Consider the following 55588-nt stretch of genomic DNA (forward strand, 5'->3'; position numbering starts at 1 on the left):
CCATCAGAGATGTGTATAAGAGACAGGGTTGGCACGCATCCCGAGCGGCGAGAACCCCGCCCATCCGCTCGCCAACGCGCCCGACCAGTACGGCCACGTCAACGACGAGGCCAACCGGTGTGTGCGCCCGGCCCCACGCATCGACCGCCGCGAGGAGGTCCCGCCGCCCTCGCGCGCCGACCGCCCCGCCAGCGATTGAGGCACGGTCGTTTCGCGGTCGGGTCGCCGGCACCGGACCAACGTGGCGACGCCGTCGGTCGTTGGCCCGGCAAATGCAACCCCCGAACACAACCGGGTAGCCCGTGAACCTATAAGAGATGCGACCGAAGGGAGGGACACGAATGCGAACGGGAGTGGTTACATCGCATGGCGGCTGACGCCGGCGGTACGGACGGGACCCCGCCCGTCGCCGACGACCTGATCGTCGTCTCGAACCGCCAGCCGTACACACACAGCTACGAGCACGACGACGCGGGCGAGCGGACCATCAGTGTCAACCGCCCCGCCGGCGGGCTCACGGCCGGACTCGATCCGGTGATGCAGGAGACCGACGGGACGTGGGTCGCGTGGGGTGACGGCGAGGCCGACGCCGACGTCACCGATTCCAATGGCGAGGTCCGGATGCCACCCGAGTCCGAGGCCTACACCCTCAAACGCCTCTGGCTCTCCGAGGAGGAAGTCGAGGGGTACTACTACGGCTACAGCAATCGCGTGCTCTGGCCGCTGTGTCACGGCGGCACGATGAAGACCGAGTACGTCGAGCGCTACTGGCAGCGCTACCAGCAGGTCAACGACCGGTTCGCCGAGGCTGTCGCGGAATCGGCGAGCGACGACCCCCTCGTGTGGTTTCAGGACTACCACTTCACGCTCGCACCGCGTGCGGTGCGCGACGCGCTCGACGACCCGTTCATCATGCACTTCTGGCACATCACGTGGCCAGGCTGGGACACCTTCCGGGCGTGTCCGCAAGGCGAGCAGCTGCTCGAAGGGCTCCTCGGGAACGATCTCTTGGGATTTCACGTCGAGCGCTACTGCGAGAACTTCCTCGACTGCGTGGATCGCGCGCTCGACGACGCCTTCATCGACGAGGACGGTGGTCGGATCAACTACGAGGGCCACACTACTACTGTTCGAGCGTTCCCGCTCGGGATCGACGCCGAATCGATCCGCGAGGAGAGCGCGGCCGCCGATGCGTCGTTCGAGGCCGACATCCGCTCGACGTACGGCATCGGTGCCGACACCACCATGATCGTCGGTGTCGACAGGTTGGATTACACCAAGGGGATCGTCGAGCGCCTCGAAGCGCTCGAACGGCTCTGGGAGATCGAACCCGAGTACCAGGGGACGGTGACGTACGTCCAGAAGGCGAGCGAGAGCCGCTCGCTGATCCCCGATTACCAGGATCTCCAGCAGAACGTCCGGGAGACGATCGAGCGGATCAACGACCGCTTTGGCACCGACGACTGGCAGCCCGTGGTCTACATCGACGAGTTCATCCCCCAATCCGAGCTCTGCGGGCTGTACCGCTACTCCGACGTGATGCTCGTGAGCGCGGTTCGGGACGGGATGAACCTCGTCGCGAAGGAGTACGTCGCGGCGCAGGTCGACGACGACGGCGTGTTGGTGCTCTCGGATCAGGCCGGCGCACACGAGGAGCTCGGCGAACACGCGCTCACGATCAACCCCTACGACACCGAGTCGTTCGCCGACACCATCCAGCAGGCGCTCGCGATGGCTCCCGACGAGCGCCGCAATCGGATGGCCGCGCTCCGCGAACGGGTCGCCTCACACGACCTCTACGCGTGGATGGACGACGTGTTCGAGACCGCCCGCGACCTCCGCGAGCAACGCGATCACGATGGCGGGTGAGTCGACCGGCGGTGATGCGGGGACGGGCAGTGACGGCGAAACTGGCAGCGATGGGAGGCGAGCCGGTGCGGATGGCCCCGACCGCCCGCCGGCGCTGTTCGACGAAACCGGCGAGCCGCTCGCGGCGGTCGCCGATCGGCTCGCCACCGCCGACGGGCTCTTCTTCTGTACGGACTTCGACGGCACGCTTTCGGCCATCGACGAGGATCCCGACGCACCCGAAATCGCGCCCGACAACCGCGAGGCGCTCCGCGAGCTCCGCGATCACGACCGGGTCCGGGTAGCGGTCATCAGCGGCCGGGAGCTCGCCGATCTCCGGCCGCGCGTGGGTATCGAGGGGATCGCGTACGCCGGTAACCACGGGCTCGAAGTCTTCCGGGACGGCGCGACCACCGTCCATCCGGTGGCGAAGAAACGACAGCGCGATCTCGAACGTATCGTCGCCGATCTCGAGGATCGGCTCGCGGACACCGACTGTTTCGTCGAGGACAAATCGGTGAGCGCGACAATCCACTACCGTGCGGCCCCCGAGCGGGCCGAGGCGGTCCACACGGCTGTCGAGGAGACGGTCGAGCGGATCGCGCCGAGCGGGTTCGAGCGCTCGGTCGGCAAGGAGATCGTGGAACTCACGCCGGCGGTCGCGTGGGACAAGGGCGCAGCGCTCTCGCTGTTGACCGCCGAGCAAGACGACTGGCTCCCAGTGTACGTCGGCGACGACACCACCGACGAGGCGGCGTTCCGCGAACTCGGTGAGCGGGGAGTCGGCATCCACGTCGGTGCGGGCGAGGAGACCGCGGCGGACTACCGGATCGACAACCCGCCGGCGGTAGAGCGGCTGCTCGATTGGTTCCACACTGAGGGACTCGCTGCGCTCGATCGATCGTCGTCCGCCTAGGACGGTCCGTCGTCCTCCTCGTCCGCATCCGGTAGACACCCCGAACGGGGAGAATGGCTGCCGTCGGTCGAGCACCGAGTACCTCCACCGGCACACGCCGCCAGGGAACTTATGTCTCCAGCAGTCGTTATCGGTTGTATGGGACTCTCGGACCTACTCACGTCGAAACGATCGGGAATGATCAGCGCGGTCTCGATGGTAGTGGAAGCCGGACTGGCGCTGTACCGTGGCGACAAGAAGATCGCGGCGCTGCTGCTGGGTGCAGCCGCGCTCGCGTACCGCTGGAGTTTCGTCGGGGCGATCGCTGAGATCCTCATCCGGGCGTACCAGCGACTCCGGTAAACACACGCGTCGCTCGTTCTCTAGCTGGCCCATAGAACAGGGGTGGTTCGTGACGACTCAGCGCTCGCCGAGCGGTAGCTCTATGCGCCGGCTTTCTCGATCGCGGTTTCGAGTTCGTCGCGCTGGGTCACGCCGATGAACCGCTCGACGACGCCGTCGTCGTTCTCGATCACGAGCGTCGGGAGCGAGCGCACCTGATACTCGTTGGCGACCTCCTGTTCGGCTTCGACGTCGATCTTCTCGAATTCGACGTCGCCGTTCAGATCCTCTTCCATCTCTTCGAGGATCGGATCCTGTGTCTTGCAGGGGCCACACCAGTCCGCGTAAAAGTCTTTCAACCGGACAGTCATTGGTTCCACTGAAACTACCCGTGCCGCGCGCATAAGCGTTTCCCACCCGTGCGTTCCGGCTGCCCTCGCGTCCGCTCACACGCACCCGACGCCGCGGCGCACGACGAAAGGCTTAGGCCCGCGGCTCGCGGAAGTCGAGTATGAGCAGCGGTCAGAACTCCGGCGGGTTGATGTCGAGTGCGGGCCTGGTCAGGTACTTCGACGCCGAAGACCGCAACGCCATCCGGATCGATCCGAAAACCGTCGTCGCGTTCGGTGTGGCGTTCGGCATCCTGATCCTCGTGTTGAACGTGCTGTAACGCGCCACCGTCCTTTCTGTCTTCCAAACTGTTCCCATGACTCTCACAGCCGGCGTGATCGCGGTTCAGGGCGATTTCCGAGAGCACGCTGCTGCCATCGAACGCGCGGCGCACGCCCACGGCGAGCGTGTCGAGACGGTCGAGATCCACACCGTAGGCACAGTTCCGGAGTGTGACCTCCTCCTCCTTCCCGGGGGTGAATCCACGACCATTTCGGCACACCTCCACCGCGAGGGGATCGCCACAGAAATCGAGGCCCACGTCGCGGCCGGTAAACCTCTACTCGCGACGTGTGCGGGACTGATCGTCGCCGCCGCCGACGCGGGCGACGACCGCGTCGACACGCTCGGACTGATCGACGTCACCGTCGATCGCAACGCGTTCGGCCGCCAGCGTGACAGTTTCGAGACCCACCTCGACGTCACCGGATTGGACGAGCCGTTCCCGGCGGTGTTCATCCGTGCACCGCGGGTTGGGACGGTGGGCGACGCAGAAGTACTCGCGTCGTTCGACGGCCACCCCGTCGCGGTCCGTGACGGACCGGTGATCGGGACCGCGTTCCACCCCGAACTCACCGACGACGCTCGCATCCACGGGCTCGCCTTCTTCGAGACAGTCACGGTTTGAGCGTACTCGCGGCGAGCGGCTACTGTCGGGTACCGATCGAACGGCGAAATTCCACCGCCGGCAGTGACAGACTTTTCATCGCGCGCCACGTCGAAGAGCTATGCACGCCCACATCGACGCGGTCCGTGTCGCGGGCACGCCCTCCGGGCCGGTCCCCGTCGTGCTCCTCGCGAGCGACGGCGAGCCCGATCTCTTGCCGATCTTCATCGGATTCAACGAGGCGACCGCGATCGCCCGCGGTCTCGACGCGGTCGATATCGGCCGCCCGCTGACCCACGACCTCCTGCTCGACGTGGTCGAGGAGCTCGGCGGCCGGGTGGATCGCGTGGTGGTCGACGCCATCGAGGAGAGCGAGGACGGCGGCGGGACCTACACCGCGAACCTCCACCTCGACACGCCGCGCGCGGACGCCGTGATCGACGCTCGGCCGAGCGATTCGCTCGCGCTCGCCGCGCGGACCGGGGCCGACATCGAGATCGATCCCGGTGTGTTCGACGAGGGCGGCCGACCGCGCGAGACCTTCGATGAACTCCAAGACATCCGCGAGGTGGACGAGCTGTGAGCGACGACCAGTCGTCGGCCGCGGACCGGGTGTCGGACGAGCCGGTGCTCGACGAGCTGTTCGCAATCATCGAAGAACGCCGGGACACCCTCCCTGAAGGATCGTACACGGCGTCGCTGTTCACCCACGAGAAAGGCGAGAACGCGGTACTCGAAAAACTGGGGGAAGAGAGCACGGAGCTCGTGCTCGCGGCGAAGGACGACGATCGCGAGGAGCTCCTCCACGAGAGCGCCGACATCGTCTATCACCTGCTCGTGCTGCTCGCGATGAAGGATGCGGACGTGGGCGACCTGCGCGCGGAACTGCGCGAACGACGGTAGCTCCGCTCAGAGAAGTCCGGCGATCGCCCCGCCGAGCGCGCTTTCGAGTCCCGACACGATCGCGATGATCACGCCGACGACGAGCGCGCTGCCGCCGAGCAGTCCACCGAGCGGGCCGCCGGCGATGCCGGCCCCGATCGTGATCGCGATCCCGAGGACGATCGCGAGCACGACTCCACCGATCGATCCCGCGAGCAGGCCGTGCCACGCACCGCTCCCGATACCGCCGCCGGCGACGTAGCCCGCGACGAACCCGGAGACGATCCCGGCGGCGAGCGGGCCGATCCCGATCGGCGCACCGACGATCCCGAGCACGATGTGAACGAGGAATCCGATCCCGACCGCACGCCAGTTCGTCATGGCGGGGAGTAGTCGGCCTCGTGGTAAATCTGTGTCGACGACAGTGAGTGGGAGCAACGAAACCCTTTCCCGGCCGCTCGCCGCCGACTGACGCGTTTTTACGTCCGTACGTGCTATCGGCGGCCATGATTTTCGAGGATCTGCCGACGACGCCCACTGCGGAGGAGCTGATCGACCGGGCGTTCTCGCGGGCGACACGAGCCGGCCGGGCGAAATCCGGGACCGAAGCCCAGCAGTCGATGCTTCAGACCGCGGCGAACGTGCTTTCGGACAATCTCGAACACGTCGTGACGAGCTGGCCCGACTTCGACACCGTCGAGCCGTTTTACTACGAACTCGCCGATTCGCTCGTCGCAGTCGACGAAGTACGGAAGAGTCTCTCCGAGGTGGGATGGGCGAGCCGGAAGACCGACGAGATCAAAAACGAGTACCAGGGCCGACTCCACGGCGACATCGAGACCGCGCGCAAGCTCAGAAAACAGGCGTTCGCGCGGCTCGCGGACGTGGTGGAGGAGGTGGCCGACGACCTTGATCGCCTCGGTGAAGCGCGCGATGACCTCCGCGCACTTCCCGATATCCGCCCCGACGAGCCCACGATCGTGGTCGCGGGCTTTCCGAACGTCGGCAAGTCCTCGTTCGTCAACCACGTCACGAACGCCCGCCACGAGATCGCGTCGTATCCCTTTACCACTACTCGGGTTGGCGTCGGTCACCTCACTCGCGACCACATCCGCTACCAGCTCGTCGACACCCCGGGACTGCTCGATCGCGACTCCGGGAAACGCAATGACATCGAGCTCCAGGCCGAGAGCGCGCTCACCCACGCCGCCGACTGCGTGCTGGTGTTCGTCGACGCGAGCGAGTCGTGTGGCTACCCGCTCGCCGACCAACGTGCGCTCGAAACCGCTGTCCGTGAGCGCTTCGACGTCCCAGTGCTCACGGTGTGTTCGAAGGCCGACCGTTCGCGTGATCTCGACGCCGACCGTTATCTGAGCGTCGAGGCGGGCGAGGGGGTCGAGGAGCTGATCGACGCGGCGGTCGACGCGATCGGCTACGAACCCGAGTTACCCTGACGCCGGCCGCAACCACGAGGCTTTCACCGCCAGCCGCCGAACCGCCGCCATGCATTTCGATCAGCGAACCCAGCGCGCGCTTGCCGACGTGGGACTCTCCTCTGACGAGATTCGTGCGGCGAGCGAGGCAGTCGTCGCGGCCACAGACGACGCTGCCGACGAGCTCGAAGCCTTCTTCGGCGATCTCGATACGGTCTACTCCGACATGGACCAGGCCCACAGCGCGAGCGAGTTCCCCGAGCACGGCGTGGAGTATCTCGACCTGTTCACCCACGCCGACGACATCCGGGGATACCTCCGTTTCTCGACGTGGGGCGTCCCGGTCGAAGGTGGGCGTGTCCTCACCGACGACGTGGTCGAACTCTCGCTCGGGCCCACAGTTCGGGATCGGGTCCGTTTCGCGGCCGACCGCGACACGCTGCGGTAGACGATCACGGCACTTCGCTACCGCGTTTTCGACTCGTCATCCCGACGGAGGTATCGCCACGCCGCGAGGCCGACGCCACCGAGTGCCGCGGGCACGCCGAACCCTGGTCCTGCACCAGCGCTGCCCCCATCGGCAGTTTCATTGCTCGCTGCTTCGGCTCCGCCTGCCGAACCAGTTGCCGTCGGTACGGAGCCGTTCGCGGTCGTCGTGTTGCGGTTCGCTGTTGCGTTGCGGCCCGTTGCGGCTGTTGCGGTCGATTCTGGCACCGGGCCGGCACGATCGGGGAACGTGTAGAGGTACGCCTGCGGGAGTTCGCCATACTGGTTCCAGCTACAGCCCACGAAGAACTCCCCGGGGACCCCGAGCACGGTCGCCCAGAAACTCGTGTCCTGGCTTCGTCGCCAGCGGGCGATCTCCTCGGGGTTCGCGGGATCGCTCACGTCGTGGATCTTCACGCCGCCGCGGTACCACGACGAGTAGAGTCGGCCGTTGGCGAGGTCGAAGTTGTGCGCGGTGGTCCAGAGCCCGCCGTAGCTCGGGGCCGGTGTCGGTGGGGGATCGATCGTGGCGAGCTCTTCGGGATTTTGCGGCGACTCGATGTCCCAGAGTGTGATCCCGCCCGGGCCGCCCTCGCCCTCGACGGCCCACGACTCGACCCCGACGCCCATGACTGCTGCGTCGTCGTCGACGGTAACGTAGTGTGAGTTGCCCGGCGGAACCAGCTGTGCGCGCTGGAGTGCTTCACCCGAGAGCGACGCGAGCTTATCCGGCGGCAGGCCACCAACTCGCGTGATCGCGGTCGGATTCGATGGGTCGCGCACGTCGACCAGCCACGTCCCGGCGTCCCAGTGGGCGATGTAGGCCGTCCCGTCCTGCACCCAGATGTCGTGGACCGTCGCGGGAAACAGGGGAATCTCTCCCCAGTTCGGCTCATTGAGGATCGACCACCGCCCGACACGCTCCGGGTCGTCGTCTTCGATATCGACGATCGTCATCCCGACGGTATCGCCGTCGAACTGCGAGAGATACGCTCGACTATCCGTCAGGAAGGCGTTGTGGATGGCGTAGTCGGTCTCGTGGACCGCGACTCGTTCGGGGTTCGCCGGGTCACTCACGTCGTAGAGCACCATCGCGTTGATCCCCGCACCCGGGTTTGCGGGACCGACGACGATCAGTCGGTCACCAGCGAGTTTGGCGTCGCGGATGTCGCGGAGGGGACCGTTCTCGCGGTCGGCGAGCAGCTCTCGGCGGTCGGCGAGCACCCGCGGATTTTGTGGATCGCTCAGATCGACGACGCCGAATCCGGTCGTGGCGGCGAGAAAGGCCGTCCGGCCGTCGTCGCTCGTGACGACTTCGGTCGCGCCATCGAGCGGAACGCGCCCAAGTGGCTCGTACCTGGATTGGGCGGTCGAGCGCCGGGCGACGGCCGGCAGCGAGAGCGTCCCGGCCGCAGCGTACAGCAGTTCCCGGCGTCGCATACGCGGTGTTCGGTCCGGAACGGGTATGGGTTGTGGTTCCGGCGACTCATTGACTTCCCTCGAACCCGTGACGGAGGCTTTTGCTCGTCCCGCTGGTATTGCGGTCCGCATGGTGAAGATTGCTATCGACGAGGCGGCACAGAGCGAGATCGACGCCGAGATGTGAGCACTCCCACGTCGATCGCCGGCTCGGCGGTTCTACCGGCCCTCACTCGCGGCGATCGGCCGGATCGCCGGTGCCGTCGGTGAGCGCGCTCGCGAGCGCGCCCCGGACTACGACGTCGTCGCCGAACTCGGTGAGTCTGACCTCGGGGACGTTGGTCATCACGAGGTCGTCGAGCCGGTCGCGGATCGGATCGACCACGAGTGCCTCGTTGTTGAGCGCGACCGCCCCACCGACCGAGATCACGAGCGGCGCGTAGGCGTGGACCACGCCCGCCACGCCCATCGCGTTCCACTCCGCGAGGCGATCGACGACCTGTTCGGCGAACGCGTCCTCGCGAGCGTGGGCGAACACGTCGACGGCGTCGAACCCCTCCTCGTCGATCGGGAGGGCGGTCGCGGGTCGGTCGGCGTCGTTCCAGAGCAGCCGTGCGTACGCCGGGATGTTCGACCCCGAGCAGTACGCCTCCCAGTGACCGTCGTGGCCACAGCCACAGGTCAGCCGTCCCGCGGGGTCGACGGCGTAGTGGCCGACCTCGCCCGCGTTGCTGTCCCACCCTTTGAGGACGGAGCCATCGACGGTGACGCCCGCACCGATCCCGCTCGAAATCGTGAGGTAGACCATGTCGTCGGGGTTACGCTCGGCGTGATACCGTTCGCCGATCACGCCCGCGGCGACGTCCTTGTGGAGGTGGATTCGATCCGAGTCCACGAGGTTCGAGATCGGCCCGGTGAGCGGAACGGTGTCGACCGCGATGTTGGTCGGTTCGACGATCCCTTCGGTGGGATCGAGGCGGCCGGCGGCGGCCACACCGACTGCCTCGATCGCCTCCGGAGACGTGTCCGCCGCCAGGCACGCCTCGCGGAGACAGTCGAGTATCGCGTCGGTGACCGGGAGCCCCGTGGAGAGGTCGGGCGGGACCGGCCGCTTGTCGCTGCCATCGATTTTACCGTCGGCGTCGGCGACGACCGCGCGGACGTTCGTCCCCCCGAGATCGACGCCGGCGTACCTCGCCATACGTCGGCAACGACGGTCCTCGTCTTAACTCATCGGCATTGGGATCGCACCGGCGGATGGAAGCCCCCTGGGGACGAACGTGGCCCCATGATCGACCCCGATCTCGCCGGCCGAACGGCGCTCGTCACCGGCAGTGCGAAGGGTGTCGGCCGTGAGCTCCTGCTCGCGCTCGCCGACTGTGGTGCGTCGGTCGCCGTCCACTACAACACCAGCGCCGACGCCGCCGACGATGTGGCCGAACTGGCCCGCGAGCACGACGTCGACGTCACGACTGCACAGGCCGACGTCACCGACCCCGAGGCCGTCGACGACCTCTTTGCCACCGTCGAGGGCGAGTTGGGGAGCGTGGACGTGCTCGTGAACAACGTGGGTGCGTTCGCGCCGACTCACTGGGAGGTGATCGACTTCGAGACGTGGAATCGGGTGCTCGAAACCAACCTGAACGGGACCTACCTCTGTTCGAAGCGCGCGCTGGATGGGATGCGCGCGGCCGAGTGGGGCCGGATCGTCAACGTCGGCTACGCGAGCGCCGACCGACTGCTCGTCAGCCCACAGAACTTCCCCTATTTTGTGGCCAAAGCAGGCGTGTTGATGTTCACTCGGATGCTCGCCGCCGACACCCAAGAGGAGGGGATCACGGTAAACGCGATCTCACCGTACGTGGTCGAGAACTCCGACGTGTTCCCCGACAGCCTGCCTCGTGGACGAGCAGCGAAATTCGAGGACATGGTCCAGGCGATGTGCTTTTTCCTCGAAGCCGACAGCGACTATCTGAGCGGACAGAACGTCGCTGTCGACGGCGGGTGGCGGCCAGAGCGAGTGTAACCTTCGCCACCGAACCGCTCATCGAAAGTGGCGACAGTACGGGAAAGAGAGGCTGTTGGTCGACGTTCGATGAGCGCGAACGAGTCCCCGCAAGCTGCGATTCGGGCCGGGACCGACAGGGTTTCACCGTCCGCGCCCGCATCGAAACCCAATGAGCAAGGACGTTATCGAGGTCCGTGGCGCGGAAGAACACAACCTGAAGGATCTCGACGTCACCATCCCACGCGAGGCGTTCACGGTCGTCACCGGACTCTCCGGTTCGGGGAAATCATCGCTCGCCTTCGAGACCGTCTACGCCGAGGGCCAGCGCCGATATATCGAGAGCCTCTCGGCCTATGCCCGGAACTTCCTCGGCCAGATGGACAAACCCCAGGTCGAGAACGTCGAGGGGCTCTCGCCGGCGATCTCGATCGATCAGAAGAACGCCGCCAACAACCCCCGCTCGACGGTGGGCACAGTTACAGAGCTCCACGACTACCTCCGGCTGCTCTACGCTCGCGTCGGCACGCCGCACTGCCCCGAGTGTGGCCGTGAGGTCGGCGAACAGTCCGCCCAACAGATGGTTCGCCGGATTCTGGAACTCCCCGAGGATACCCGGGCGAAGATCGCCGCACCGGTCGTCCGCGACCAGAAAGGCGCGTTCGAGGACCTGTTCGACGAGCTCGTGAGCGAGGGGTACTCCCGCGTCGAGGTCGACGGCGAAACCTACGATCTCGCGACCGAGCGGCCCGACCTCGACGAGAACTACGATCACACCGTCGACGTGGTGGTCGACCGCGTGAAGGTGAGCGAAGAGGCCCGCTCGCGGATCACCGACAGCGTCGAAACCGCCCTCGAAGAGGCCGACGGTGTGCTCAAAGTGATCCTTCCCGACCCGCCAGCGGACGCCGACATCGGCGGATCGACCGCGCGGGCGACCGGCGATCTCGCGGGGGAGGCTGACGACCGCGCGGTCGTGGAGTTCTCCGAGGCGCTCGCGTGTACCCACTGCGGGATCGACATCTCCGAGATCGAGACTCGATCCTTCTCGTTCAACAGCCCACACGGAGCCTGCCCAGCGTGTGAGGGGATCGGCGAGACCAAGGAGGTCGACGAGGACCTCGTGATCCAGGACCCCGAGAAACCGCTGCGCGAGGTGTTCGAACCGTGGAGCTACTCCCGGTCGTACTACCAGACGCGCCTCGACGCCGTCGCGGCCCACTTCGACGTCTCGCTGGATACGCCGTTCGCCGATCTCGACCCCGACATCCAAGAAGCGTTTCTTTATGGTACGTCCGAGAAGGTGGTCTTCGAACGTCGGACGAAAAACGGCACCCGGCGGAAGGAAAAGCGCTTCGAGGGTGTGATCCCCAACCTCGAACGCCGTCACGTCGAGACCGAGAGTTCGGGGACGCGCGAGCACATCGAGAAGTTCATGGCGACGACGACGTGTCCGGCCTGCGAGGGAACCCGGCTCAAACCCGAGAGTCGGGCGGTGCTGATCGACGACACGCCGATCACCGCGGTCAACCAGCTCTCGATCGGCGACGCGCTCGCGCACTTCGAGGGGATGGAGGCCGACATGACTGAGCGCGAGCGGACCATCGCCGAGGAGATTCTGAAGGAGATCCGCGCCCGGCTCGGGTTCATGTGCGAGGTCGGACTCGAATATCTCACGCTCGATCGTCAGGCGGCGACCCTCTCGGGTGGCGAATCACAGCGTATCCGGCTCGCGACTCAGATCGGTTCCGGACTGGTGGGTGTGCTCTACGTGCTCGACGAGCCCTCGATCGGGCTCCACCAGCGTGACAACGACCGTCTCCTGAACACCTTGGCGGAGCTTCGCGATCTCGGGAACACCCTCCTCGTCGTCGAACACGACGAGGAGACGATGCGCCGAGCCGACGAGGTCATCGACATGGGGCCCGGCCCCGGCAAGCGGGGCGGCGAAGTCGTCGCCCAGGGTCCAGTCGAGGAGATCGAGGCCGCCGACGGCTCGATCACGGGCGACTACCTCAGCGGCCAGAAGGCGATTCCAGTACCCGAGGAGCGCCGCGAACCCGACGGCGAGCTGGTTGTGCGAGGAGCGCGCCAGCACAACCTTGACGATCTCGACGTCTCGATTCCGTTGGGCTGCTTCACGGCGATCACGGGCGTCTCGGGCTCCGGGAAGTCGACCCTGATGCACGACGTGCTCTACAAAGGCCTCGTCCGCGAGATGAACGACAACCGCTCCGTCGATCCCGGCGAGCACGACGCCATCGAGTACGACGGGATCGAGACCGTCCGACTGATCGATCAATCGCCGATCGGTCGGACGCCGCGCTCGAACCCCGCGACCTACACTGGCGTATTCGACTACGTCCGAAAGCGCTTTGCCGAGACCAAACTCGCCAAACAGCGCGGCTACGAGAAGGGTCGCTTCTCCTTCAACGTCAAGGGCGGCCGGTGTGAGGCCTGCGGCGGTCAGGGCACGGTCAAGATCGAGATGAACTTCCTCTCGGACGTGCACGTCCCCTGCGAGGAGTGTGGCGGCGCGCGCTACAACGACGAGACCCTCGACGTGACGTTCAAGGGGAAAACCATCGCGGACGTGCTCGATATGTCGGTCGAGGAGGCCTACGAGTTCTTCGAAGCTGACACCCGGCTCGAACGCCGGCTCCAGCTGCTTCGGGATGTCGGTCTGGGCTACATGCGACTCGGCCAGCCCTCGACAACCCTCTCCGGTGGCGAGGCCCAGCGCGTCAAGCTCGCCGAAGAGTTGGGGAAGAAACAGACCGGCGACACACTCTACCTCCTCGACGAGCCGACGACGGGGCTGCACTCCGCCGACGAACGCAAGCTCATCGACGTGCTCCAGCGCCTCGTCGACAACGGTAACACCGTCGTGGTGGTCGAACACGAACTCGATCTCGTGAAGAACGCGGACCACGTGCTCGACCTCGGACCCGAGGGCGGCGAGCACGGCGGCGAGGTCGTCGCGGCGGACACGCCCGAGGCGCTGACTGAAATCGATGACTCCCACACCGGGCGGTACCTCCGCGACCTGCTGCCTGGCGTCGATTTGGAGGGGCCGCGTGCGGAGCGGCGTGTCGGGGCCGCCGGCGACGACTGACGTTCACGTGGGTTCCGCCGCCGATCACTCTTCGACGAGTTGCGCCACGGCGTCGTAAACGTCGCTCCGATCCAGCGCGGAGCGCACGAGCAGCCGACCGCCGATGCTCGCCGGACTGATCACCGTGTCGGCTCCTGCGCGTTCGAGCTTCGGGACGTTCTCGCGGTCGGTCGCGGCCGCGACGATGTACACCTCGTCGTTCAGGTCCCGCGCCGTCAGCACCGCGAGCGCGTCCTTGGCGTCGTCGTCGGTCGCGACCACGACCGCCCGTGCGTCGTCGATGCGGGCGTGCTGGAGTGGTTCCTCGTCGCTCGGGTTCGCGGTGAGGACGTCGACGCCGCGATCCGATAGTGCCGACGCTTGCTCGGAATCCGGCGTGATGACGAGGAATTCGGCGGCGTCGGTGAGTTCCGTGACTACGGGTTCGGTGAGGTCGCCGTAACCGAGCACGAGCACGTGATCCTCGAGGAGTTCGAGTTGACCCCCGCTCATGCGTCCGAGTGCCCGCGAGAACCGCGCTTCGATCGCGGGGCCCAGCAGCGTCCCGAGCGCGAGCGCGAAGCTGCTGGCCCCGAGGAGCACGACCGAGATGCCGAACAGCCGCGCTGCCTGGCTCGTCGGCACCGCGTCGCCGTAGCCGACCGTGCTCGCGGTCGCGATCGTGTAGTAGAACGCGTCGATCGGGGTGTCGATAGTGGTGAAGTCTTCACGAAGCGTGTACGCGCCCACCGTCCCATAAACCTGTGTGGCGACGAGCGCGGCCCCGGCAGCCAGCTGGGACGTCGAGACCGAAAGCTCCCGGTCGAACCGTGCGGCGTTCGCGAGCACCACCGGCAGCGTCACGATCGAGAGCACGACGAGCGGCACCGACAGCGAACTCGACTGGAGCAGTCCCTGGAGCGCACCCATCGGGAGGAGGATGGTCGTCGCGTACCACGCGACACGCAGTCGTCGCCGGAGCCCGAGCGCGCTCACGACGAGCAGAAAGCCGGTGAGTGCGCCCGTGAAACCGGCGGTTCGCTGTATCCACTCCGGAACGAATTGTCCGAGCGGGCCGACGACGCTCCGCGCACCGATGTTCGCGACCCCGGTCGCTACCGACAGCGCGGCGACGGTCGCGGCGAGGAGGACCGTGAGCCGGCCGCCGTGGCGCTGCCAGTACGAACGAAGCGGCGTGCTGTCCACTCGCGTTGCTACCAGGCCACATCGATAAAACTGGACCGATGCCGCGCCGTGGTCCCATTCCGTCCGTCCCATCCGCTCGTTCGTCGATCCGCGAACACCAGAATCGCGGCGTTTGGGCCCTCAGACTCGCCAGTACGAGGGAGTGAACACGATGAGGACCGAGAGGATCTCGAGGCGGCCGATCCACATCAACAGCGCCATGTAGACCTTCGCAACCCCCGAGAACGGCAGGAAGTTGTTCATCGGCCCCACGACGCCGACCCCGGGTCCGACGTTGCCGAGCGTCGCGATCGCCGCGCTCACCGCCTCGATGCCGGAGAGTTCGAGGCCGATCAGGTGGCCGTCGATGTAGAGCACTATCGTCGAAACCGCGAAGATCACGATGAAGAGCATCACGAACACGAACACGCTCCGGATCGTGTCCTCGTCGGTCGGTCCCGAGGGGAGCTCGATCGGCCGCACCGCTTCGGGGTGGATCGAGGTGAACAGCTCCCGGGCCATCGCCTTCTGCACGAGATACCACCGGATGATCTTGATCGAGCCCGCTGCGGAGCCCGCAGACCCTCCCAGAAACATCGCAAAGAGGAGCACGACCTGGCTCGACTGGTCCCACGTGTTGAAATCCATGCTCGCGTAGCCCGTGGTGGTCACGATCGCGGCGGTCTGGAAAACGGCCTGGCGCACCGAGTGCTCGACGTTGCCAGGGATCGTCGCGACTCCGGAGGGAACCTCGTCGAGGCCGACGCCGGCGAACAGCAAAACAGCGAGGAGGCCGCCGACGACGCCCATCGCGAGGAGATACGACCGGAACTCGACGTTGCGGAACAGCCGTCCGGGTTCGCCGCGCATGGCGTACCAAAAGAGCGCGAAGTTGGTGCCGGCGACGATCATGAAGACGATCACTGCCCACTGGATCGCCGGCGAGAACGCCTCGACGCTCCGTGCTTCGGGCGAGAACCCGCCCGTCGGAAGCGTTGTCAGGGCGTGTGAGACCGCGTTGTAGAAATCCATTGCGGGGGCTACGCCGGCGAGGTGGAGGCCGTAGTACACCGTGACCGCGAGCGCCGTGAACCCGACGTAGATCCCCCAGAGCGCCCGAGCGGTGTCCTGAATCCGCGGGGTAAGCTTCTCGATCGAGAGGCCGGGTGCTTCCTCGCCGATGACCTGTGCGCCACCGACCGAGAGTTCGGGGAGGATGGCGACCATGAGCACCAGAATCCCCATCCCTCCGATCCACTGGGTGAGCTGTCGCCACAACAGAATCGACCGCGAGTGCTGTTCGAATGAGATCTCCGCGAGGACGGTCGATCCCGTCGTGGTGAACCCGCTCATGCTCTCGAAGAAGGCGTTCGCCGGGTGGGCGATCGTACCCTGGCCCGCGAGCAGGTACGGGAGCATCCCGACCAGCGGGACGATCAGCCACGTGAGGCTCACAACGAGGAACGCCTCGCGGTGGCCGAGCTGAGCGTCGGATCGGAGCCGATCGAGGACGACGCCCAGCCCGCCCATCGCCGCGATCGTCACGAGAAACGGGATCGGGTCCTCGCCGTAGTAGAGTGCGACCGCCGCCGGTACGAGCGGCGCGAGCGCCATGTATTTGAGCACCAGGCCGACGAACCCCAGACTCGACTTGTAGTCGATATAGATGTCGAGATCGAAGCTGAGAGCGTCAGTCACCGCACTCAGCCGGTCGGTGCGCATGCGACTGTGTGGGTGCCCGTCCGACAAATAAGGGGCTCGATACACGAACCGAGAACCGCCCAGCGGCGAGCGCGCACGGCGTACTCGGTGCCGGCCGGGGACGAACGTTTTGAATCACCGCCGCGTAGCCCTCGCCATGCCAACGATCCACGCCGCGATGCGGAACGGGCTGCTCGTCGCCGAACGCGACGACGATGACGCCGCGGACCACGACGCCTGGCGGACGACGCAACGCCTCGGGGATCACGACCTCGAATGCGTCGCGGTCCACCCCGAGGCTCCCGGTCGCGTCTTCGTCGGGACGTTCGACGCGGGGCTCCACCGGAGCCAGGACGGTGGGGAGAGCTTCGAGCGCGTCGGCGAAGGAACCATCGGCGAGCACGTGATGTCGCTCGCAGTCGATCCGGAGAGTCCGAAAACGATCTGGACCGGGACCGAGCCGAGCGCGGTCTACCGATCGACCGACGGCGGCGAGTCGTGGGAGCGCCGCGAAGGACTCACCGACCTGCCGTCCTCGTCGGAGTGGTCGTTCCCGCCGCGGCCCGACACCCACCACGTCCGGTGGATCGAACCCGACCCCCACAGCCCGGACCATCTCTACGTCGGGATCGAGGCAGGTGCGCTGGTCGAAACCCACGACGCCGGCGCGACGTGGGAGGACCGCGTCGAAACCGCGCGCGTCGACAACCACTCCCTCGCCACGCACCCCGATGCGCCCGAACGCGCGTGGTCGGCGGCGGGCGACGGCTACGCCGAGACTCACGACGCCGGTGAGACGTGGGTCCATCCGCAAGAAGGTCTCGGCCACCGGTACTGCTGGAGCGTCGCGGTCGATCCTGCCGATCCCGATACCGTCCTACTCTCGTCTGCAAGCGGTCCTCGATCGGCACACAACGCCGACACCGCCGAGAGCTACGTCTACCGCAAGCGTGGCAATGGCTCGGAGTCGGATGCCGACTCGTGGGAGCGCCTCGACGACCGCGGCCTCCCGACCGGCGAGGGCGTCGTCCGCGCGGTGCTCGCGCCGGGCGCGGCGGGCGAGTTCTACGCGGTCAACAACCGTGGTCTCTTTTTCACGACCGACGCCGGCGATTCCTGGACCCGTCTCGGCGTCGAGTGGCCTGCGGCGTTCGAGTCACAGACGCCGCGCGGCCTCGCCGTGCTCGGCTGATCTGCACGGCGGTCGACGGCGCACGCTCGTTGCCGGGTCAGTTCTCGAACTCGGTGCGTTCGGTCGTGGGGGTCGGGCCGTCGCGGTCGGCGTAGAACGCGCGATAGGTCGCCCGATACCGCGCGAGCTTTCGATAGAGGAAGTAGCCGAAGAACCCATCGTACAGCACGACGAACCCAAGAAGTGTCACGAAGTTCGGAACCCCGAGCACCGCCGCCGCGATGGCCGGAACGAACGTGAGCGTGTTGTAGGTCGCGTGGATCAGCGCGGCGATCAGGAGGCCTTTGATCACGATCGGGCCCGCACGATCGCGGTTGAACTTCGCCAGCCCGAGGTAGTAGCCTGCGAAAGCCGAGTAGATCACGTGGCCCGGTCCGGCGATCGCGCGGGCGGGCGTGATCCCGCCGCCCGCACCGAGGATGTTGCCGATCACCGGGGTGCTGACTGCGTCGGTGATGTAGAGGGCGTTCTCGATCGATGCGAACCCGAGACCCGCGACCGCACCGTACACCGCGCCGTCGATCACCGCGTCGAAACGCGAACTCCGGTAGGCGTAGATCCTGACTGCGAGCCACTTCACCGTCTCCTCGACCGGTCCGACCACGAGATAGAAAAACCAGACCGTTCCCACCACCGGCACCAGTTCGAACACGTTACCGAATGCGGAGTTGACCAGCGCGGCGAACCCCGCGAACAGTGTCCCGAGCGCGAACGTCGCAGCGAGCAAGGATAGTGGCTCCGCCGACGTCACATCCGTATGCCAGACGAACGCGACGAGCGCGAGCGCCGGCAGGATCGACAGCAGCGTGAACCCGCCGACGATGGGGTTCGTGACTCGCGTGAGATCGGTGCTCGACAGCAACAACCAGAGGATGGCGAGCGACGCGAGCACCAGGATTAGTTGTGCGGTCGCCTGCAACACCCGATAGAGCGTGACCGCGATCCCGTCGAGCGGCGACCGCACCTCCCACGTCGTCACATCGTAGAGATCGCGCGTCCCGTCGTCGCGCGCCTGCACCGGATCGTGTCCGTCCACCATACCCGCTTCTCGGCCCCCTGTTCCTAACCGTTGTCCCTGTCCGAAAAAACCATGTGATTATATAACATTATCGCCTTTAGGCGTAGATTGATGTGGTTCCGTCGACGAGCCACAGGTCCATGACACCACGAAGCACATCGCGAGGGATTCTTTACGCGACACTCCCGACCGAGAAGTCGGACGAGGAGGAACAACCGACGGCAGTAGAGACGACAGAGGAACCCACGGCGGCGCGGTCGAACGCCGGCCCCGCTCCTGCGGACGACTGATTCGACGGACCCCTTCTCCGCTGGTTACTCTCGCCGAGCGTGAGCTACGCCGACTCGATTTCGACGTACCGTACCTGCACGTCGACCGGACCGGGATCGACGATCACTCCCGGGAAATCGAGTGTCCCGAGTGCGCCGTCGATGCGTTGATCGAGCGGTGCGGCGAGACTCGCCGATTCGCTATCCGGCGGTTGGCCGACGACGACGGTCACGTTCGTCGGTTCACGTGGCGGGACGGGATCGTCGTAGCCGAACTGGACGTTGAGGAGCGTGAGCTGCTCGTACTCGGGTTGGTCGAGGAGTTCCTCGACATCGCCCCGAACCTCCTGTTCGAACGTCGCGGTGCGGTAGGAGTCGTAGGTCACGACGCCGAGAAAGAGGGACAGAACGAGGATCGCGGCCACTAGCGCGCCGACGCGCTTGCGGGTGGCGCGCCGCGCGGTATCCTCCTTGAACCAGTGGTCTGGCCGATAGCCTCGATACCAGAGCACCGCGAGCGCGGTTACGTTGATCGAGAGCACGTTCACGAGCACCAGCACTGTGGATCCGAGCACGGTCCCGGGCAGCCCCCACGCGATCCCGATCCCGATCACGCCGAGCGGCGGGACCAGCGCCGCCGCGATCATCACGCCGACGATCGCGGCCGACACGCCCGAGGCAAGGCTTGCCGCGCCCGCCACGCCCGCCCCGAGCGCGACCGCGAGCGAGAGGAAGTCCGGTGTGAGCCGCCCCCTGACTTGGCTGATCGCGAGCACGTCGGTGCCCGGTGGGATCACGTTCGTCACTCTGGCGAGGCCGGCGAACGCGGTGGCGGCGACGATCGCAATGGCGAGCCCCACGGCTTGGAGTCTGAGCCCCGTGCGGAACATCTCGCGATCGTCGACCACGGTCCCGACGGCGGTCGACATCGCCGGACCGATCAGCGGCGCGATCACCATCGATCCCACCACCACCGCCGGCGAGTCGAGCAGGAGGCCGGCGGTGGCGACCACCGCACTCACGATCGTCATCACAAGATAGGTTCCGGTGGTAGGAACGAGCTCTCTGGCACGTGCGTGAAGCTCCTCGCGTGCGATCCGCTTGTCGGTGTCTTCCTCGTCGTAACGTTCTTCTAGCTGGTCGAATCGGCGTGAAACCACGGTTTCGGCATCGAGAACGACAGTGTAAGCGTCCTCGTCGATCCCGGTCTCGCGGAGCCGATCGAGCACTGGCTCGACCGCAGTCGTCGGCAATGGAAAGGAAACCACTCCGGTGAACTCCCGGCCACTCGTCTCCTCGGTCAGCACGTAGTCGATTCCCTCGTCGTCGAGGGTGCGGAGGATCGCTTCGCGCTTGCCTGCCGGGATCGTCACCTGGACCAGTCGCACACGCGGTGCTCTCGGCGGATGGTCAAATATCCGTGGATGTACTGTTGGTCAGATACCGTGCTTTTGGTGGCAGTGGCGCGCGGGAGCAAAGCGACTCGCGCGAGGTCTGCACGAGCGGTACGAGGCGCGAACGGAGTGAGCGCCTCGATGCGAACGGGGAGCATAGCGACCCGTGAGCGAAGCGAGTACAGGCTCGTCAGAGCGGCGCTCTGACGGTGGATGAGCGGAGCGAGCGGCGCGAGCGGAGCGAATCGGTTGGGGAGGGCGTGGCCTGCGACCTCTCATTTGCGTCGTGATTCGTCACAGACGAGTTGGCTGCCGTCTCCGAGTTCGAGGCAACGCTGTTCAACGACTTCCGGCCGAACGAATGCGACACTCGGTAGGGAGAGTTAACCGATCGCAACCGGTACACCAGTCATGTTCGAGGGACGCCCGAATCGCGGCGCGGAGATCGTCTTCTGCGGTCGGTCGAACGTCGGCAAGTCCACGCTGCTCCGCGAGCTCACGGGGCACGACTTCCAGACTGGACAGAAACCAGGTGTGACGCGCTCGCCCGGCCACTACGACTGGAACCCCGAGGATTTCGTGCTTACCGATCTTCCGGGATTCGGGTTCATGTCCGGCGTTCCGGATGAGGACCGTGAGCGGATCAAGACCGACGTCGTCCAGTACATCGAAACCCACGCTGAGAAAATCCTCGTGGGAGTGCTCGTGATCGACGGCAAGAGCGCCGTCGATATCATCGATCGCCATACAGAGCGCGGTGACATCCCTCACGACGTCGAACTGTTCGATTTCCTCCGCGACGTCGGAATCCCCACCGTGGTCGCGGTCAACAAGATGGACAAGGTCGACGACCGCGACGAGCGGCTGAACGCCATCTGCGAGCGCCTCGGCCTCCCCTCGCCGTGGCAGCAGTGGCAGGACACGATCGCACCGGTGAGCGCGAAACGCGGCTCGATCGGCCCACTGACCGACGCGATCGGTTCCCATCTCCACGAACAGAAACGTGACGACCTCCTGAAGTTCTTCTAGAACCCACCTTTTCCTTCGGGGGTTCGCTCGCTACGCTCGCTCAACCCCTCGCAAAAATCTGGACCAAAAACACCCGCTCGCTCACTCGCTCCGCTCGATCGCTCGCGGTGCGATCGCTGGCGCTTTCCACGACCGCAACTGCACCGCCCGAGCCCTCGGCCGCGAGGTGCGAGCGGAGAGGAACGACCCGCGAGCCGCGAAACGCCTTTGCCCTCGACCCACCAGGTCCGCAACCGCACCGCTTTCCGCACGCGATCGGACGACGAGCGAAAATCCATCACCGACTCAAATCGTTCCCGAGTGTGGCGGCGGGAGCAGGACTTCCGTATCGGGGTGAGCGGCGCGCCACTCGCCCCACGTGGTGAACGACGAGGGCACGATCGTGAGTGTCTCGCCGGTTTGTGGTCCACAGATCGCCCGTGCGAGGATCTGACTCCAGTAGCTCCGGGTCGCGAGGTCGTACATCACGAGGTTGCCGTTGTTCCTGATCGCTGCGTCGGTTCGGTTGCCGTGTGCGGCCCCGAACACCTGTCCCTCGGCCTCGCTCGCGGCCTCGTACACCCGAGGAGCCTGCCAGAGCAGTCCGGAGACGCCGAAGATCGTCTCCTGGCCGTTCACCCTGCGCTCGGCGACGAGGCCGCTCTGACAGAGCGGACAGTACGTGACGATCACCGGACCGGCGAGGTCGTCGCCGGACGAGGCCTGACGAGTCTTCGAGGCCGGCTCGATTACGTCGTTCACGATTTCGTGGACCCACAGCACCGACAGCGGGTACGCACGCGGCGTCTCGCCAGCCAGCCCGATGACCGTCTGTTCGTCGGCCAGCCCGGTCTGGTCCCGGAAGTAGTACTTCTCTTCGGCGTCGATCCCGGACCAATCGGTGGCGAACGCGGGTTCAGTGACGGCGTCGATACCGAAGTCCTCGTTTATCTCCTCGGTACAGACGTCCGACGGCAATCCCTCTTCGGCCAGCGAGTCGATGGACACCGCTTCGGTGGTGGTGGATGCTGCGGTGGTCCGAGCGTCGCCCGGATCGGTCGGCGCAGTGGACGCGTTCGACACGTCGGCATCGGTGTCTCGATCGCCGATCAGACCGCCGAGACAACCCGAAATTCCGAGGGCGGGAACCGTACCGACGCCCGTGAGGAACCTCCGGCGGTTCATGATCCGTTTCGGTGCCCCACCCGCTTAGCCCGTTCGCGCTCGGGCGGCGTCGGCTCACAACCCCTACACCGAAGACGACGGAGCTCCTCGATCGAGTCGTGAGCGGGTACATCATCGAGATCAAACCGTCCGCCCGGCGAAGCAGTCGAGTCGCCGGCGAGTGGGTCCACGAATCCGGCCCACGACGACGGTTCGCATCGAAGGCACTCGCCCGCGAGTGGGCTCGGACGGCGAGCGCCGACGAACCCGTCTGGGTGCAGGACGTTCCGGCCCACGATCCGAGTCCGGTCGATGGCTATCTCGTCGGCGGCCGGCGCACCACCGGTTCCCGGGCCACGGCAGGCAGCCAGTCGTCGCTCGACGGCGAGTAAGCCGAACACGACGCTTTTGCCCCCATAGCGCGAACCGCGAGCATGGCCGAATCACCGGGCGAGCCAGCGATGAGCCGAAAGCGCGCGGCCCTCGCCGTGCTCCCGTTTCTCCTGATCGGGCTGACGGGACTCGTATTCGTGCTCCGATCGGGTCTCGATTTACTGTGGGGGCTCGCCATCCTGCCACCGATCCTGTTCACCTGTGTCCTCGCGTGGATCGCCTTTCGAAGCGGCTTCGCGGATCGATAGCTCGAGCAGCACGAGCGCAGCGCTATCGAGTTGCTGTGTCGAGAAGCGCCGGGGGTGAGATTTGAACTCACGAGTCCGTGAGGACAGTTGCTTTCGAGGCAACCGCCTTGGCCAGGCTAGGCTACCCCGGCTTCACCGACCGTTCGCCCGACGCCACTTTATTGGTTTCGATCTCGCACGCATCGCCATCGATAAGCGGCTCGGTTCCGGGAGTGTGCGCATGGAAGCCACGGACGCGGCCGTTGCGGATGCAGGTGAGGACATCGACACGGTGCTCGATGCGCTCTCCGCGACCGTCATCGCCGATCGGGAGCTCTTAGAAACCGTGCTGCTCGGCGTACTCGCCCGCGGCCACGTCCTGCTGGAGGACGTCCCCGGCACCGGGAAAACCCTGATCGCCCGGAGCGTCGCCCGCACGCTCGGACTCAGCTTCTCTCGCGTGCAGTTCACTCCCGACCTCCTGCCCGCGGACGTGACCGGCACGCACGTCTACAACGAGGGCACCGGCGAGTCCGAGTTCTCGTCCGGTCCGGTGTTCGCGAACGTCGTCCTTGCCGACGAGATCAACCGTGCGCCGCCGAAGACCCAGGCCGCGTTGTTGGAGGCGATGGAGGAGCGTCAGGTCACTGCCGACGGTGAGACCCACGACCTCCCCGAACCGTTCTTCGTGCTCGCCACCCAGAACCCCGTCGAGATGGCGGGCACGTTCGAACTCCCCGAGGCCCAAGTCGATCGATTCCTCGTCAAGACTGCCATCGGCTATCCCGACGAGGCTGGCGAGACCGAACTCCTCCGTCGACGAGCCGACCGAGATCGTCGGAGTCCGACCGCAAACGAGGTGCTCTCGACCGACGAGGTGCGTGCGCTCCAGGACGTTCCCGAGTCGATTCGCGTCGAGGAGGACCTGCTCGAGTACATGGTCGCACTGTCGCGGGCGACCCGCGAGCGCTCCGAATGTGACGTTGGCGTGTCGCCCCGCGGGACCCAGCGGCTGTTCGAGGCCACCCGCGTTCGAGCAGTGCTTTCGGGCCGCGAGTACGTTACCCCCGAGGACGTCAAGCGGGTCACGCGGTCGGTGCTCGCCCATCGGCTCGTGCTCACGCCCGACGCCGCCGTCGAGGGTGTCGACAAGCGAAGCGTGATCGAGGACGTGCTCGACGAGGTGCCGGTCCCGACGGTCTGAGCAACAGACCGACGACACTCCACGGGAACGAGCGGTCCCGAAGCACCTGCCAGCGAACCACGACCGCCGTAGGACGACCCAGATCTCGCCTCTCACAGTAGTCTGTTCGGAATGAGCGATGTCCTGCCGTTACGGTTTGGCACAGCACATTCTGATCAGTGGTATCCGATTCCAGAAGTGGTGTTTCCGATCGAAGACGGTCTGTGCTTTGTGGCCCTGGATCGATACGGGCTGGAAAGTATACATTCCTATTAGAGTCGCGCGTCCTCCCACACTTTCCAGCATTGATTGCTACTGATAACGTACCGTTAGATATCAGCCACTCGAACGAGGTGCAGACGATTCGATCGATTTTACCCGTCTGACGACCCGACGAGCCTGAAACAGTCCGAAACGATGTGGAACGAGTGAAGCGTTCATGATCTGGTAACTCATGGTATGGGTGCTGAGAACATGTCCAAGAAAATTTTCGGCGAGAGCGGTACAGTCTTCCCGTCTAGACGCGTGCTCGCGGTCGGCCTCGTCGCACTGGCGTTGGTGCTCGCCGGCTGCGGCGGTGGCGGCGACGGTGGCGGAAATGGAACCGCCGGTGAGGCCACCGATGCAGCTGGTGAAACGACCGCAGCGGCGGATGAAGCAACTGAGGCAGCAGACGAGACGACCGAGATGGATGAGACGACTGAAGCAGGTGAAACGACCGAGGCAGCGGAGACTACCGAAGCAGGCGAAACGACAATGGGCGAGACAACGATGGGTGAGACGACCATGGCCGAGACGACGGCAATGAATGGGTCGGGTGGGATGGATGGCAACGCTTCGCTTCGCGTGGCGCACATGTCTCCTGACGCACCGAACGTCGACGTCTACGTCAACAACGAGACGTTCCTCGAAGACGTGCCCTTCGGTACGATCAGCAACTACACCTCGGTGCCGCCGGGCGAGTACGCTGTAGCGATCACGGCTGCCGGTAATCGGAGCGCCGAAGTCTTCAGCGGTAACGTCACCGTTGAGGAGGCCGCGTACACGGTGACCGCGACGGGTGAGATCAGCGAAGATGCCGAAACGAGCTTCGCGCCGCTGATCCTCGAAGACGAGGCCGCTTCCGGCGAGAACGCTTCAGTCCGAGTGGTTCACGTGTCACCGGATGCAGGACCGGTCGACGTAACCGTGAACTCGACGGGTGCCGCGATTGCCGACAACGCCACCTTCGGTAACGCGACCGATTACGTTGAGGTCCCCGCTGGCGATTACACTCTCGATATCCGTGGTGCGACCGCGGACAATGACGGTCCGATCGTGGCGAGCGTTGACGTGAGTGTCGAGGGCGGCACCGCCTACAGCGCGTTCGCTGCGGGCTACGTGGCTCCCGATGATGCTCCAGCCGACACACCGTTCGAGGTCATCCTGACGACCGATGGCATGACCGCCTCGATGTCGAACGGAACCGCAGCAACCACGACCGAGGCCGAATCCTGAGCAGCACCGGCCGGTCGAACTGATATCTCAACCGAAGCCGGTACGGCCGATCGTGGCCGCCGGCACGAATTTTTCGCAGGGCAAAAGGGGGCAGCTACGTCGCTGTGGGACAGCACTACCGAGTCGGCAGACAAACAGCCGAATCCGATCGCTCCAAAGACGGACTACACGGACGCCATCGTCGGATCACGGCCGGAGCACGACGACCAGCACCACCGCCCCGCACAGCAGCGCGATCGGGACGAGCGCCGTTCCGCCATCGGCGGTGCGGAAGAGTACCATCCCGATCACCGCCGGGATCGCTGCCGTCACGACGCTCGCCCCAGCATGGACGAGTTCGAGGCGCGCGGTGCCGGCCTCGCGCCCGAGTTCCTCGCCAACGTCGATCCCGAAGGTGGCGATGTCCCACGCGACCACTGCAGCGGCGGTGGCGAACACCACCGCGACTGCGGGCGCGCCCACGAGTCCAGCGAGAACAACACCACAGAACAGCCCCGCGCCGCCGAGCGTGACGGCGGTCCGCCAGCCACGGACGAGACCGAGCCCCACGAGCACGAACCCGAGACCCCCGGCCGCGAGCGAAACGGTGCTGACGGCGAGCGCGAGCGTTCCCAGGAAGCTCGTGGCGAGCGCGAGTCCGACGCTGATCCGTGCGGGCGAGTCGTCGATCGGCGGCGTAGCGGTCGCGCTCACGCTGAGCCTCCCGCACGGGCGAGTGCCGTCGCCAACGGCTCGTCACGCCAGTCAAGTGCCGGAATCCCCGCACTCCGGAGGGTCGACAGGCGAAGTCGCCGTTCGGTGCGGGCCAGTCGGCGGCCGGGCGTCCCGTCGCTCGTGGAATCTGGACTCACGACCGTCACGCGGTGGCCGGCGGCGTCGAACCGCTGGAGGAGACGGACTACACTGTCGTCACACAGTGGCGAATACACCACGAGCTGGGCGTCATCCGGCAGGCGGCGGCGAAGGCGTCGCGCTTGGATCGAGGAATAGAACGGCGCGTCGGGCGGCGTGGGCGCGAGTGCGGGATGGGTCGCCAATAGCTCCTGTACTTGTGCGCGATGAGCTGTACCCGCACCGGGCGCGAGCCAGCACGGCTCGGGCGAGAGTGCCGCGATCCCCACCCGGTTCTCCTCGCTGGTGAGCACGTCGTACAGCGCGCCGGCAGCCCGGATGGCCCGCTCGACGGCGCTCTCGGCCTCGGGGCCAGGCGCTCTGTAGGCCTCCTCGCGGGCGTCGATCAGGAGCACGACCGACGCGGCGCGCTCCTCGCGGAAGTCGACGGTGGCGAGCTCGCCGGTTTTCGCCAGCCCGTTCCAGTCGATCCGTGAGAGTGGATCGCCCGGCCGATACTCGCGAGTGGTGTGGAACGCGACGCCGCTCCCGCCGATCTCGGTCAGCACGCGCCCCGGCTGGCCGGTGGTTTGCGCCCGGAGCGGGAGTTCGCCAGCGGCGTCGAGGCTCGGTACACAGGTGATCGGGGTGGCGTCGGCACGGACCCGACACACGCGCTCGGCCGTTCCGCTGACGTCCCGGGCCACCGCGAGTGCCGGCTCGAACGTGTGTTTCCCGCGCGTGGCGGTCACGTCGTACGAGAACGCCGTCGACTCGCCGGGTCGGAGTGCGGTCCCGAGCCGTGGCGAGTCGGACGTGGCGGTTAGTCCTGGTGGAACGCCATCGATCAGTCGGAGATCCGGGAGGGACGATTCGCCGGTGTTCGTCACTTCGACTGTGACCGTCACCACCTCGTCTGGGTCGGGATCGGCGTCGCTCACCGATCGTTCGAGCGCGAGAGAAATCTCCGGCGGACGCGCGGCGCGTGCGAGCGCGGCGAACGCGACCCCGACCGTCCCCGCAACCACGAGCGCCGGCTGGCTGGCGAGGACGCCCGCCGCACCCGCCACCAGCGCGAGCGCGCTCACGCCGCGCCACCGCTCGGTCCGGCGGGTGGCAGTCTCGTTCGGTCCGAGTTCGGCGTAGCCCTCGCTCGCCTGGGTCGACTCGGTGGCCATCATCGCTGCCCCGCGCGTCTGGCGAGCGCGTCGATCGCGTGACGCGCGCGCCGCTTGATCGTCGGCTCGGGGCTGAGCGACAGCCGGAGCTGGGTGGCCAGCGACACGTCCGCGTCGGGTTCGTCGGCGAAGAAGGCCGCCGCGTGAGGATCGTCGGTCCACGTCCCGTTCGCGAGTGCGTCGCGGGCTGCGTCTTCGACGAGGCCGTCGCGGACGAGCACCGCGATCGCGGTCGCTTCGAGCCGATCACGAACTTTTCGGCGGTCGCGCGCGCGGTTTAGCCGGCCGGGCGACGCCATCGCTGCGAGCTGCCGGTCGAACCCGTCACCCGGTGTCGCGTGGGACTGTGCCCGTTCCACTGCAGGCAGGGTCGGCCGGCGGTCCGTCGTGCCGAGTCGCGCCCGGACCGCCATCCCGGCGAGGACGAGTGCGACGATCCCGACGCCCGTGAGGATCGCGGCGTTCGGTCGGATACCGCTCCCCAGTCCGGGCGCGACCGCGACCGCGAGTCCGCCCACGACCAACGCGAGGCCGAGAGCCAGACCGAGCCGTCGACCCCGACTCATCGATCCTCCGCGTACTCGCGTTCGATCCGTCGGAGCGCGGTCACGGCCCGGTGCTCACGATCGTCGGTGACGCGCCGGCCGCCGTAGCGAACGGTGCGAAACAAGTCGGTGAGTTCGTCGACATCGTTCCGAGTCATCCCGGCGTCGGTCGCGGCGCGGGCGAACTCCCGCGGCGTGCTCGACCCGGGGTTGGCGACGTCGAGGTGGTCGGTCATCTCCTCCCACGCGCGGTACACTTCGTTCGTCGCCTCGCCCTCCTCGTCGATCCGGTCGGCCGCCCGACCGGCGGCGCGACCCACGCTGGCGGCGACGTCCGTCGTCGGATCGTCGGGCTCGGCCTCGGTGTCGGGCTCGTCCTCACCGTCAATCCGAGCGAAGTGAAACAATACGACAACACCGACGACCAGCACGAGCCCGACGAGCACCGCGAGCGCCGGTGATTCGGTCGTGACCGTTCGTGCGCCGTCGGTGAGTGAGCCACCGCCCGGGAGCGTGGGTTTCCGATCGCCAAGGAAACCACCTCGACCGGACTGGCTGCGCGAGCCGAGCCGGGAGACGAGGAAGTACAGCAACAGCACGCCCGCGGCGAGGGCCGCCGAGATGACGGCAAGGCTGCGGAGGTCGTCCCGCCACGCGTAGAGGCCGACGAGCAACGCCGCGATGAGCAGGACAGCGAGGATGCGGCGGACGAGCGGTGGGATCGCAGACGGTTCGGACGACTCGCTCGGTGGCGGTTGACCGAGATCGAGCGTCTCGCCGCTACCGGGGCCGGCGGCGTCGCCGTCGCTGACACCCATCCCTCCACCACCCGACTCGATTCGGTCGAGCGTCGCCGCGCCGACGCCGAGCGCCACCACGGCGAGGACGGCGATCAGGACGGGCCCGAGCGCGTCGCGGTTCACACCTCCACACCGGTCCCCCGAGGTGTTGAACGTTCCGTCGATTCAGGAGGTTGACGACGCGTACTCCGATGGACAGCGGTCGCACGGTCGAGTAGCCAATCACTCCTATTTTCGATCGTGGGCCGTGTTATCGCCTCTTTCGGGTCGAAACACAGCCGAACGTTTTATTTCACATGCGGTGATGTTTCCGGATGAATGAGGAGAAACCGCGATCCGACACCCACGGCGGGATTCGTCCGTCTCGGTGTCGGCACGAACGGTCTCACCGCTCCAGCAGACGACGGGACGAGTGAGGGCCGTCTCGGGACCGTGCCGCGCCGTCGATCAGCCACCATCGTCTCCGTGGAGGCCCAGTGATGTCGGCCATCGAACTCGACAACGTCACGAAGCGATTCGGCGACGTTACCGCGCTCGAAAACTGTGATCTCGACGTCCACGAGGGCGAGATCTACGGGTTCCTCGGGCCCAACGGAGCAGGGAAGTCGACCACGATCAACATCCTGCTCGACTTCATCCGGCCGACGGGCGGCAGTGCGCAAGTGCTCGGCCACGACGCCCAGGCCGAGAGCCAGCGCATCCGCGAGCGCGTCGGCGTCCTCCCCGAAGGGTTCGACGTGTACAACCGGCTGACCGGCCGCCAGCACCTCGAGTTCGCCATCAACTCGAAGGGTAGCGACGACGATCCCGACGCGCTCGCCGAGCGAGTGGGGATCGCCGACGCGATCGATCGGAAGGCCGGTGGCTACTCGAAAGGGATGGCCCAGCGACTGGTACTCGGGATGGCGCTCGTCGGCCAGCCCGATCTGTTGATCCTCGACGAACCTTCGACGGGACTCGACCCCAACGGCGCGCGCGAGATGCGCGAGATCATCCGGGCCGAGAACGACCGCGGCGCGACGGTGTTCTTCTCGAGTCATATCCTCGGCCAGGTCGACGCGATCTGTGACCGCGTGGGCATTCTCCGTGGCGGTGAACTCGTCGCCGAGGACACCGTCGAGGGGCTGCGCGACGCCACGAGTGCGGAAGCGACGCTCGTCGTCGAGGTCGATCGCGTGCCCGACGGCGTGCTCGACGAGCTCCGCGCCCTCCCGGCCGTCTCGGACGCGACCGTCGAGGGGACCACGATCCGGGCGTCGTGTGACGATGCGGCGAAAACCAAAGTGCTGGGAACCATCGAGGACGCCGGCGCGACCGTCGAGGACTTCTCGACCGAGGACGCCTCGCTCGAGGAGCTGTTCGCCTCCTACACCAACGACAGTCCCGGACGGTCGACCGGCAGAAGCGGCGGGGCGGATGAACAGGCCGGCAAGCAGGAGGAGGTCCGAACGTGAGCACGCTCGCGGTCGCGCGCAAGGACTTCAGCGACGCGGTCCGGTCGCGCTCGCTGATCGCGCTCGTGGCTTTGTTCGTGCTTTTCGCTGGCGGCGCGACCTACCTGGTAGCGGAGGTGCTTGGTGGTAGTGGTGGCGGCACGGAAGGCCTTCCGCCAGTGTTCGGACTGTTCATCGCGTTGATCACTCCTATTACGGTACTCGTTCCGCTGATCGGCGTGATGACCGGCTACAAGTCGATCGTCGGTGAGCGCGAGAGCGGCAGCGTGAAGCTCCTGCTCTCACTGCCACACACCCGACGCGACGTGGTCGCCGGGAAAACCATCGGGCGGACAGCGGTGTTCGCCGTCGCCATCATCGTCGGCTTCGCCGTCGCGGCAGCGGTCGCGTTCGTGTCCTACGGGTCGTTCCCTGCTGTGGAATACGCGGGGTTCACGCTGATGACGATCGTGTTCGGGCTGGTGTATCTGGTCTTCGCGGTCGGGATGTCGGCTGCGACCGGTTCGACATCGATCGCGCTCTGGATCTCGCTCGGGCTCTTTGCCTTGTTCCAGTTCCTCTGGGGATTCGTCGTCAATCTGTTGGTCTGGGTGGTCAACGGGTTCAGTAGCCCGGCGAACTTCTCGCTTCTCACCGGCTACGTTACGTTCGGCGAGAACGCAGTCGTCCCGCCCGATTGGTACCGACTCGTCGTAAGCCTCAACCCGAGCAGCGCGTATCAGAGCACGCTCGGGACGATCTTCAGTCAGGATCTGAACTTCGGCGTCAGCCAATCGCAGTCACTGCCGTACTACCTCCAGGACTGGTTCGGCTTCGTCGTCCTTGCCATCTGGCTGGTCGTGCCGCTCGTGCTCGGCTATCTCCGATTCAACCGCTCGGACCTGTAGTTCGCTTTCCACTCCATCCGTCACGATGTACGCCATCGAAACCACCGATCTGACGAAACGCTACGGATCGACGACCGCGGTCGAGGGGCTCAACCTCGCGATCCCCGAGGGGGTCGTGTACGGCTTTTTGGGCCCGAACGGCGCGGGCAAGACCACCACGATGCGGATGCTCACGACGCTGACCACGCCCACGAGCGGCTCGGCACGGATAGCGGGGCACTCGGTTACAACCCGCGACGACGTGGTGGGTCACATCGGCTACCTCCCGGAGGAGCCCCCGCTGTACGACGAGCTCACCGGCCGCGAACAGCTCGACTACATCGCCGGACTCCGGGACGTGCCGGCCGAGCAAAGCGACGAGCGAATCGGGTCGCTGCTCGATCGGTTCGATCTGACGGCCGACGCCGACGATCGAATCTCGACGTACTCGAAGGGGATGAAACAGAAGACCGGGATCATCCAGGCGCTGCTCCACGATCCAGACGTGGTGTTTCTCGACGAACCTACTTCAGGACTCGACCCACGGGCCGCGCGCACGGTCCGAAACACCATCGCGGAGCTGGTCGCGGGCGACACCACCGTGTTCCTCTCGACGCACATCCTGCCCGTCGTAGAAGAGCTCGCCAACGAGGTCGGCGTGCTCTACGAGGGGTCGCTGGTCGCCGAGGGGCCGCCCGATGCGCTGACCGAGCGGATGGAGACCGGTGAGGAGAGCACCCTCGAGGATGTCTTCCTCGAAGTCACCGGTGGCACCGAGGACCCGGCGACCCCAGAGCATGAGTGAGGCGGGCTGGCTCCGCCACGGCCTCTCGATCGGTGTCGTGGAGTTCCGGCGGACAGTCCGCGGAATGCGCCGGAACAAGGGACGACTCGCGTTGCTCGTCTTCGGCGTCGGATTCTGGACCGTCTCGATCGCCGGGTTGGCCATACTGTTCACCGCCCCGCTCCGCTCGCTCGACGCGCCGATCGCGCTCCCGGCGGCCACCCGCGGCGGAGCGGCGCTGGCGTGGCTGTTCGGGGTGTACATTGTCGGCCAGCGCGTCCTGAGCCAGTACAGCCACGTCGATAGCGAGGCAGGGATGCTTACGACGGTTTCGGCCCGGAGCGTCGCGACCGGCCTCGTGATCGCTGAACTCCTCCGAGCGGCGTCGTATCTCCTCGCCCCGCTGCTCGTCGTGACCGGCTTGGTGGTCTATATCTTCGGAACGCCGCTCGGGATCGCGACGATCCCGCTCGCTGCCGGGCTGTTCGCGCTCACTGCGACGATCGTCGGCAGCGGGATCGGCTACGCCGGCGCGTTGCTGGTGGCGCGGTCGCGGTTCGTCGCCAGATACAAGACGATCATCGGTGTTGCGATCGTAACGGTGATCTTCGGCGGATACGCTGCGGTCGTGTTTTTCGGAACGGATGAACTCGGGATCGGTCCGGCGCTGCTCGCGTGGCTCCCTGTTGGATGGTTCGTCGATCTCGCCGCCATCGGGTCGCCGCTCGCGTTCTCGACGGGCCGCGTGGCCGGTGTGCTCGTCGCCACGCTCGCGGTGCTCGGCGTGGGCGGCTGGGCGATCGAACGGCTGACGACCGCACTCTGGTTCGCGGACCCGGTTGAGCCGACGCGGGATGAAACCGACGAGGCCGACGCCGCCGATGCCACGTCCCACACCGCCACTGCCACCCGCACCGACACCAATTCGACGGGCGGCGATGGGGCGCTGACGGCGGCGCTCGGTTCTTTCGGGGCGATGCTCCCGAAACGCGCAAGCCGGCCGACCCGTTGCGTCGCGGCGAAGGCGCTCGTCCGGACGTGGCGGAACCCGAGTCGACTCACGATCCTGCTCACACCGGTCATAATCGCGGTGGTCTCGGTGTTCAACGCCACCCAGTTCGGTGCGGCGCTGGCGGTCGCGCCGGTCGCGATCGTCCTGTTGGTCCCGTGGCTCGCCGGCGCGACGTTCGGGCTGAATCCCTTCGGCGACGAGGGGGCGGTGCTGCCGGCGACGCTCACGGGCGGCATCTCGGGGCGGGCGTTCGTCCGCGGGCTCGCGCTGCCCGGGCTCGTGGCTGGCCTCCCGTTGACGATCGCGCTCACGTTTGCCGCCGGCTGGTTCAGCCCCTACTCGCCGCTCGACATCGCGGGCCTTGCGGTCCTCGGCGGGGTGCTGGTCGCCGCCGCGGTCGGACTCGCGCCCGTGATCGGGATGCGGATCCCCCGGTTCAGCACGTTCAGCGTCCGTGGGAGTCGTGACGTGGTACCGCCGAGTATCACCGCGGGGATCGTCTACACGATCGTCCTCGTCGTACCCGGCGTTCTCGCGGCGGTCGCGCTGGTCGTGCCGGCGCTCCTGCGGGGCTTTCTCGCTGCGCTGAGTAGCGGTGTGATTCCCTTCGTGCTGCGGTGGCTCGGCGATCGCGGCGTGCCGCTCGTGACTGGGCCGGCTCCGTGGTTCGAGGGACTCGGTCCCGCGATCCGGGGGCTGGCAACGATTGAGGTTCGGGCCGGTGGCTACGCGCTGCCGTTACTGGTCCTACTCGTGGGTGGTCTCCTCGGCTATCGAGCCGCGGCACGCCGCTTCGACACGTACGAAATCACGTGAGGCACTCTCTCCTCCCGATCAACCCCATCTGGTCGCGGTCACGGCGACGATTCCGAGACAAAACGCCACGATCCCCGCCCCGAGCAGCGTCTCGGTGTAGCCGACGGCCGTGCCGAGCCCCACGAACACCGGGGGGCCGACGGTCGTGCCCGCCCGGATGATGCTCGTCCGGAGCGACATGATCCCGCCCCGGAACTCGTCGGGCGTGACCGCGTTCAACGCGGTGTCGGTGACCGGTTCGGCGAACGCCTGCCCGATCCCGAACAGGAAGAGTGCGCCCGCGATCGCAACCACCGAGTTCGCGAGTGCGATCGCCGCGAGCCCGAGGCCGTACACCACGAACCCGAGCGGGATGAGCTGAGCGCTCGACACGTGCCGGAGCAGTCGGCCGGTCTGGGAGGACGTGAGCCCCATCGTCACCGCGGGCAGCGCGAGGAGCAAGCCGATGATCCCCGAGGAAAACCCGTACCGGTCGTCGAGCACGAACGGGACTGCTGTCAGCTGTGCGCCGTAGAGGATCACGAAGATGCCGAAGATGGCGACGTAGAGGCTCAAAACTTTGCGTCCCGGAACGGCCTTCACCGCGTCGACGACGTAGCCGAGACCCGTCCTGCGCCGATCGAGCGTCGGTTCGTCGAGCGCGCCGATCCCCACGAGCCCGACGACGATCCCGAGCGCGAAACAGGCGAACGGTGCGGCCGACGAGATCGTGGCGAGCACGCCACCGAGTAGTGGGTAGCCCGCCGCGCCGATCGCGAGGATCGCGGCGTTGAGCCCGATCAGCGTGTTCCGGAGCTCACCCGAGAACAGATCGCCGATCAGCGTGACCGTGAGACTCGTCACCGCACTCCCGGCCACACCCTGGAGCACGCGGAGTCCGAGGATCGCCCGGAAGCTGTCGATAAGCACGATCGCCCCGCCGGCGATCCCGAACCCAAGCAACGCCGGCACCAGCAGCCACTTGCGCCCGACGCGATCGGCGAGCAGGCCGACGAACGGCGTGAAAACGACGCCGGGAAGCGTGTACGCCGAGACGAGGAGGCTGGCGTCGGCGGCCGTGATCCCCCACGCCGCCTGGATCGCCGGCAGCGCGGGGCTGATGAGCGAGACGCCCATCACCGTGATCAGCGTGCTCGCGAAGATCACGAGCACCGACGGGGAGCGCCACGGACTCTCGAATCGTGTCGAGTGGACGGTTTCGCCGGACATCAGTCCACGCGACCGAACGCCACGATCCACGACCGATCGATCTGCCTCGACGATCCGCACCGTTCGCCCGTCATCGCAACCACGGCCGCTCCACGCCGCCCGGCCACCCCATCGGCCAACCGATTGCGGCACGCTCGCCTGCTCCAACAGTCATTACCGGCAGCTACCCGATCGACCCATTTACGGCTTCAGACTCGCCGACGCACTGCGAATCGGTATCACGAATCGCCCTCGGGTGCCGTTCGCCGGCCGGCCGATCGGCGATCGTCGGCCCGCTCGCGTCGCCTGAACCCGAACTCGAAGAGGACGCCCGCGATGATCCCGGCAGCGGTCGCGTAGACGAACCCCCAGAGCATCTCGGTCTCGATCCGCGACGCCGACACGCCCGGGACGAGCAGGAACTCCGTTCCGAGCCAGAGGTCGGAGACCCAACTTCCGACCGCCCAGACGCCGGCGGCCGCCGTGGTGGTCATCACCACGACCACCACCGCGAACGTCGGCGTCATCTCCACAGGGGTGAAGGCGTCGAGCTCGGCCGCGACGATCAGCGCGAGCCCCGCAAAGGAGAGCGCGGTGACGAACGCGTTCGAGAGGGGTCCCTCGGCGAACACGCGACCGATGAGCGGGAGACCGGCAAGGGCGAGGAGGCCCCACGGCAGCATCACCTCGGGTGTCCGGTAGGCGAGCGCCGGCACGAGCGCGAGGCCGGCGACCGCCACGCCGAACGCGACCCACAACAGGTCGGCCGCGACCGCACGTTCGATGGTGACGAGGCCGATCACTGCGAGCACGATCCATGACCGCCGTGCGTTCGTGCGATCGTGTTCGATGAGTCCGTCGAGCGGGTCGCCGTTCGCGGCGGGGGCGGAGCGAGCGGATCGTATCGAGCGCCCGCGTGGCCCTCCGATCGAATCGAGGCGCGCGACTAGGGCGTCGACGACCTCACTCACCGCGCCGGTGCCGAACGCGGCGACGAGGACAGCCCCCACCGTGTCGAAGACGAGATCGAGCAGCGAGTCGTCGAGCCCGTACTGCACGAGGACGGGGTCGAGCCCGAGCGCCGCCGACGCGATCCGCGAGGCGAACTCCAGCACCTCCCAGAACACGCCGAACGCGAGGGTGAAGATCAGGATGAACACCCCGAGGAATCGCGGCGGAAGGTAGATGTCGTCGCGATGGACGTCGATCGCGCGGGCGGTGACGTAGCCCACCGCGGCGACGATGGTCGCCGACAGTGTGTGCGTGACGTGATCCCACCACCAGACGTCGTCGTAGAGTCCGAGCATCCCGATCGTGTGGAGAAAGAGCGCGGTCGTGATCCAGAGTGTCAGCCCCGCGTCGAGCGGGATGCGGTAGTCCCGTGCCAACAGTGCGGGGAGGAACGTCGCAGCGAGCGCGAGTGCGGCGTTGACCACCACGCTCGCGTTGCGGGTTACGAGCCCCACGATCAGTATCAGCGCGATCGCGACCTGCATCGCGCGGCTCGCGATCCGCTGGTGGCGTGGCGTGATTTCGATGCCGGCGAGCCGCATGGTTCCCCTAACCGTACGTTCTCCAGTAACATAACCGTAGAGGACGATGTCTCCCCCGGAGCGACTGAGTGATGACCGTCGGCTCTCGATCAGGCGGCGAGAGTCGCTCAAACGCCCGCTCGACGCAGGACGATACTGGCTTATGGATCCGGCACGTATCCGGTTTCGATGATGGCCACCACGCACGCGCTCGCCGGGATGGTGGCCGCGGGCGTGACGCTCGTGGTCGCGCCGGAATACACTCCGGTGGCCGTGGTGGCTGCCGGCGTCGGCGGTGCGTTCCCCGATCTCGATCTCTACGCCGACCACCGCAAAACCCTTCACTTCCCGACGTACTACGCGGCGCTCGCGGCCGTATTCGTCGCTGTGACGATCCTCGTCACAACCCAGTTCACCGTCGGGCTGGCGTGGTTTTTCGTCGCCGCGGCGCTCCATTCCAGGATGGACGCGTTCGGCGGCGGACTCGAACTCAAGCCGTGGCGCGGTACTTCTGAGCGTGCGGTGTACGACCACTACCAAGGCCGGTGGCTCCGACCCCGACGGTGGATCCGGTACGACGGCGCGCCCGAGGATCTCGCACTCGCGGTAGTGCTCGGCGGACTCTGTCTCACGATCTATCCGGCAGTGATCGATCCCGTGATCGCGGTCGTCGTCGGGATCTCGGCGATCTACACCCTGCTTCGCAAACCGATGGTCTGGATCGTCCAACGCCTCGTCGATACGCTCCCTCCCACGCTGCTCGATCGCGTCCCCGAGCGCTTCGTCGAGGATTTCCGTTCGTAGTCGCCGTTTCGATCGCCGCGTCGACCACTGACTCCACGGATCGATCCGTTCGTCACGCTGTACCCAGGGAGTGAATTTCTGCCATACAGGCCGTTCAGAACGCATATACGCGCGCGCTCGGTCGTTAATGAACAACGGATAACCTATGAGTGATAGCGGCGATCCCGACGATCCGGACGAGCACGACTACGAACAGGAGTTCATGGGCGACGACGAGGGACCAGCGATCGAGTTCTACGGCGGGCGGCTGATGAGCGCGCTGCCGCTCGCACTCTTCGTCGTCTGGGCGATCGTCCAGAGCGGCCTCCTCCAGATCGGTGCCACCAACGGTCTGGTGGCGGGCATGCTGCTCGCGCTGATCGTCGGGATGTTCTTCGTGAAGGGCGACTGGAAGACCTACGCGAACACCATCTTCGAGGGGATGACCCAGCGAGTCGCCGCGACGGCGATCGTGGCGTGGCTGTGGGCCGGGATGTTCGCCGAAACGATCCAGGTCGGCGGGTTCGTGAGTGGGCTGGTCTGGGCGGCCGACGCGCTGAGCATCGGCCCGACACTGTTCCCCGCAGTCACGTTCCTCCTCGCCGGGCTGCTCGCGACCGGGATCGGAAGCGGCTACGGTACCGCGATCGCGTTTACCTCGCTGTTCTTCCCGGCCGGCGTTCTGCTCGGTGCGAGCCCGGTGTTGATGTTCGGCGCGCTGCTCTCGGGGGCGGTGTTCGGCGACAACCTCGCGCCGGTGAGCGACACCACGATCGTGAGCGCCGTCACTCAGGACGCCGACATCGGCGGCGTGGTGGCCTCACGGTTCAAGTACGCGATCGTCGCGGCGGTGCTCGCGCTCGCTGGTTACGTCGTCGCCGGCAGCGCGATGACGGGGATCGACGTCGGCCAGGGGGCCCAAAGCGTCCTCGTCGACGAGAGCAATCCGCTCGGGCTCGTGCATCTGCTCTCGATCGGCGTCGTGATCGCGACGGCGGTCCGGGGCCGTCACATCGTCGAGGCGGTCTCGTGGGGGATTTTGACCTCGGCCGTCCTCAACGTGGGACTCGGCCTGGCGTCGGTGAGCGACATGATCGTGTTCCAGGCACCGCGGGATGCGGGGCTCGCCCAGTCGCTGTCGTTCCTGCCGTTCGTCGAGCTCGTCGACAGCGGGCAGGCCGCCGTCGCCGGCAGCATCTACACCGGTGCGCTCGGTTTCTTCCCGCTGATCGTGCTCACGCTGTTGATCGTCGCGGGCGCGCGGATCCTGGTGCGCGGCGGCGGGTTCGCAGTGATCCAGGACTGGCTGCTTGAGACGTTCGCCACGACCGTGCGACGGGCCGAACTCACGATGGTGCTCGGGACCGCGGGCGTCAACTCCATGATCACGATCAACACCGCCGCCGAGATCGCGATCGCGCCGTACATCGCGCGGATCGGCGAGCGATTCAACATCAACGCCTACCGCCGCGCGAACATTCTCGACGCGAACACCTCCGCGCTCGGCTACATCTTCCCGTGGGGCGGCGGCGTCCTCGCGGGCTACTCCGCGATGGTGGGCCTCCCCGACCAGTACGAGTGGTTCACCCAGTCGATGGTCGTCAACCCCATCGACGTCTGGCCGTTCGTCTTCCACGGCTGGCTGCTCTTTTTCGTCTTCATCGCCTCGGCGCTGACCGGGTTCGGGCTCGAATACGTTGCTGACCGCGAGTCGTCGGAGGTGGCACGGGTATGAGCCGACTGAGTGCGCTGTTCGAAGGGGTGCAGTTTCGAACGAACAGGCCGACGTTCGAGCCGGGCGAGGAGATCGCAGCGTTCGTCACCGGCTACGAGAACGGAAATGGTGTCGTGCGGATCGGCGATACGGTGCTCCACCTCACCGACGCCACACCCGATCTCGTCGATACCCAGGTTCGGCTCCGTGTCGAGGGGTTCGACGACAACGATCACGTCGGGCGTGCGACCGTGCTCGACGAAATCGGCGACAGTTCGTTCTGACTCGTCGTTTTCGAACCCTCGTCTCGAAGGAAAGCCCGGCACGCGAGCAGTCCTGACGTCCGCTACTCGCCGGGCGTGAACGCCTCGTTGTACGCCACACAGTCGTGGAGGCCGTTTTGGTCGAATCGTTTGATATGGCCACCGACGACGTACAGCGTTCCATCGATCACGCCCGACGTGGCTCCACCCCGGCGGTGACTGGGTCGGGGTAGATCGGTTACGAACGAGTCGCTCGCGGGGTCGTAGCGGTGGGCGACCGTTTCGTAGCGGTCGATCGTCGGCTCACCCTCCCAGAACATGCCGTTGGTAAGATACGCCCGATTGCCGATCACGGGATCGCCGTGGGTGGCGTAGGTGCCGGCCCGCGGCATGGGCGTCGCGCGCTCGAACGAGCCGCTGGCGACGTCGTACCGGAAGTTCGAGTCCGTCGGGCCGGTGGTTCCCGACAGTCCGCCGATGACGTGGACGTACTGTCGACCGTCGGCTTCGAGCAGCGCGACCGTGGGCCAGCGTTTCGCTTCGGGCATCCGTGCGAGATCCGGATCCGCGACCGACTCGCTCGTGGGATCGAACGTCCAGAGCCGGCGCTCGTCGAAGGTTCCGGGCACGTCGCCGTCGAAGCCGTGATCGGTCGCGGTCTCGGCGTCGTGTGCGCCGGTGCCGCCGCCCACGCAGTAGATCAGGCCGTCGACGGGATTGTAGACCCCACCCATCACCCAGTTCGGGTACGGACAGCGCGTTCCCTGGGTTGCGGTCAGATCAGTCCAACCTTCGTCCGGTCGGTAGCGAAATATCGCGTCGGAGGGCGGCGGTCCGCCCTCGTAAGGGCCATTTGTGGGTGCGCCGCCGAAACTGTACAGCGCGTCGTCGGTGGCGACCCCGCAGGGACCCCACAGCGCCCGCGGGAAGTCGGATTGTCGATCCCACGTGCCGCCCGAACCCGCCGCCGGGTCGTACGCGAACGTTCGGCGGGTGGCGGCCAATCCCGTGGCGGTCTCGATCCCGCCGAAGAAGTAGAGTTCGCCGTCGAGCACCCCACCACCGGCGTCGCTCCCGACGACCGGGAGGGGAGTGCGCTCGGTCCAGCCGACGGACGACGCCGGTGCGGTCGCGGTTTCGGTCGGCGTCTCGGTCGCTGTCGCGGTTTCGGTCGGCGTTCGTGTCGCCGTCTCGGTCGGGGTCGCGGTCGGCGTTTCGGTTCGCGTGGTTGTCCGCGTCGGCGTGGCCGTCGTGGTTTCGGACGATGTCGTGGTCCGGGTAGCGTTCGGGGACCCAGTCGCCGATCTGTTGGATGCGTTGCCGGCCGCAGTCGTGGGTGGCACAGTTGTCGGGTTCGCGGTCGTGATGATCGACTGCTCTTGGGTTCTCGTTCGCTCGTTGCCCGACCGGGTTCCTGTCCCGTTAGCTGTGTCGGTGCCGCGCGCCGGTTCGGTCGTCGCGTTGCTGTTCGAAGCGTTTCCATCGGAGGTGTTCCCACTGGAACCGTTTCCGTCCTCACCGGACCCGCCAAACAGACAGCCAGCCGCCGCGGCACTCGCACCGAGGCCGATCGCCTGAAGGAGCGTTCGTCTGGCGGTCCCGTCGCGGTCGGTGGAGCGGTGGTCTTCGGTCATCTCTCGTGGTGTAACGGTCTCGTGGTTCTGGACGGTGCACGGGTCGACGCGGGCTGTGTGGCCGATTTCAGGCCTCGCCCTCGGTTTCCTCGTCCTCTTCGATGAGTTCGGGATCGCTGAGTGCGCTCTCCAGACTGCCGAGCCCGTTGATCCACTCGGCGACCGGCCCGTAGCCGACGTCGTCGATCACCGACCGATCGAGTTCCGCGCCGTCGATCAGCAGGGTTCCGGCCCGGGCACAGTGGCCGAGCGCGTCGTCGAACTCTTCCTCGCTCTCGGCGGCGTCGGCAGCGCGGAGACACTCGGCGACCTCGGCGTCGGCGACACCCTCGGCGACGTACAGCTCCGCGGCGTAAAACACACAGACCAGCGAGGTTTGGACGCCGTCGACGAGCAGCAGCGTCTCCTCGTCGTCGATGTCGACGTCCGCGAGCACGATCTCGCGGACGTTCGCGAGCTCGTTCATCGTCATCTCGGCGTCGAGCTCCTCCTCGTCGTACGCGGTGAGGACCTTCACGACCGCGATCGCGGCGTCCTCCTGGAGGTTCCAGAGCAGGCGTGCGGCGTCCTCGTCCTCGGGATCGAGGTCCTCGTCGCGGAGGCGGTCGAGCCAGTTCTGCCAGCGTTCGTCGGTGTAGAAGCCGTCCGTGGGTGCGCTCATACCCGCACCGAACGTTGCGCTATTGATAGACCTTTTCGTCTACCCGAGGGTTGTACGCGTGTCGATGCCATAGACCTCGGCGGGCGTCGCGACGTGGGCGATTTCGATCGCTTCCTCCCTGCCCTCCTCGCGGAGCCACCGCACCCGCCGAGGGACGGTTTTCGGGCCGAGGACCGCGCCTGGCCGGTCGGGGTCGTCGACGAAGTCGGTCTCCATCAGGAACGGCTCCTCCGCGGTTTCGGCGCGTTCTGCGGCCTCGGCCAGTCGATCCTTGTCGCTCATCACGCTCGGAGTCGGCCCGGCGAGTCGACCGCTGGCGTAGTGTTTGACCACTCGGTGGCGATCGAGGCCGCGCTCCTCGGCCCATGTGGCGATCTCGGTCAGGTCCTCGCTCGCCTCGGTGTGGAGCTGGACCGCACAGTCATGATCGGCCCCGAGCGCGAGCGCATGCTGGAGGACGGCGTTCGAGGCGTTCCACACCGTGTCGGGAACGTCGTAGTGGGGCCGGCCGGATTTGAGCGCGAGCGCCCGCCCGTCGGCGACGTACTCGGCGGCGACATCGAGGCCGGCCTGCATCAGATCGCGCGCCTCCCTCGGCGCGAACCCACGATCGTCGATGAGTTTCGAGACGAGCCCTGGATGCACACCCAGGACGGGCCACGCCCGGCCATCGAGGACCTCGTTCGCGTCCGTGACGACCTCGATCGTGGTCTCGAAGACCGCCTCGAAATCCGTGCCCTGTTCGACCTCGATCCCGAGCAGCCACGAGGGTTTGTTGACCACGAGGAGGTGGGTACCGCCGACTCGGGCGAAGTCCTTCACGGCCTCGATCCCCCGTCCGTGGGCGGGATCGAGATGGAGGTGGTTGTCGAGTACCGGCGTGTCGAGTTCCATGGCCATCCTCGGGGGATCGGTCGCAAAAACCGCACGCTCTCGTCGAACTCATACCACGGAAATCGACCGGCGTGACCGTGTTCCCGGCACGTGCAGGGGTCGTGGCTATGCGCGTGCGCGCCGTCGAGACGGGGTAGCTCGCGTCGCGCGGGCTCGGAGGTGTTGTTCATGAAGATAGGAATCGAAGCCGAGTACTGGGTGATCGATGCGTCGGGAGCGCTGTGTGACGGACGAGCGCTCACGATACACGACAACGTCGAACCCGAGTTCGTCGCCCCGCTGATCGAGGTGCACACGCCGCCGCTCGAACGCGTCGACGAGCTCCGGCGCTCGTTTGGCACGACGCTCCGGACGGTGCTCGATGCGGCCGCCGCCGACGGCAAGCGACTCGTGCCGCTCGGGACGCCGCTCGCCTCGGTGGCATCGCCGCCGGTCACCGATCGGGGCCGGCTCCTCGAACGGATCTACGGCGCGGGTCTCGCACCCGCGACCCAGTGTGCCGGTACGCACGTCCACTTCGATCTCGACGACGCCACGAGGCAGCTCACCCTCCTGACCGCGCTCGATCCCGCGCTCGCGCTGGTGAGTTCGTCGCCGTGGTATGCGGGGCACCCCCGAGGGAACTCCTCGCGCGCACACGCCTACCGGTCGCTGTGTGGCGAGGCGTTCGTCCCGTTGCGCGGCCTCTGGTCGTATCCGTCCGATCTCCCCGAGTGGGAACGCCGGGTCGAAACGAGCTACGATCGGTTTCGGACGCTCGCGGCCGAGCGTGGGGTTACCGAGAACGAACTCGCGACTCACTTCCGGCCCGACGACGCGATCGTGGCCCCGGTTCGGCTGCGGCGGTGCCCGCCGACCGTCGAGTGGCGCGCCCCCGACACGGCGCTGCCCTCGGAGACGCTGCGCCTGGTGGGCGACGTCGCCCGCCTGGTCCGTCGGGCCGCGGACGAACCGGTGGAAATCGGTGAACCGAGCGTCGAACCGGGGCGGATCGTTGTTCCCCCGTTCGCGGACCTCGAACGGCTCTCGCAGGCGGCGATCGAACACGGGCTCGGTTCGTCGGCAGTCCGTGAGTACCTCAAACGAATGGGGATCGACACGGAGACCTACCGACCGATCGCGACCGAGATCGGCCACGACGCCCCGGTGACACGGGCCGACGCGCGGCGCATCCGGCTCACGTACGCCGAGCGACTCGAACGCGATGTTGCGGTGCTCACGGCTCGCTCCGCTATTGAAGGGGCGAGCAAGCAGCGAGCGCTCGTCGACGGTGGCTGGAACACGGACACTTCGACCGGAAAGCTGCCGTAGCTGTCCAGGAGCGATCCATCACCCAGCGTCTCAATCCGTCGGTTCGGATTCGAGCGTAACAGCCTCGTGGGCGGCGTTGCGGAGCGCATCCGAGCGACCGTGACTCCCGGGCGCGATCGCGAGCGTCTCCAGCCCACGGCGGGCGGCGTGTTCGAGCACGGGCTTGAAGTCGGTGTCGCGCGACGCGATCGCGAGAGTGTCGAGATCGTCGATCGCGGCGGTCGCGTCGACCGCGAGCTTCACGTCGACGTCGCCGCTCGTGATCCGCACCTCGAACCCGCGGGCTTCCGCAGCCTGGATCAGTCCTGGCGTGGCGTGTTCGTCGAGATAGAGCCGCACGACTGCCGGTCGGCCGACCGCCCCTGCGGCCGCGCGGATGTCGTCGAGATCGACGTCGAACTCGCTCCGGAGGACGTTCGGCCCGTCGACGAACAGTCCGACCGCCGGCTCGCGACGACCCGTACTCGACACCGCCTCTCGGAGCTTTCCGAGCATGTCTCGGTTCGACCGGCAGGCGGCAAAGCCGTGACGGTGTCCGACCGACCGGAACGACATCGTTATTCTCTCTAGTCTATTTCATAATTGAATCACTGTAACAATTTGTTGCACGATTATATGAGAACATTTAAGGAATGCTGTACTGATTGTAGGTCTGGACCATGGTTGAGAAACCCACTCCAGGTCGACGATCGTTCTTGAAAGCAATCGGTGCAGGAACGCTGTTCGGCGGACTGAGCGGTGTCGCGTCGGCGACACCGGGGCGTCAGCCCGGTCCGAAGAAAGACGAAATCCTCGTCGGGGTGTCGGCGTCGGCAGCCGACATGGACCAAGCGGTCGCACAGGCCGTCCCCGGTAACGCGGAGATCGTTCACCGAAACGAGACGCTGAGCTACGTCGCGGTGAAGTTCCCGAGCCAGGCCGCAGATCGCGCGAAAGAGAACTTCATCGACGCGATCACGAAAAAAGACCACATCAAGTACGCCGAGCCGAACACGACCCACGAGGCGCTCTACGAGCCGAGCGATCCACGGTTCGGCGACCAGTACGCACCGAAACAGGTCGAATCCGATCAGGCGTGGGACACCACGCTCGGCGACTCCGGGGTGACGATCGCGGTCGTCGATACAGGAGCGCAGTACGACCATCCCGACCTCCAAGCGAACTACAAGTCGAACCCCGGTCGGGACTTCGCCGACAACGACTCGGACCCGTATCCCGACGCCCCGAGCAGCGAGTACCACGGCACCCACGTCTCGGGCTGTGCGGCCGCTGTCGTCGACAACGGCACCGGTGTGGCTGGCCAGAGCAACTCCTCGCTCATCAACGGCCGCGCGCTCGACGAGAGCGGGAGCGGTTCCACGTCGGATATCGCCGACGCCATCGAATGGGCGGCCGACCAAGGAGCCGACATCATCAACCTCTCGCTCGGCGGTGGCGGGTACACGAGTACGATGAAAAACGCCGTCAGCTACGCGACCGACAACGGTTCGCTCGTGATCGCCGCTGCGGGGAACAATGGATCGAGTTCAGTCAGCTACCCGGCGGCCTACAGCGAGTGCATGGCGATCTCCGCCGTCGACGACAACGAGCAACTGGCGAGTTTCAGCCAGTACGGCGAGAACGTCGAACTCTGTGCACCGGGTGTGGACGTCCTCTCGACGACCACCGAGGCCCGCGGCTCCTATGAGACACTCTCGGGCACGTCGATGGCGACCCCGGTGACTTCCGGCGTCGCCGGACTCACGCTCGCGCAGTGGGACCTCACGAACCAGGAACTCCGATCCCATCTCAAAAACACCGCCGAGGACATTGGACTCTCGGCGAACGAACAGGGTAGCGGCCAGGTCGACGCGCTCGCGGCCGTCACCACCGATCCCGCCGACGGCGGTGGCGGCGGTGGCGGAGGCGGCGGTGGTGGTGGCGAGACTACGTCAGGCTCCGTCGACGGCAGCCTGTCGGGCTACTGGGACGGCGACAACTACACGTGGTCGTGGACGTACTCCTCGCCGAGCCAGGTCGTCGTCGAGCTCGACGGCCCCGCGGACGCGGACTTCGATCTCTACGTCAACACGGGCACGACCCAGAACGCTTCGCCGAACAACTACGACTACACCTCCCGGTCCACCAACAGCCAGGAGACAGTCACCATCGACACCCCCGACGACTCGACGGCCATGCAGATCAACGTCGATTCGTACAGTGGTTCCGGTAACTACACCCTGACGATCACCGAGACGCAGTAATCGATCGCTGCCACCGATTTTCCGCGTCAGGACGGCTGTGTGCGCTGACCCTTTTCGTTCTGGTCGCTCCAGTAGTAGAACGCGACGTTGGCCGCGAGTCCGAGGACGAACAGCCCGATCGTCGCCCAGAACGACTGATAGTAGAGCACGTCGATGTAGACGATCGGTTCGTTGATCAACGGCCAGAGCGGTTCGATCCGAGTCGAGGTGTCGGGTGCGGAGAGCATGTCGGCGAAGACGTGTGCGAGACTCGGCACGCCGACCGCGATCACGCCGAGCGCGGTCGCGTGGTCCGCCGCCTCGGGGGAGAACCACTTCGTCCCGCCGAACAAGCGCTTGAGGAGCCAGCCGAGGATCGGTCCGAGGATCGCCGCGAACACCAGGGCGGCGAGCACCGTGTGGAACACCCCGTGGTGGTGGATGCCCTGGAGCCGCGAGAGCACGAGATCGACATCGGGCAACATGCCGAACCAAAAGCCCACGCCGACGAACAACGCCGCAGTACGCCGGTCGTCGATGAAGTACCATGCCGGGGCGAGCCAGAGCAACCCCATTCCGAGATGACCGAGAACGTCGACCATGCTCGTTCGCACGGTGACAGCCCGAAAAACCTACTGCATGCCCTTGCCGTAGTGGCTTTGCCGCACCACTCTCACAAAGCGGTCGCCACGGATCGAACGGCACCTCGGGCTCTGAGCGCCCAACTGAGGCCGTTCGGAATACAGCTGCTTCCAGACATATCGAAAAATCGACGGTGGAGCGATCCCGTCTGAAGGATCGTCATCAGCAGGCCGCACACTCAAGTCACGAGGAGCCGAAGTGCGGCATATGTCCGAGGACGACCCGCACGAACGCGACGTCACGCTTGCGAAAGAAAAGGACGAGACGGACGACGAGGAGACCGAGGACGCAGAGCAGGCCCGTGAGGCCGAAGCCGAGCGAAAGCGCGAGGAAGCCGCCGAGGGCGAGGTCGACACCGAATCCGAACAGCGCGAGAACGCGGCTCGCGAGGCCGAAAACCCTGACAACCACCGCGACGAGGAGCCACACAACAGCTGAAACGAGCAGCTGGCCCCGATCGGAACCGAGAAGTCGACGTGCCTGTTTATTCCCCGGCCGCCCGCCGTGCAGCCGCGAGTACCTCGTCGTGCGCCGCGCCGTTCGAAGCGACCAGTCCACGGCTGTCGTGACGCCACGGCTCGCCGTCGAGATCGGTCACGGTGCCGCCGGCGTTGCGGATCATGTGTGCGCCCGCGATCGTGTCCCACGGGTGCATCCGGACGGTGGTGATCGCGGCGTCGAGCGACCCGCTGGCGACCGCTGCGAGCGTCGCCTGGGCGCAGCCGAGCCGACGGAAGTCGCCGAACCGCTCCGCGAGCACGTCCACTCCGGCGGTATCCGTTGTATCGTCGAGGAGGATCGGATCGACCACGAACGCGTCGGAGTCCTCGCGGTCGCTCACGCGCACTGGGTCGCCGTTTAGCGTGACGCGCTCCGCGCCCGTGAGATACGTATCCGCAAGCGCCGGGAGGACCGTGGCCGCGGCGACCGGCTCGCCGTCGACGACGCTCGCGACGCTCGTCCCCCAGATCCGGAGTCCGCGAACGAAGTTGTTCGTCCCGTCGATCGGGTCGACCACCCACGCCGGTCCCTTCTCCGGGATCGCCTTCGATGTACCTTCCTCCTCGCCGACGACGGGTTCGTCGTACTTCTCACGGATGGTTTCGACGACGCGGCGTTGTGCGTCGCGGTCGATCTGCGTCACGACGTCGGTCTTGTCGGCCTTGGTCTCGACCGTGAGTTCCTCACGGAACGATGCGAGCGCGACTCGCGCCCCCGCGTCCGCCGCTCGTGCCACGAGATCGGCTCGCGCCTCGGTGTCGGTCATACCCCACCGTCTCGCTGCGCGGGCAAAAACCGTCGGACGGATGCTCTTTGCCACGAGCGCCCCCAAACCATCGGCCTTTCCGACTGTCTTTGGCCGTCGCTCCAAAACGGGTCGATACCGATGGTCGAAATCGAGGACTACTGGTTCGTTCGCTTTCTCTTCCGCCGAACGTCTCGGGGTTTCGAACCGTTCACCGAATCCACCATCGTAGGAGCGGGCTCTCGCTCGAGACTACCAAACCATTAGGCTGCGGGGGACGACGCCCCGCTATGGCACTTCGAGAACCGCCGCTGGCCGAGGTCCACGACGCTCGCGGTGCGACGACCACCGAGTTCGGCGGCTGGGACATGCCTGTCGAGTTCGACTCGATTCGGACGGAACACGAGAGCGTCCGCGAGTCCGCCGGCAAGTTCGACGTCTCGCACATGGGCGAGATCACCGTTTCGGGCCCGGACGCCGCCGAACTGCTCGGGCGACTCACCACCAACGACGTGAGCGCGCTCGCACATGGAAAGGCGCAGTACGCGATGATCACCGACACCGAGGGCACGATCCTCGACGACACGGTGATCTACCGACTGCCCGAGACCCACGACGCCAACTTCCTGTTCATCCCGAACGCGGGCCACGACGAGGAAATGGAAGACCGCTGGACGGCCCACCGCGACGAGTGGGGGCTCGATGCCACAGTTGAGAACCGCACCGATGCGTACGCGATGTTCGCGGTCCAGGGTCCCGATGCGGTCGATCTCGTCGCAAGCGCGGCCGACGACGCGGACGAACCGCTCGCCGATCTCGGGCGATTTTCGGCGACCGACGCCACCGTCGCCGATTCGGACTGCCTCGCAGCGCGGACGGGCTACACCGGCGAGGACGGTCTCGAACTGATCGTCCCGTGGAGCGAGGCGGAAGCGGTCTGGGAAGCGTTCGACTGCCAGCCGTGTGGGCTCGGCGCGCGCGACACCCTCCGAATCGAGGCGGGCTTCCTGCTCTCGGGCCAGGATTTCGACCACGACGAGAACCCTCGCAACCCCTTCGAGGCCGACGTCGGCTTCGCGGTCGATCTCGACACCGAGTTCGTCGGCCGTGACGCGCTCGCTCGCGTCGCGGAGTCGGGTCCCGACGAGCGCTTCGTCGGCTTCGAACTCGAAACCCGCGGCGTGCCCCGCCACGGCTACGAGATCACCGACTCCGACGGCGAGACCATCGGCACGGTCACGAGCGGGACGATGAGCCCCACCCTCTCGACGCCGATCGGGATGGGGTACGTTCCGACCGAGTACGCAGAGCCGGGATCCGAGATCGCGGTCCGTGTCCGGGGAGAGCCGAAAGAGGCACGTACCCGGGCGCTCCCATTCCTCGAACGATGAGCTTCGAGATCCCCGACGAGTTGCGGTTCCTCGAGAGTCACGAGTGGGTCCGAAAGGAGGACGGCACGGCCCGCGTGGGAATTTCCGACTTCGCTCAGGACGAACTCGGCGATATCGTTTTCGTCGAATTCCCCGACGAAGGCGACGAGATCGCCCACGACGAGGAGTTCGGCGTGGTCGAGTCCATCAAGGCGGTGTCGGATCTCTATTCCCCGGTTTCTGGCACCGTGACGGCGACCAACGACGCGCTGCTCGACGCGCCCGAGCTCGTCAACGACGATCCCTACGGCGAAGGGTGGATGCTCGAAGTCGATCTCGACGATCCCGACGAACTCGACGATCTCCTCGACGCCGAAACCTACCGCGACCAGATCGAGTGAGGCACTGCGCTCACGCGATCAACTGGGTGGGAGTAGCTATTTTCATCGTCGCAACTCATTCCCGCGCATGGAAAAGACGATTTTCAGACGGAAGAGACGGGACGAACACGAGGATGCGGTCGCGGCGACCGCCGTTCGGACCCGCCACGCTGACCACGATCACGTACAGATGGACGGATTCACTCCACCGGGCGACACGCCGAAGGCGCAGGCGGATCGTGGCCTCTCTTTCGCCGATCGATTCCTCCGCGAATACTGTGGCGGCAGCCTCGAAGACGTGACGATGATACGCCATTTCGTCCGCGAGGATCTGCTTCCGGACGCGGAGTTCGAAATCGGTGCGGCGTGTCGGGACCATTTCGAACCACCCGAGATACCGGCGACCGTCATGGTCGGCGTGAGCGATATCGTCGGCGGTGATCATGCCGTGAAGATGGAACTGGAAGCGACGATCCCACACGATCACGCGGAGACACCCGTCGAAGTGGTGGAACTTCCACCACCACCGGGGTACACCAACAGTGCAGCCCGAACCGAGTAGACGACGCGAACGAACTCGTCGCTGTCCATAGCCCGGATATATCCCGAAACCGGACCGAGTAAGCAGGACGACCAGCGGGTGACATCGCGGTCGGAAAATCATCGGCGCAGAACCGCCCGACGGTTCCGCCCAACGGACGGTTCCGGTTCGAAACCGTGCAAACGACGGTCTGATATGCCATCCCCCGCAAGCCTTGCCAATGCCGTTCCAGTCCAGTGGAGGGCGGTTTCGTGAGTAGCGACGAACACCCGAACGGCGGCCGCGGTAGCCCGTTCGCGCCGCATACGGCGGCCGAAACCACGGCGATGTTGGACGCGGTCGGCGTCGAGAGCGAGGACCACCTGTTCGATATTCCCGAGGAGATCGAGTTCGACGGAACCTTCGACATCGAACCCCGGGCCGAGCGCGCGATCCGGGAGGAAATCGCGGCGATGCTCGATCGGAACCACGATCTCGTGGAGTTCCTCGGTCGGGGCCACTACGATCACTACGTCCCCTCGGCGGTCGACCACCTCGCCGATCGCTCGGAGTTTCTGACCTCGTACACCCAGTACCAGCCCGAGGTCGCCCAGGGGTTCCTCCAGGCGTTGTTCGAGTACCAGTCGATGCTGGTCGAACTCACTGGCCTAGAGGTGGCGAACTGCTCGATGTACGACGCCGCGACCGCGCTCGGTGAGGCCGCGACGCTCGCGGTCCGGGTGCGCGCGACTAGCGGCGACCGTGTGTTGGTCCCCGAACACCTCCACGACGGCCGGCGCGCGGTGCTCGACAGCTACCTCGCTGGTACCGACGCCGGCGTCGAGTCCTATCCGATGGACGACGGGATCGTCGACCGCGACGCGCTCGCCAACGCGATCGACGAGGGCTGTGTCATGGTCTACGCCGAGAACCCCACCGTTCGCGGCACTATCGAAGAGAGTCTCGGCGAAATCGGTGACCTCGCCGACGATCACGACGCGTTGTTCTGTCTTGGCTCCGATCCTGTGGCGCTCTCGCTGCTCGAAGAGCCAGCGAGCGTCGGTGCGGACGTCGTGGTCGGCGACGCCGCGCTCGGACTCGGTGCGGCCGACGGGATGGGGCTCGGACTGTTCGCCACCCGTGAGGCGTTCCTCCGTCAGGTTCCCGGACGGCTGGTGGGGACGGGCGAGGATAGCGAGGGTCGACGGGCGTACACCCTTACGCTTCAGACCAGAGAACAACACATCCGGCGCGAGCGCGCGACCTCCAATATCTGCACCAATCAGGCGTGGGTCGCGCTCCGGGCCGCGATGCACGTCGCGTGGCTCGGACCCGATGGACTGGTCGATCTCGCGAAGGAGAGCGTCACTCGCGCGAGCGAGATCGCCGACCAGTTCGACGCGATCGACGGTGTCACGGCTCCGGTCCACGACCGCCACCACTTCCGGGAGGTCGTCGCCCGGACCGATCGCGAGGCGTCGGCCATGAAGGACGACCTCGAAGCCGAAGGATACGCGATCCACGCGATCGACGACCACCTCGTCCAGGTCTGTGTCACCGAGACGAACGCCGACCGCGTCGACGATCTCGTGGCGGCCGTGGAGGCGGTTGCATGAAATTTGACCAGGCTCGCTGGACTCGCGAGACCCCCGAGGAGGGGGGTGAGGTCTACGAGCCGCTGCTCGTGGAGAAAAGCTCGCGTGCGGTCGAGACCGACGATGCGCCGCTACCCGACGATCTCACCCGGGATGGAGTCGAACTCCCCGATCCCGCCGAGCCGGAGCTCGCACGCCACTACACCCGACTCTCCCAGATGAACTACGGCGTCGAGAACGGCCCGTTCCCGCTCGGGAGCTGTACGATGAAGTACAACCCGTCGTTCACCGAGGACGTGGCGGCGCTTCCCGAAGCCGCCACCCACCCCGACCGATCGACCGACAGCGTTCAGGGGAATCTCGAACTTCGCCACCGACTCGCCGACTCCCTCGCGCGCATCGGCGGTATGGACGCCGTTACTCTCCAGCCGCCCGCCGGGGCCGCCGGCGAGTTCACGGGTATCCTGATCGCGAAGGCCTACCACGAGCAGAACGGCAACGACCGAAGCGAGATCATCATTCCTGAGAGCGCTCACGGCACCAACTTCGCGAGCGCCGCGCTCGCGGGCTACGAGGTGGTTTCGCTCCCGAGCGCCGACGATGGACGAGTGGACGTCGACGCGCTCCGGGCCGCGGTGAGCGACGACACGGCGGCGCTGATGCTCACCAACCCCAACACCCTCGGCCTGTTCGAGCACGATATCGAGGAGATCGCCGACGTCGTACACGACGCCGGCGGACTGCTCTACTACGACGGCGCGAACCTCAATGCGCTGTTGGGCCGCGCCCGCCCGGGCGACATGGGCTTCGACGTGATGCACTACAACGTCCACAAGACGTTCGCGACGCCCCACGGCGGTGGCGGGCCCGGCGCGGGTCCGGTTGGCGTGGTCGAGGAGCTCGCGCCGTACCTCCCGACACCCCAGGTCAGGGAGGCCGTTTCTGACGAAGCCGACGACGGCGAGGCAGCGAGCGACGACGGTGAGGTGAGCTACGAGCGGTTCGCACCCGAGCACTCGATCGGGAAGGTCCACGGCTTTGCGGGCAACTGGCTCGTCCTCGTCAAGACCTACGCGTACATCGCCCGGCTCGGCGATCCCGGACTCAGGGACACGAGCGCGAAGGCCGTGCTGAACGCGAACTACCTCGCCTCCCAGATCGACTACGACATCCCCTTCGAGCCGTTCCACCACGAGTTCGTCGCGAGCGCCGGCCGCGACGCTGCCGACGTCGCGAAGCGAATGCTCGACTACGGGGTGCATCCCCCGACCACGAAGTGGCCCGAGATCGTCGACGAGGCGCTGATGACCGAACCCACCGAGGCCGAGAGCCGCGCCGCGCTCGACCACCTCGCGCGGGCGTTCGATCGGGCCGCCGCCGACAGCGACGAAGCACTCGAAACCGCTCCGGAACGAACGGCGGCGCGCCGGATCGATCAGGCAGACGCCGCCCGGAACCCACGGCTGTCGTGGCACGCGCTCGACGACGAGTAACCCCGTAGTTCACAATCGCCTCCGCCTCGTTCGGCGTGAATTGCTAACTTTTAGTACTGGTCCCGCCGTCGATTGACACATGACCGTCGTCAGTGTCTCGATGCCCGAAGAACTCCTAGACCGGATCGACGAGTTCAGCGACGAACACGGTTACACCGGCCGGAGCGAGGTTGTCCGCGACGCCGCGCGCGAACTCCTCGGCGAGTTCGAGGATGCTCGACTCGAGGACCGCGATCTCATGGCGGTCGTCACAGTCCTGTTCGACTACGAGACCACGAGCGTCGAAGAACGGATGATGGGGCTCCGTCACGAACACGAGGACCTCGTCGCGGCGAACTTCCACAGCCACGTCGGCAGCCACTACTGTATGGAGCTGTTCATCCTCGACGGCTCACTCGAAACCATCTCGGCGTTCGTCGGCAAGATCCGCGCGACCCGGGACACGCTCAGCGTGGATTACTCGGTGATGCCGGTCGACGACTTCACCGCGGCGGCTATCGAGGACTGACGTCATCGATGGCTGACTGTATCTAGACAACATCGACGAATGCGGTTGGCCATCTACACGTTCACAGAACCGAGCACTGCTTCATTACTGCCGGTGGAGCACGCATACGTCTCCTCCACCTCAGTCCATCGAGCCTGCGACCTGCTCTCGGACATTCACTACCGACCGTCGATGATATCGCTCGCCCGTCCGCAATCGGAGACTGAAATTTATTTCGATTAGCGAAATATTCGCCGAGACGAGGTATCGATACGAGCAGTAATTTTATGTGGTGTTCGCTCTATCAACTATGAAATGAACTCCTGTCCCATCTGTAGCGAGGACGTTTCCGAGGAACGTCCGCGCCACCAGGTACTCCTCGAAATCGAGGACGAGACGCGCTCGACCAGTCAGTTCATGGGCGACGAGACGGGTGTCAAGCGGGTCTGCATCGATCGGCAACTCTGCGCCGATTGCTGGCAGGACCTCCGCGGAACACTGTCGACGTAGCTCGCACCCGTTCCGCGCTGCTCAATTCACTGGCTGCTGTTTTCACACACCGTCGTTCCTCGGAACCGACGTCGAATCGGGTCTTCCTTGCTACTGTGACGCGCCACGAAGTGCGCGAGTCGCCGGACACGCAGCGTGAGCGTACCGCCAGTCGTTGACGGCGACACGATGTAGACGAGCGACGACAGATCGCGCACCCGAACTTCTCTCACTGTTGTAATCGACGTTACTTTGATCGTATTTGGTAAGAACGAAATTATGGCGTCGGCCAACAGTGCCTTCAATGTCTATTGACGGTGGATTTGGCGCGGCTTCTACCTATACTGTCCTTCTCGCCGCTTAATGCAGAAGTAATATTTTTATTAATAATATCGAATACCTTTGAAAATATTCATATTGAGTGCGCGCATTGTGGGTAATGTGATGTCCGAAGACAACACCGACGTTCGGTCGCAGCTCAAGAACCACCCGAAAGCACTCAGCGCACTGTTCGGCCTGATGATTCTGCTGTCACAGGCAGGGTCTGCGGCTGCCGGCAACATGGGCGTAATTAGTGGCCCGTAGTTACAAATCAGTTATGTCGATTTGATCACTCCAGCGTAGCTTTCCGCTGATTCTCACCGGTACTGTTTCAAGCTTGAAAAAACGCTCGAGCTCGTTCTGTGTTATGCTGAATGGGCCGATAACTCCGGAAGATAAGTAGTATCTCGATATACTGTCCATATATGGAACGACTAAGCTTCCTATCCCTCTTTGTGATGTTGGATACGTCTCTAATTCTATATCGAACGAATTTTCTTCTGGTTTCAAATTGATTAAATTAGGCATTCCGCTCGCCGACTGCGCAATCGCTAGCCCACCATCACCGATCACCAGGTACTCGTCTCCCATGATGCTCTCACCGCGGGCGATTTCGAGAGCGGACTGGAGCGAAAAGCCGGCGTTG

At 66.0% G+C, this 55588-nt stretch carries 59 protein-coding genes, 1 tRNA gene and 1 pseudogene (1 of these 61 cut by a window edge); 38 read left to right on the forward strand and 23 right to left on the reverse strand.

Translation table 11 applies throughout. The features are described 5' to 3' along the window. Positions 1-19 precede the first annotated feature (19 nt). The 4 genes and pseudogenes from C449_RS17385 to C449_RS04330 all read left to right on the forward strand — a co-directional run. Positions 20-199: pseudogene (locus C449_RS17385) on the forward strand (ribonuclease H); the annotation flags it as partial. Positions 200-366: 167 nt separating this feature from the next. Beyond that, entirely contained in the window at positions 367-1869 is a 1503-nt protein-coding gene (locus C449_RS04320; protein ID WP_006076732.1) for an alpha,alpha-trehalose-phosphate synthase (UDP-forming), read from the forward strand. Then, on the forward strand, positions 1859-2764 hold the full coding sequence (gene otsB / locus C449_RS04325; protein ID WP_006076733.1) for a trehalose-phosphatase: 906 nt from the start codon (positions 1859-1861) through the stop codon (positions 2762-2764). The genes C449_RS04320 and otsB overlap by 11 nt, the downstream gene beginning before the upstream one ends. A gap of 138 nt (positions 2765-2902) precedes the next feature. Then, entirely contained in the window at positions 2903-3106 is a 204-nt protein-coding gene (locus C449_RS04330; protein WP_006076734.1) for a hypothetical protein, read from the forward strand. A gap of 80 nt (positions 3107-3186) precedes the next feature. Here the strand turns inward: C449_RS04330 and trxA are convergent, their stop codons facing one another. Beyond that, positions 3187-3456 (reverse strand): thioredoxin, encoded by a 270-nt coding sequence (gene trxA / locus C449_RS04335; protein ID WP_006076735.1) that lies wholly within the window; start codon positions 3454-3456, stop codon positions 3187-3189. A 140-nt stretch (positions 3457-3596) separates the two neighbouring features. Between trxA and C449_RS04340 the strand changes: the two genes are divergently transcribed. The 4 genes from C449_RS04340 (at position 3597) to hisE (ending at position 5264) form a co-directional block, all read left to right on the forward strand. Continuing rightward, positions 3597-3755 carry a preprotein translocase subunit Sec61beta gene (locus tag C449_RS04340; RefSeq protein ID WP_006076736.1) on the forward strand — a complete coding sequence of 53 codons (159 nt, stop codon included), beginning with the start codon at positions 3597-3599 and terminating at the stop codon, positions 3753-3755. 36 nt (positions 3756-3791) lie between these two features. Further along, positions 3792-4382, forward strand: a complete 591-nt coding sequence (pdxT, locus tag C449_RS04345) for a pyridoxal 5'-phosphate synthase glutaminase subunit PdxT (RefSeq protein ID WP_006076737.1) — start codon at positions 3792-3794, stop codon at positions 4380-4382. 100 nt (positions 4383-4482) lie between these two features. Then, entirely contained in the window at positions 4483-4944 is a 462-nt protein-coding gene (locus C449_RS04350) for a bifunctional nuclease family protein (protein ID WP_006076738.1), read from the forward strand. Next, positions 4941-5264, forward strand: coding sequence for a phosphoribosyl-ATP diphosphatase (gene hisE / locus C449_RS04355; protein ID WP_006076739.1), 324 nt, complete (start codon positions 4941-4943; stop codon positions 5262-5264). Before C449_RS04350 ends, hisE begins: the two co-directional genes overlap by 4 nt. Before the next feature lie 6 nt (positions 5265-5270). On the opposite strand, the gene C449_RS04360 is transcribed toward hisE, so the two are convergent. Continuing rightward, positions 5271-5624: a DUF5518 domain-containing protein gene (locus C449_RS04360; protein ID WP_006076740.1), complete on the reverse strand. Its 354-nt coding sequence runs from the start codon at positions 5622-5624 to the stop codon at positions 5271-5273. Between the two features lie 125 nt (positions 5625-5749). On the opposite strand from C449_RS04360, the gene C449_RS04365 reads away from it, so the two are divergent. Together C449_RS04365 and C449_RS04370 are read left to right on the forward strand one after the other, a co-directional pair. Then, positions 5750-6697 (forward strand): NOG1 family protein, encoded by a 948-nt coding sequence (locus C449_RS04365; RefSeq protein WP_006076741.1) that lies wholly within the window; start codon positions 5750-5752, stop codon positions 6695-6697. Between the two features lie 49 nt (positions 6698-6746). After that, entirely contained in the window at positions 6747-7124 is a 378-nt protein-coding gene (locus C449_RS04370) for a DUF7532 family protein (protein ID WP_006076742.1), read from the forward strand. Between the two features lie 17 nt (positions 7125-7141). On the opposite strand, the gene C449_RS04375 is transcribed toward C449_RS04370, so the two are convergent. Together C449_RS04375 and C449_RS04380 are read right to left on the reverse strand one after the other, a co-directional pair. Beyond that, positions 7142-8602 (reverse strand): LVIVD repeat-containing protein, encoded by a 1461-nt coding sequence (locus tag C449_RS04375; RefSeq protein ID WP_006076743.1) that lies wholly within the window; start codon positions 8600-8602, stop codon positions 7142-7144. A gap of 208 nt (positions 8603-8810) precedes the next feature. Beyond that, positions 8811-9782 (reverse strand): ROK family protein, encoded by a 972-nt coding sequence (locus C449_RS04380; RefSeq protein WP_006076744.1) that lies wholly within the window; start codon positions 9780-9782, stop codon positions 8811-8813. Between the two features lie 87 nt (positions 9783-9869). Here C449_RS04380 and C449_RS04385 point away from each other — a divergent pair, with 87 nt between their 5' ends. Together C449_RS04385 and uvrA are read left to right on the forward strand one after the other, a co-directional pair. After that, positions 9870-10607 (forward strand): SDR family NAD(P)-dependent oxidoreductase, encoded by a 738-nt coding sequence (locus tag C449_RS04385; protein WP_006076745.1) that lies wholly within the window; start codon positions 9870-9872, stop codon positions 10605-10607. 151 nt (positions 10608-10758) lie between these two features. Then, positions 10759-13701: an excinuclease ABC subunit UvrA gene (uvrA, locus tag C449_RS04390; protein WP_006076746.1), complete on the forward strand. Its 2943-nt coding sequence runs from the start codon at positions 10759-10761 to the stop codon at positions 13699-13701. Between the two features lie 24 nt (positions 13702-13725). Here uvrA and C449_RS04395 read toward each other — a convergent pair whose 3' ends face one another. Further along, a complete protein-coding gene (locus C449_RS04395) occupies positions 13726-14886 on the reverse strand; it encodes an NAD-binding protein (RefSeq protein WP_006076747.1) in 1161 nt (386 codons plus the stop codon). A 120-nt stretch (positions 14887-15006) separates the two neighbouring features. After that, on the reverse strand, positions 15007-16587 hold the full coding sequence (locus C449_RS04400; protein ID WP_006076748.1) for a TrkH family potassium uptake protein: 1581 nt from the start codon (positions 16585-16587) through the stop codon (positions 15007-15009). Positions 16588-16723: 136 nt separating this feature from the next. On the opposite strand from C449_RS04400, the gene C449_RS04405 reads away from it, so the two are divergent. Continuing rightward, complete coding sequence (locus tag C449_RS04405; RefSeq protein WP_049913884.1) at positions 16724-17758, forward strand: WD40/YVTN/BNR-like repeat-containing protein; 1035 nt, start codon at positions 16724-16726, stop codon at positions 17756-17758. 37 nt (positions 17759-17795) lie between these two features. Here C449_RS04405 and C449_RS04410 read toward each other — a convergent pair whose 3' ends face one another. Continuing rightward, positions 17796-18797, reverse strand: a complete 1002-nt coding sequence (locus tag C449_RS04410) for a PrsW family intramembrane metalloprotease (protein ID WP_006076750.1) — start codon at positions 18795-18797, stop codon at positions 17796-17798. Positions 18798-18916: 119 nt separating this feature from the next. On the opposite strand from C449_RS04410, the gene C449_RS18055 reads away from it, so the two are divergent. Further along, complete coding sequence (locus C449_RS18055; RefSeq protein WP_161606435.1) at positions 18917-19066, forward strand: hypothetical protein; 150 nt, start codon at positions 18917-18919, stop codon at positions 19064-19066. Positions 19067-19110: 44 nt separating this feature from the next. Here the strand turns inward: C449_RS18055 and C449_RS04415 are convergent, their stop codons facing one another. Beyond that, complete coding sequence (locus tag C449_RS04415) at positions 19111-20433, reverse strand: TIGR00341 family protein (protein WP_006076751.1); 1323 nt, start codon at positions 20431-20433, stop codon at positions 19111-19113. A gap of 417 nt (positions 20434-20850) precedes the next feature. On the opposite strand from C449_RS04415, the gene engB reads away from it, so the two are divergent. Then, positions 20851-21468, forward strand: a complete 618-nt coding sequence (gene engB, locus C449_RS04420) for a GTP-binding protein EngB (protein ID WP_006076752.1) — start codon at positions 20851-20853, stop codon at positions 21466-21468. A 285-nt stretch (positions 21469-21753) separates the two neighbouring features. Here engB and C449_RS04425 read toward each other — a convergent pair whose 3' ends face one another. Continuing rightward, a complete protein-coding gene (locus tag C449_RS04425) occupies positions 21754-22632 on the reverse strand; it encodes a DUF3179 domain-containing (seleno)protein (RefSeq protein ID WP_006076753.1) in 879 nt (292 codons plus the stop codon). Positions 22633-22730: 98 nt separating this feature from the next. On the opposite strand from C449_RS04425, the gene C449_RS04430 reads away from it, so the two are divergent. Beyond that, complete coding sequence (locus tag C449_RS04430; RefSeq protein ID WP_006076754.1) at positions 22731-23003, forward strand: hypothetical protein; 273 nt, start codon at positions 22731-22733, stop codon at positions 23001-23003. Between the two features lie 42 nt (positions 23004-23045). Beyond that, the gene (locus tag C449_RS04435; RefSeq protein WP_006076755.1) at positions 23046-23252 is read left to right on the forward strand and encodes a hypothetical protein; all 207 of its coding nucleotides are present in this window, start codon (positions 23046-23048) and stop codon (positions 23250-23252) included. A gap of 46 nt (positions 23253-23298) precedes the next feature. On the opposite strand, the gene C449_RS04440 is transcribed toward C449_RS04435, so the two are convergent. Further along, a tRNA-Ser gene (locus C449_RS04440) sits at positions 23299-23383 on the reverse strand. Positions 23384-23472: 89 nt separating this feature from the next. Here C449_RS04440 and C449_RS04445 point away from each other — a divergent pair. Both C449_RS04445 and C449_RS04450 read left to right on the forward strand, forming a co-directional pair. Continuing rightward, positions 23473-24435, forward strand: coding sequence for an AAA family ATPase (locus C449_RS04445; RefSeq protein ID WP_006076756.1), 963 nt, complete (start codon positions 23473-23475; stop codon positions 24433-24435). Positions 24436-24888: 453 nt separating this feature from the next. Next, positions 24889-25911: a DUF4397 domain-containing protein gene (locus C449_RS04450; RefSeq protein WP_161606436.1), complete on the forward strand. Its 1023-nt coding sequence runs from the start codon at positions 24889-24891 to the stop codon at positions 25909-25911. Positions 25912-26097: 186 nt separating this feature from the next. Here the strand turns inward: C449_RS04450 and C449_RS04455 are convergent, their stop codons facing one another. The 4 genes from C449_RS04455 to C449_RS04470 are packed head-to-tail and all read right to left on the reverse strand — an operon-like array spanning position 26098 to position 29388. Beyond that, a complete protein-coding gene (locus C449_RS04455; protein ID WP_006076758.1) occupies positions 26098-26604 on the reverse strand; it encodes a DUF7519 family protein in 507 nt (168 codons plus the stop codon). Then, positions 26601-27920 carry a DUF58 domain-containing protein gene (locus C449_RS04460; protein WP_006076759.1) on the reverse strand — a complete coding sequence of 440 codons (1320 nt, stop codon included), beginning with the start codon at positions 27918-27920 and terminating at the stop codon, positions 26601-26603. The genes C449_RS04455 and C449_RS04460 overlap by 4 nt, the downstream gene beginning before the upstream one ends. Further along, entirely contained in the window at positions 27920-28486 is a 567-nt protein-coding gene (locus tag C449_RS04465) for a DUF7269 family protein (RefSeq protein ID WP_006076760.1), read from the reverse strand. Before C449_RS04465 ends, C449_RS04460 begins: the two co-directional genes overlap by 1 nt. After that, positions 28483-29388, reverse strand: a complete 906-nt coding sequence (locus tag C449_RS04470) for a DUF4129 domain-containing protein (RefSeq protein ID WP_006076761.1) — start codon at positions 29386-29388, stop codon at positions 28483-28485. Before C449_RS04470 ends, C449_RS04465 begins: the two co-directional genes overlap by 4 nt. Before the next feature lie 195 nt (positions 29389-29583). Here C449_RS04470 and C449_RS18060 point away from each other — a divergent pair, with 195 nt between their 5' ends. From C449_RS18060 to C449_RS04490, 5 genes are read left to right on the forward strand one after another with little or no spacing between them, the layout of a single operon-like run. Beyond that, positions 29584-29745 carry a hypothetical protein gene (locus C449_RS18060; protein ID WP_161606437.1) on the forward strand — a complete coding sequence of 54 codons (162 nt, stop codon included), beginning with the start codon at positions 29584-29586 and terminating at the stop codon, positions 29743-29745. Next, positions 29745-30719 (forward strand): ABC transporter ATP-binding protein, encoded by a 975-nt coding sequence (locus C449_RS04475; RefSeq protein WP_006076762.1) that lies wholly within the window; start codon positions 29745-29747, stop codon positions 30717-30719. Before C449_RS18060 ends, C449_RS04475 begins: the two co-directional genes overlap by 1 nt. Continuing rightward, positions 30716-31606 carry an ABC transporter permease gene (locus C449_RS04480; protein WP_006076763.1) on the forward strand — a complete coding sequence of 297 codons (891 nt, stop codon included), beginning with the start codon at positions 30716-30718 and terminating at the stop codon, positions 31604-31606. The genes C449_RS04475 and C449_RS04480 overlap by 4 nt, the downstream gene beginning before the upstream one ends. Before the next feature lie 25 nt (positions 31607-31631). Then, positions 31632-32390: an ABC transporter ATP-binding protein gene (locus C449_RS04485; RefSeq protein WP_006076764.1), complete on the forward strand. Its 759-nt coding sequence runs from the start codon at positions 31632-31634 to the stop codon at positions 32388-32390. Beyond that, a complete protein-coding gene (locus tag C449_RS04490) occupies positions 32383-34197 on the forward strand; it encodes a hypothetical protein (RefSeq protein ID WP_006076765.1) in 1815 nt (604 codons plus the stop codon). The genes C449_RS04485 and C449_RS04490 overlap by 8 nt, the downstream gene beginning before the upstream one ends. A gap of 18 nt (positions 34198-34215) precedes the next feature. Here C449_RS04490 and C449_RS04495 read toward each other — a convergent pair whose 3' ends face one another. Both C449_RS04495 and C449_RS18910 read right to left on the reverse strand, forming a co-directional pair. After that, positions 34216-35406 carry an MFS transporter gene (locus C449_RS04495; protein ID WP_080504893.1) on the reverse strand — a complete coding sequence of 397 codons (1191 nt, stop codon included), beginning with the start codon at positions 35404-35406 and terminating at the stop codon, positions 34216-34218. 218 nt (positions 35407-35624) lie between these two features. Beyond that, the gene (locus C449_RS18910; RefSeq protein WP_006076767.1) at positions 35625-36938 is read right to left on the reverse strand and encodes a hypothetical protein; all 1314 of its coding nucleotides are present in this window, start codon (positions 36936-36938) and stop codon (positions 35625-35627) included. A 168-nt stretch (positions 36939-37106) separates the two neighbouring features. On the opposite strand from C449_RS18910, the gene C449_RS04505 reads away from it, so the two are divergent. The 3 genes from C449_RS04505 (at position 37107) to C449_RS04515 (ending at position 39698) form a co-directional block, all read left to right on the forward strand. After that, positions 37107-37721, forward strand: coding sequence for a hypothetical protein (locus C449_RS04505; protein WP_006076768.1), 615 nt, complete (start codon positions 37107-37109; stop codon positions 37719-37721). A 145-nt stretch (positions 37722-37866) separates the two neighbouring features. Further along, positions 37867-39435 (forward strand): Na+/H+ antiporter NhaC family protein, encoded by a 1569-nt coding sequence (locus tag C449_RS04510; RefSeq protein ID WP_006076769.1) that lies wholly within the window; start codon positions 37867-37869, stop codon positions 39433-39435. After that, positions 39432-39698 (forward strand): DUF7513 family protein, encoded by a 267-nt coding sequence (locus C449_RS04515; RefSeq protein ID WP_006076770.1) that lies wholly within the window; start codon positions 39432-39434, stop codon positions 39696-39698. The genes C449_RS04510 and C449_RS04515 overlap by 4 nt, the downstream gene beginning before the upstream one ends. 62 nt (positions 39699-39760) lie before the next feature. Here the strand turns inward: C449_RS04515 and C449_RS04520 are convergent, their stop codons facing one another. From C449_RS04520 to C449_RS04530, 3 genes are all read right to left on the reverse strand, one after another. Further along, positions 39761-41311 carry a Kelch repeat-containing protein gene (locus C449_RS04520; RefSeq protein ID WP_006076771.1) on the reverse strand — a complete coding sequence of 517 codons (1551 nt, stop codon included), beginning with the start codon at positions 41309-41311 and terminating at the stop codon, positions 39761-39763. A 67-nt stretch (positions 41312-41378) separates the two neighbouring features. Beyond that, entirely contained in the window at positions 41379-41972 is a 594-nt protein-coding gene (locus tag C449_RS04525; protein ID WP_006076772.1) for a DUF2150 family protein, read from the reverse strand. 39 nt (positions 41973-42011) lie between these two features. Next, positions 42012-42866, reverse strand: coding sequence for a TatD family hydrolase (locus C449_RS04530; RefSeq protein WP_006076773.1), 855 nt, complete (start codon positions 42864-42866; stop codon positions 42012-42014). A 168-nt stretch (positions 42867-43034) separates the two neighbouring features. Here C449_RS04530 and C449_RS04535 point away from each other — a divergent pair, with 168 nt between their 5' ends. Next, positions 43035-44177 (forward strand): glutamate-cysteine ligase family protein, encoded by a 1143-nt coding sequence (locus C449_RS04535; protein ID WP_006076774.1) that lies wholly within the window; start codon positions 43035-43037, stop codon positions 44175-44177. A 30-nt stretch (positions 44178-44207) separates the two neighbouring features. On the opposite strand, the gene C449_RS04540 is transcribed toward C449_RS04535, so the two are convergent. Beyond that, positions 44208-44672, reverse strand: coding sequence for an NYN domain-containing protein (locus C449_RS04540; protein ID WP_006076775.1), 465 nt, complete (start codon positions 44670-44672; stop codon positions 44208-44210). Positions 44673-44836: 164 nt separating this feature from the next. Between C449_RS04540 and C449_RS04545 the strand changes: the two genes are divergently transcribed. Further along, positions 44837-46420: a S8 family peptidase gene (locus tag C449_RS04545; RefSeq protein ID WP_006076776.1), complete on the forward strand. Its 1584-nt coding sequence runs from the start codon at positions 44837-44839 to the stop codon at positions 46418-46420. 26 nt (positions 46421-46446) lie between these two features. Here C449_RS04545 and C449_RS04550 read toward each other — a convergent pair whose 3' ends face one another. Further along, positions 46447-47001 carry a metal-dependent hydrolase gene (locus tag C449_RS04550; protein WP_006076777.1) on the reverse strand — a complete coding sequence of 185 codons (555 nt, stop codon included), beginning with the start codon at positions 46999-47001 and terminating at the stop codon, positions 46447-46449. A gap of 247 nt (positions 47002-47248) precedes the next feature. Between C449_RS04550 and C449_RS04555 the strand changes: the two genes are divergently transcribed. Continuing rightward, complete coding sequence (locus C449_RS04555; protein ID WP_006076778.1) at positions 47249-47479, forward strand: hypothetical protein; 231 nt, start codon at positions 47249-47251, stop codon at positions 47477-47479. Positions 47480-47525: 46 nt separating this feature from the next. Here the strand turns inward: C449_RS04555 and C449_RS04560 are convergent, their stop codons facing one another. Next, positions 47526-48308, reverse strand: a complete 783-nt coding sequence (locus C449_RS04560; protein WP_006076779.1) for an inositol monophosphatase family protein — start codon at positions 48306-48308, stop codon at positions 47526-47528. A 269-nt stretch (positions 48309-48577) separates the two neighbouring features. Here C449_RS04560 and gcvT point away from each other — a divergent pair, with 269 nt between their 5' ends. From gcvT to C449_RS18235, 8 genes are all read left to right on the forward strand, one after another. Then, complete coding sequence (gene gcvT / locus C449_RS04565) at positions 48578-49678, forward strand: glycine cleavage system aminomethyltransferase GcvT (protein ID WP_006076780.1); 1101 nt, start codon at positions 48578-48580, stop codon at positions 49676-49678. Then, positions 49675-50058 (forward strand): glycine cleavage system protein GcvH, encoded by a 384-nt coding sequence (gene gcvH, locus C449_RS04570; protein ID WP_006076781.1) that lies wholly within the window; start codon positions 49675-49677, stop codon positions 50056-50058. Before gcvT ends, gcvH begins: the two co-directional genes overlap by 4 nt. A gap of 67 nt (positions 50059-50125) precedes the next feature. Continuing rightward, entirely contained in the window at positions 50126-50599 is a 474-nt protein-coding gene (locus C449_RS04575) for a hypothetical protein (RefSeq protein ID WP_006076782.1), read from the forward strand. Between the two features lie 305 nt (positions 50600-50904). Further along, complete coding sequence (gcvPA, locus tag C449_RS04580; RefSeq protein WP_241430074.1) at positions 50905-52173, forward strand: aminomethyl-transferring glycine dehydrogenase subunit GcvPA; 1269 nt, start codon at positions 50905-50907, stop codon at positions 52171-52173. Continuing rightward, positions 52170-53645, forward strand: coding sequence for an aminomethyl-transferring glycine dehydrogenase subunit GcvPB (gene gcvPB, locus C449_RS04585; RefSeq protein ID WP_006076784.1), 1476 nt, complete (start codon positions 52170-52172; stop codon positions 53643-53645). The genes gcvPA and gcvPB overlap by 4 nt, the downstream gene beginning before the upstream one ends. 79 nt (positions 53646-53724) lie before the next feature. Beyond that, complete coding sequence (gene nikR, locus C449_RS04590) at positions 53725-54153, forward strand: nickel-responsive transcriptional regulator NikR (protein ID WP_006076785.1); 429 nt, start codon at positions 53725-53727, stop codon at positions 54151-54153. 294 nt (positions 54154-54447) lie between these two features. After that, positions 54448-54642, forward strand: coding sequence for a hypothetical protein (locus C449_RS04595; protein WP_006076786.1), 195 nt, complete (start codon positions 54448-54450; stop codon positions 54640-54642). Between the two features lie 423 nt (positions 54643-55065). Continuing rightward, positions 55066-55206 (forward strand): DUF7503 family protein, encoded by a 141-nt coding sequence (locus C449_RS18235; RefSeq protein WP_169316456.1) that lies wholly within the window; start codon positions 55066-55068, stop codon positions 55204-55206. Here C449_RS18235 and C449_RS04600 read toward each other — a convergent pair whose 3' ends face one another. Then, positions 55207-55588 carry the end of a hypothetical protein gene (locus tag C449_RS04600; RefSeq protein ID WP_006076788.1) on the reverse strand. The gene runs 1727 nt beyond the window's last position, so 382 of the gene's 2109 nt are visible here — the last part of the coding sequence; its start codon lies off the right edge, out of view — the gene reads right to left on this strand; its stop codon occupies positions 55207-55209.

Origin of the sequence: Halococcus saccharolyticus DSM 5350, from assembly GCF_000336915.1 — an archaeon.
In the GTDB taxonomy this organism is placed as follows: domain Archaea; phylum Halobacteriota; class Halobacteria; order Halobacteriales; family Halococcaceae; genus Halococcus; species Halococcus saccharolyticus.

Bases quoted from the DNA above. Each gene is read 5' to 3' on its own strand.
- C449_RS04320 (WP_006076732.1), top strand. From the start codon at position 367: ATGGCGGCTGACGCCGGCGGTACGGACGGGACCCCGCCCGTCGCCGAC.
- otsB (WP_006076733.1), top strand. From the start codon at position 1,859: ATGGCGGGTGAGTCGACCGGCGGTGATGCGGGGACGGGCAGTGACGGC.
- C449_RS04330 (WP_006076734.1), top strand. From the start codon at position 2,903: ATGGGACTCTCGGACCTACTCACGTCGAAACGATCGGGAATGATCAGC.
- trxA (WP_006076735.1), bottom strand. From the start codon at position 3,456: ATGACTGTCCGGTTGAAAGACTTTTACGCGGACTGGTGTGGCCCCTGC.
- C449_RS04340 (WP_006076736.1), top strand. From the start codon at position 3,597: ATGAGCAGCGGTCAGAACTCCGGCGGGTTGATGTCGAGTGCGGGCCTG.
- pdxT (WP_006076737.1), top strand. From the start codon at position 3,792: ATGACTCTCACAGCCGGCGTGATCGCGGTTCAGGGCGATTTCCGAGAG.
- C449_RS04350 (WP_006076738.1), top strand. From the start codon at position 4,483: ATGCACGCCCACATCGACGCGGTCCGTGTCGCGGGCACGCCCTCCGGG.
- C449_RS04360 (WP_006076740.1), bottom strand. From the start codon at position 5,624: ATGACGAACTGGCGTGCGGTCGGGATCGGATTCCTCGTTCACATCGTG.
- C449_RS04365 (WP_006076741.1), top strand. From the start codon at position 5,750: ATGATTTTCGAGGATCTGCCGACGACGCCCACTGCGGAGGAGCTGATC.
- C449_RS04370 (WP_006076742.1), top strand. From the start codon at position 6,747: ATGCATTTCGATCAGCGAACCCAGCGCGCGCTTGCCGACGTGGGACTC.
- C449_RS04375 (WP_006076743.1), bottom strand. From the start codon at position 8,602: ATGCGACGCCGGGAACTGCTGTACGCTGCGGCCGGGACGCTCTCGCTG.
- C449_RS04380 (WP_006076744.1), bottom strand. From the start codon at position 9,782: ATGGCGAGGTACGCCGGCGTCGATCTCGGGGGGACGAACGTCCGCGCG.
- C449_RS04385 (WP_006076745.1), top strand. From the start codon at position 9,870: ATGATCGACCCCGATCTCGCCGGCCGAACGGCGCTCGTCACCGGCAGT.
- uvrA (WP_006076746.1), top strand. From the start codon at position 10,759: ATGAGCAAGGACGTTATCGAGGTCCGTGGCGCGGAAGAACACAACCTG.
- C449_RS04400 (WP_006076748.1), bottom strand. From the start codon at position 16,587: ATGCGCACCGACCGGCTGAGTGCGGTGACTGACGCTCTCAGCTTCGAT.
- C449_RS04405 (WP_049913884.1), top strand. From the start codon at position 16,724: ATGCCAACGATCCACGCCGCGATGCGGAACGGGCTGCTCGTCGCCGAA.
- C449_RS04410 (WP_006076750.1), bottom strand. From the start codon at position 18,797: ATGGTGGACGGACACGATCCGGTGCAGGCGCGCGACGACGGGACGCGC.
- C449_RS18055 (WP_161606435.1), top strand. From the start codon at position 18,917: ATGACACCACGAAGCACATCGCGAGGGATTCTTTACGCGACACTCCCG.
- engB (WP_006076752.1), top strand. From the start codon at position 20,851: ATGTTCGAGGGACGCCCGAATCGCGGCGCGGAGATCGTCTTCTGCGGT.
- C449_RS04425 (WP_006076753.1), bottom strand. From the start codon at position 22,632: ATGAACCGCCGGAGGTTCCTCACGGGCGTCGGTACGGTTCCCGCCCTC.
- C449_RS04435 (WP_006076755.1), top strand. From the start codon at position 23,046: ATGGCCGAATCACCGGGCGAGCCAGCGATGAGCCGAAAGCGCGCGGCC.
- C449_RS04445 (WP_006076756.1), top strand. From the start codon at position 23,473: ATGGAAGCCACGGACGCGGCCGTTGCGGATGCAGGTGAGGACATCGAC.
- C449_RS04450 (WP_161606436.1), top strand. From the start codon at position 24,889: ATGTCCAAGAAAATTTTCGGCGAGAGCGGTACAGTCTTCCCGTCTAGA.
- C449_RS04460 (WP_006076759.1), bottom strand. From the start codon at position 27,920: ATGGCCACCGAGTCGACCCAGGCGAGCGAGGGCTACGCCGAACTCGGA.
- C449_RS04465 (WP_006076760.1), bottom strand. From the start codon at position 28,486: ATGAGTCGGGGTCGACGGCTCGGTCTGGCTCTCGGCCTCGCGTTGGTC.
- C449_RS18060 (WP_161606437.1), top strand. From the start codon at position 29,584: ATGAGGAGAAACCGCGATCCGACACCCACGGCGGGATTCGTCCGTCTC.
- C449_RS04475 (WP_006076762.1), top strand. From the start codon at position 29,745: ATGTCGGCCATCGAACTCGACAACGTCACGAAGCGATTCGGCGACGTT.
- C449_RS04485 (WP_006076764.1), top strand. From the start codon at position 31,632: ATGTACGCCATCGAAACCACCGATCTGACGAAACGCTACGGATCGACG.
- C449_RS04490 (WP_006076765.1), top strand. From the start codon at position 32,383: ATGAGTGAGGCGGGCTGGCTCCGCCACGGCCTCTCGATCGGTGTCGTG.
- C449_RS04495 (WP_080504893.1), bottom strand. From the start codon at position 35,406: ATGTCCGGCGAAACCGTCCACTCGACACGATTCGAGAGTCCGTGGCGC.
- C449_RS18910 (WP_006076767.1), bottom strand. From the start codon at position 36,938: ATGCGGCTCGCCGGCATCGAAATCACGCCACGCCACCAGCGGATCGCG.
- C449_RS04505 (WP_006076768.1), top strand. From the start codon at position 37,107: ATGATGGCCACCACGCACGCGCTCGCCGGGATGGTGGCCGCGGGCGTG.
- C449_RS04510 (WP_006076769.1), top strand. From the start codon at position 37,867: ATGAGTGATAGCGGCGATCCCGACGATCCGGACGAGCACGACTACGAA.
- C449_RS04515 (WP_006076770.1), top strand. From the start codon at position 39,432: ATGAGCCGACTGAGTGCGCTGTTCGAAGGGGTGCAGTTTCGAACGAAC.
- C449_RS04520 (WP_006076771.1), bottom strand. From the start codon at position 41,311: ATGACCGAAGACCACCGCTCCACCGACCGCGACGGGACCGCCAGACGA.
- C449_RS04525 (WP_006076772.1), bottom strand. From the start codon at position 41,972: ATGAGCGCACCCACGGACGGCTTCTACACCGACGAACGCTGGCAGAAC.
- C449_RS04530 (WP_006076773.1), bottom strand. From the start codon at position 42,866: ATGGAACTCGACACGCCGGTACTCGACAACCACCTCCATCTCGATCCC.
- C449_RS04535 (WP_006076774.1), top strand. From the start codon at position 43,035: ATGAAGATAGGAATCGAAGCCGAGTACTGGGTGATCGATGCGTCGGGA.
- C449_RS04540 (WP_006076775.1), bottom strand. From the start codon at position 44,672: ATGCTCGGAAAGCTCCGAGAGGCGGTGTCGAGTACGGGTCGTCGCGAG.
- C449_RS04545 (WP_006076776.1), top strand. From the start codon at position 44,837: ATGGTTGAGAAACCCACTCCAGGTCGACGATCGTTCTTGAAAGCAATC.
- C449_RS04550 (WP_006076777.1), bottom strand. From the start codon at position 47,001: ATGGTCGACGTTCTCGGTCATCTCGGAATGGGGTTGCTCTGGCTCGCC.
- C449_RS04555 (WP_006076778.1), top strand. From the start codon at position 47,249: ATGTCCGAGGACGACCCGCACGAACGCGACGTCACGCTTGCGAAAGAA.
- C449_RS04560 (WP_006076779.1), bottom strand. From the start codon at position 48,308: ATGACCGACACCGAGGCGCGAGCCGATCTCGTGGCACGAGCGGCGGAC.
- gcvT (WP_006076780.1), top strand. From the start codon at position 48,578: ATGGCACTTCGAGAACCGCCGCTGGCCGAGGTCCACGACGCTCGCGGT.
- gcvH (WP_006076781.1), top strand. From the start codon at position 49,675: ATGAGCTTCGAGATCCCCGACGAGTTGCGGTTCCTCGAGAGTCACGAG.
- C449_RS04575 (WP_006076782.1), top strand. From the start codon at position 50,126: ATGGAAAAGACGATTTTCAGACGGAAGAGACGGGACGAACACGAGGAT.
- gcvPA (WP_241430074.1), top strand. From the start codon at position 50,905: ATGTTGGACGCGGTCGGCGTCGAGAGCGAGGACCACCTGTTCGATATT.
- gcvPB (WP_006076784.1), top strand. From the start codon at position 52,170: ATGAAATTTGACCAGGCTCGCTGGACTCGCGAGACCCCCGAGGAGGGG.
- nikR (WP_006076785.1), top strand. From the start codon at position 53,725: ATGACCGTCGTCAGTGTCTCGATGCCCGAAGAACTCCTAGACCGGATC.
- C449_RS04595 (WP_006076786.1), top strand. From the start codon at position 54,448: ATGAACTCCTGTCCCATCTGTAGCGAGGACGTTTCCGAGGAACGTCCG.
- C449_RS18235 (WP_169316456.1), top strand. From the start codon at position 55,066: ATGTCCGAAGACAACACCGACGTTCGGTCGCAGCTCAAGAACCACCCG.